Origin of the sequence: Aeromonas sp. QDB39, assembly GCF_027707585.1 — a bacterium.
GTDB classification, from domain to species: Bacteria; Pseudomonadota; Gammaproteobacteria; order Enterobacterales; family Aeromonadaceae; genus Aeromonas; species Aeromonas hydrophila.
Genome location: NZ_JAPCIV010000004.1, coordinates 113,695 through 169,212, shown reverse-complemented (window position 1 = coordinate 169,212; position 55,518 = coordinate 113,695). Strand labels below are relative to the sequence as shown.

Annotated in this window: 52 protein-coding genes, 1 pseudogene and 1 riboswitch (2 of these 54 cut by a window edge); of the genes and pseudogenes, 30 read left to right on the top strand and 23 right to left on the bottom strand. The window is 64.0% G+C overall.

Features of this window, described 5'->3' with window-relative positions; translation table 11 throughout:
• The 5 genes from arnT to PG899_RS03895 all read left to right on the top strand — a co-directional run.
• Positions 1-1,189, top strand: the 3' portion of a protein-coding gene (arnT, locus tag PG899_RS03915) for a lipid IV(A) 4-amino-4-deoxy-L-arabinosyltransferase (RefSeq protein ID WP_077095345.1). The gene continues 455 nt to the left of window position 1, outside the view; 1,189 of the gene's 1,644 nt are visible here — the last part of the coding sequence; the start codon falls outside the window, past its left edge; the stop codon is at positions 1,187-1,189.
• Positions 1,189-1,533 (top strand): EamA family transporter, encoded by a 345-nt coding sequence (locus PG899_RS03910; RefSeq protein WP_077095346.1) that lies wholly within the window; start codon positions 1,189-1,191, stop codon positions 1,531-1,533. Before arnT ends, PG899_RS03910 begins: the two co-directional genes overlap by 1 nt.
• On the top strand, positions 1,530-1,976 hold the full coding sequence (gene arnF, locus PG899_RS03905; protein ID WP_077095347.1) for a 4-amino-4-deoxy-L-arabinose-phosphoundecaprenol flippase subunit ArnF: 447 nt from the start codon (positions 1,530-1,532) through the stop codon (positions 1,974-1,976). The genes PG899_RS03910 and arnF overlap by 4 nt, the downstream gene beginning before the upstream one ends.
• Before the next feature lie 174 nt (positions 1,977-2,150).
• The gene (locus PG899_RS03900; protein WP_011704920.1) at positions 2,151-3,020 is read left to right on the top strand and encodes a phosphoribulokinase; all 870 of its coding nucleotides are present in this window, start codon (positions 2,151-2,153) and stop codon (positions 3,018-3,020) included.
• Between the two features lie 15 nt (positions 3,021-3,035).
• Positions 3,036-3,566 carry a DUF4136 domain-containing protein gene (locus PG899_RS03895; protein WP_011704919.1) on the top strand — a complete coding sequence of 177 codons (531 nt, stop codon included), beginning with the start codon at positions 3,036-3,038 and terminating at the stop codon, positions 3,564-3,566.
• A gap of 57 nt (positions 3,567-3,623) precedes the next feature.
• Here the strand turns inward: PG899_RS03895 and PG899_RS03890 are convergent, their stop codons facing one another.
• Both PG899_RS03890 and PG899_RS03885 read right to left on the bottom strand, forming a co-directional pair.
• On the bottom strand, positions 3,624-3,920 hold the full coding sequence (locus tag PG899_RS03890) for an MliC family protein (protein WP_011704918.1): 297 nt from the start codon (positions 3,918-3,920) through the stop codon (positions 3,624-3,626).
• 49 nt (positions 3,921-3,969) lie between these two features.
• Entirely contained in the window at positions 3,970-4,374 is a 405-nt protein-coding gene (locus tag PG899_RS03885) for an OsmC family protein (protein ID WP_179101307.1), read from the bottom strand.
• 311 nt (positions 4,375-4,685) lie between these two features.
• On the opposite strand from PG899_RS03885, the gene crp reads away from it, so the two are divergent.
• Together crp and PG899_RS03875 are read left to right on the top strand one after the other, a co-directional pair.
• The gene (gene crp, locus PG899_RS03880; RefSeq protein ID WP_011704916.1) at positions 4,686-5,324 is read left to right on the top strand and encodes a cAMP-activated global transcriptional regulator CRP; all 639 of its coding nucleotides are present in this window, start codon (positions 4,686-4,688) and stop codon (positions 5,322-5,324) included.
• Positions 5,325-5,449: 125 nt separating this feature from the next.
• The gene (locus tag PG899_RS03875) at positions 5,450-6,250 is read left to right on the top strand and encodes a putative RNA methyltransferase (protein WP_077095349.1); all 801 of its coding nucleotides are present in this window, start codon (positions 5,450-5,452) and stop codon (positions 6,248-6,250) included.
• Positions 6,251-6,310: 60 nt separating this feature from the next.
• On the opposite strand, the gene PG899_RS03870 is transcribed toward PG899_RS03875, so the two are convergent.
• From PG899_RS03870 to PG899_RS03855, 4 genes are all read right to left on the bottom strand, one after another.
• Positions 6,311-8,233 (bottom strand): glycoside hydrolase family 19 protein, encoded by a 1,923-nt coding sequence (locus PG899_RS03870; protein WP_289710452.1) that lies wholly within the window; start codon positions 8,231-8,233, stop codon positions 6,311-6,313.
• 83 nt (positions 8,234-8,316) lie between these two features.
• Positions 8,317-10,695 carry a M66 family metalloprotease gene (locus PG899_RS03865; protein WP_190283741.1) on the bottom strand — a complete coding sequence of 793 codons (2,379 nt, stop codon included), beginning with the start codon at positions 10,693-10,695 and terminating at the stop codon, positions 8,317-8,319.
• Positions 10,696-10,768: 73 nt separating this feature from the next.
• Positions 10,769-13,378, bottom strand: a complete 2,610-nt coding sequence (locus PG899_RS03860) for a glycosyl hydrolase family 18 protein (RefSeq protein WP_077095352.1) — start codon at positions 13,376-13,378, stop codon at positions 10,769-10,771.
• A gap of 110 nt (positions 13,379-13,488) precedes the next feature.
• A riboswitch (cyclic di-GMP riboswitch) is annotated at positions 13,489-13,576 on the bottom strand.
• 174 nt (positions 13,577-13,750) lie between these two features.
• Positions 13,751-17,251: a hybrid sensor histidine kinase/response regulator gene (locus PG899_RS03855; RefSeq protein WP_077095353.1), complete on the bottom strand. Its 3,501-nt coding sequence runs from the start codon at positions 17,249-17,251 to the stop codon at positions 13,751-13,753.
• Positions 17,252-17,470: 219 nt separating this feature from the next.
• On the opposite strand from PG899_RS03855, the gene PG899_RS03850 reads away from it, so the two are divergent.
• Together PG899_RS03850 and PG899_RS03845 are read left to right on the top strand one after the other, a co-directional pair.
• Entirely contained in the window at positions 17,471-18,082 is a 612-nt protein-coding gene (locus tag PG899_RS03850; protein WP_077095354.1) for a DUF2975 domain-containing protein, read from the top strand.
• 7 nt (positions 18,083-18,089) lie between these two features.
• Complete coding sequence (locus PG899_RS03845) at positions 18,090-18,299, top strand: helix-turn-helix domain-containing protein (RefSeq protein WP_011704909.1); 210 nt, start codon at positions 18,090-18,092, stop codon at positions 18,297-18,299.
• Between the two features lie 84 nt (positions 18,300-18,383).
• On the opposite strand, the gene PG899_RS03840 is transcribed toward PG899_RS03845, so the two are convergent.
• Positions 18,384-19,523 carry a 3-phenylpropionate MFS transporter gene (locus PG899_RS03840; RefSeq protein ID WP_077095355.1) on the bottom strand — a complete coding sequence of 380 codons (1,140 nt, stop codon included), beginning with the start codon at positions 19,521-19,523 and terminating at the stop codon, positions 18,384-18,386.
• A gap of 288 nt (positions 19,524-19,811) precedes the next feature.
• The gene (locus PG899_RS03835; protein ID WP_049047707.1) at positions 19,812-21,905 is read right to left on the bottom strand and encodes a TonB-dependent hemoglobin/transferrin/lactoferrin family receptor; all 2,094 of its coding nucleotides are present in this window, start codon (positions 21,903-21,905) and stop codon (positions 19,812-19,814) included.
• 188 nt (positions 21,906-22,093) lie between these two features.
• On the opposite strand from PG899_RS03835, the gene PG899_RS03830 reads away from it, so the two are divergent.
• Genes PG899_RS03830 through PG899_RS03820 form a run of 3 tightly spaced genes read left to right on the top strand, consistent with a single transcriptional unit; the run spans position 22,094 to position 24,118 of the window.
• A complete protein-coding gene (locus PG899_RS03830; RefSeq protein ID WP_077095357.1) occupies positions 22,094-23,062 on the top strand; it encodes a ChaN family lipoprotein in 969 nt (322 codons plus the stop codon).
• 60 nt (positions 23,063-23,122) lie between these two features.
• Positions 23,123-23,674 (top strand): cysteine hydrolase family protein, encoded by a 552-nt coding sequence (locus PG899_RS03825; RefSeq protein WP_077095358.1) that lies wholly within the window; start codon positions 23,123-23,125, stop codon positions 23,672-23,674.
• Between the two features lie 39 nt (positions 23,675-23,713).
• On the top strand, positions 23,714-24,118 hold the full coding sequence (locus tag PG899_RS03820; RefSeq protein WP_010634919.1) for a lipoprotein: 405 nt from the start codon (positions 23,714-23,716) through the stop codon (positions 24,116-24,118).
• A gap of 69 nt (positions 24,119-24,187) precedes the next feature.
• On the opposite strand, the gene hutZ is transcribed toward PG899_RS03820, so the two are convergent.
• Positions 24,188-24,745: a heme utilization protein HutZ gene (gene hutZ, locus PG899_RS03815; protein ID WP_010634920.1), complete on the bottom strand. Its 558-nt coding sequence runs from the start codon at positions 24,743-24,745 to the stop codon at positions 24,188-24,190.
• Positions 24,742-25,254, bottom strand: a complete 513-nt coding sequence (gene hutX / locus PG899_RS03810; protein ID WP_011704903.1) for a heme utilization cystosolic carrier protein HutX — start codon at positions 25,252-25,254, stop codon at positions 24,742-24,744. The genes hutZ and hutX overlap by 4 nt, the downstream gene beginning before the upstream one ends.
• 168 nt (positions 25,255-25,422) lie before the next feature.
• Between hutX and PG899_RS03805 the strand changes: the two genes are divergently transcribed.
• From PG899_RS03805 to PG899_RS03795, 3 genes are read left to right on the top strand one after another with little or no spacing between them, the layout of a single operon-like run.
• Entirely contained in the window at positions 25,423-26,262 is an 840-nt protein-coding gene (locus PG899_RS03805) for a heme/hemin ABC transporter substrate-binding protein (RefSeq protein WP_077095428.1), read from the top strand.
• Positions 26,259-27,290: a FecCD family ABC transporter permease gene (locus PG899_RS03800; protein WP_017410332.1), complete on the top strand. Its 1,032-nt coding sequence runs from the start codon at positions 26,259-26,261 to the stop codon at positions 27,288-27,290. Before PG899_RS03805 ends, PG899_RS03800 begins: the two co-directional genes overlap by 4 nt.
• A gap of 14 nt (positions 27,291-27,304) precedes the next feature.
• Positions 27,305-28,093 (top strand): heme ABC transporter ATP-binding protein, encoded by a 789-nt coding sequence (locus PG899_RS03795; RefSeq protein WP_077095427.1) that lies wholly within the window; start codon positions 27,305-27,307, stop codon positions 28,091-28,093.
• A 112-nt stretch (positions 28,094-28,205) separates the two neighbouring features.
• Here the strand turns inward: PG899_RS03795 and PG899_RS03790 are convergent, their stop codons facing one another.
• Entirely contained in the window at positions 28,206-28,832 is a 627-nt protein-coding gene (locus PG899_RS03790) for a YitT family protein (RefSeq protein WP_043159627.1), read from the bottom strand.
• A 313-nt stretch (positions 28,833-29,145) separates the two neighbouring features.
• Between PG899_RS03790 and PG899_RS03785 the strand changes: the two genes are divergently transcribed.
• Complete coding sequence (locus PG899_RS03785) at positions 29,146-30,159, top strand: NAD-dependent epimerase (protein ID WP_077095426.1); 1,014 nt, start codon at positions 29,146-29,148, stop codon at positions 30,157-30,159.
• A 5-nt stretch (positions 30,160-30,164) separates the two neighbouring features.
• Here PG899_RS03785 and PG899_RS03780 read toward each other — a convergent pair whose 3' ends face one another.
• From PG899_RS03780 to xapA, 4 genes are all read right to left on the bottom strand, one after another.
• Positions 30,165-31,076 carry a DMT family transporter gene (locus PG899_RS03780; protein WP_077095425.1) on the bottom strand — a complete coding sequence of 304 codons (912 nt, stop codon included), beginning with the start codon at positions 31,074-31,076 and terminating at the stop codon, positions 30,165-30,167.
• 56 nt (positions 31,077-31,132) lie between these two features.
• Complete coding sequence (deoC, locus tag PG899_RS03775) at positions 31,133-31,936, bottom strand: deoxyribose-phosphate aldolase (RefSeq protein WP_077095424.1); 804 nt, start codon at positions 31,934-31,936, stop codon at positions 31,133-31,135.
• 62 nt (positions 31,937-31,998) lie between these two features.
• Positions 31,999-33,258 carry a NupC/NupG family nucleoside CNT transporter gene (locus tag PG899_RS03770; RefSeq protein WP_077095423.1) on the bottom strand — a complete coding sequence of 420 codons (1,260 nt, stop codon included), beginning with the start codon at positions 33,256-33,258 and terminating at the stop codon, positions 31,999-32,001.
• A 25-nt stretch (positions 33,259-33,283) separates the two neighbouring features.
• Positions 33,284-34,111: a xanthosine phosphorylase gene (gene xapA / locus PG899_RS03765; protein ID WP_065475942.1), complete on the bottom strand. Its 828-nt coding sequence runs from the start codon at positions 34,109-34,111 to the stop codon at positions 33,284-33,286.
• Positions 34,112-34,441: 330 nt separating this feature from the next.
• On the opposite strand from xapA, the gene PG899_RS03760 reads away from it, so the two are divergent.
• On the top strand, positions 34,442-35,380 hold the full coding sequence (locus PG899_RS03760; protein ID WP_077095422.1) for a LysR family transcriptional regulator: 939 nt from the start codon (positions 34,442-34,444) through the stop codon (positions 35,378-35,380).
• A gap of 155 nt (positions 35,381-35,535) precedes the next feature.
• Positions 35,536-35,724 (top strand): hypothetical protein, encoded by a 189-nt coding sequence (locus PG899_RS03755; protein ID WP_077095421.1) that lies wholly within the window; start codon positions 35,536-35,538, stop codon positions 35,722-35,724.
• Between the two features lie 33 nt (positions 35,725-35,757).
• On the opposite strand, the gene PG899_RS03750 is transcribed toward PG899_RS03755, so the two are convergent.
• Positions 35,758-36,102, bottom strand: a complete 345-nt coding sequence (locus tag PG899_RS03750) for a hypothetical protein (RefSeq protein ID WP_270697028.1) — start codon at positions 36,100-36,102, stop codon at positions 35,758-35,760.
• A 181-nt stretch (positions 36,103-36,283) separates the two neighbouring features.
• Between PG899_RS03750 and PG899_RS03745 the strand changes: the two genes are divergently transcribed.
• Together PG899_RS03745 and PG899_RS03740 are read left to right on the top strand one after the other, a co-directional pair.
• Positions 36,284-37,138 carry a lytic transglycosylase domain-containing protein gene (locus PG899_RS03745; RefSeq protein ID WP_029303826.1) on the top strand — a complete coding sequence of 285 codons (855 nt, stop codon included), beginning with the start codon at positions 36,284-36,286 and terminating at the stop codon, positions 37,136-37,138.
• Between the two features lie 108 nt (positions 37,139-37,246).
• Positions 37,247-38,083, top strand: a complete 837-nt coding sequence (locus PG899_RS03740) for a phosphorylase family protein (protein ID WP_179101317.1) — start codon at positions 37,247-37,249, stop codon at positions 38,081-38,083.
• A 90-nt stretch (positions 38,084-38,173) separates the two neighbouring features.
• Here PG899_RS03740 and PG899_RS03735 read toward each other — a convergent pair whose 3' ends face one another.
• Both PG899_RS03735 and PG899_RS03730 read right to left on the bottom strand, forming a co-directional pair.
• A complete protein-coding gene (locus tag PG899_RS03735) occupies positions 38,174-38,683 on the bottom strand; it encodes a YgjV family protein (protein ID WP_166463283.1) in 510 nt (169 codons plus the stop codon).
• Between the two features lie 57 nt (positions 38,684-38,740).
• Positions 38,741-39,316: a Crp/Fnr family transcriptional regulator gene (locus PG899_RS03730; RefSeq protein ID WP_077095420.1), complete on the bottom strand. Its 576-nt coding sequence runs from the start codon at positions 39,314-39,316 to the stop codon at positions 38,741-38,743.
• 240 nt (positions 39,317-39,556) lie between these two features.
• On the opposite strand from PG899_RS03730, the gene ettA reads away from it, so the two are divergent.
• The 3 genes from ettA (at position 39,557) to PG899_RS03715 (ending at position 43,331) form a co-directional block, all read left to right on the top strand.
• Complete coding sequence (gene ettA / locus PG899_RS03725; RefSeq protein ID WP_016349627.1) at positions 39,557-41,224, top strand: energy-dependent translational throttle protein EttA; 1,668 nt, start codon at positions 39,557-39,559, stop codon at positions 41,222-41,224.
• A gap of 163 nt (positions 41,225-41,387) precedes the next feature.
• Positions 41,388-41,723 (top strand): hypothetical protein, encoded by a 336-nt coding sequence (locus PG899_RS03720; protein WP_077095419.1) that lies wholly within the window; start codon positions 41,388-41,390, stop codon positions 41,721-41,723.
• A 264-nt stretch (positions 41,724-41,987) separates the two neighbouring features.
• A complete protein-coding gene (locus tag PG899_RS03715; RefSeq protein ID WP_005304142.1) occupies positions 41,988-43,331 on the top strand; it encodes an NCS2 family permease in 1,344 nt (447 codons plus the stop codon).
• Between the two features lie 76 nt (positions 43,332-43,407).
• Here PG899_RS03715 and djlA read toward each other — a convergent pair whose 3' ends face one another.
• From djlA to PG899_RS03700, 3 genes are read right to left on the bottom strand one after another with little or no spacing between them, the layout of a single operon-like run.
• A complete protein-coding gene (gene djlA / locus PG899_RS03710; RefSeq protein ID WP_077095418.1) occupies positions 43,408-44,238 on the bottom strand; it encodes a co-chaperone DjlA in 831 nt (276 codons plus the stop codon).
• A gap of 19 nt (positions 44,239-44,257) precedes the next feature.
• Positions 44,258-44,926: an N-acetylmuramate alpha-1-phosphate uridylyltransferase MurU gene (gene murU / locus PG899_RS03705; RefSeq protein ID WP_077095417.1), complete on the bottom strand. Its 669-nt coding sequence runs from the start codon at positions 44,924-44,926 to the stop codon at positions 44,258-44,260.
• A complete protein-coding gene (locus PG899_RS03700; RefSeq protein ID WP_077095416.1) occupies positions 44,923-45,933 on the bottom strand; it encodes an aminoglycoside phosphotransferase family protein in 1,011 nt (336 codons plus the stop codon). The genes murU and PG899_RS03700 overlap by 4 nt, the downstream gene beginning before the upstream one ends.
• Positions 45,934-46,107: 174 nt before the next feature.
• On the opposite strand from PG899_RS03700, the gene lptD reads away from it, so the two are divergent.
• From lptD to PG899_RS03670, 6 genes are read left to right on the top strand one after another with little or no spacing between them, the layout of a single operon-like run.
• Positions 46,108-48,540, top strand: a complete 2,433-nt coding sequence (lptD, locus tag PG899_RS03695) for an LPS assembly protein LptD (protein WP_077095415.1) — start codon at positions 46,108-46,110, stop codon at positions 48,538-48,540.
• 30 nt (positions 48,541-48,570) lie between these two features.
• On the top strand, positions 48,571-49,869 hold the full coding sequence (surA, locus tag PG899_RS03690) for a peptidylprolyl isomerase SurA (RefSeq protein ID WP_077095414.1): 1,299 nt from the start codon (positions 48,571-48,573) through the stop codon (positions 49,867-49,869).
• Positions 49,869-50,864 carry a 4-hydroxythreonine-4-phosphate dehydrogenase PdxA gene (gene pdxA, locus PG899_RS03685; RefSeq protein ID WP_077095413.1) on the top strand — a complete coding sequence of 332 codons (996 nt, stop codon included), beginning with the start codon at positions 49,869-49,871 and terminating at the stop codon, positions 50,862-50,864. Before surA ends, pdxA begins: the two co-directional genes overlap by 1 nt.
• Entirely contained in the window at positions 50,854-51,681 is an 828-nt protein-coding gene (rsmA, locus tag PG899_RS03680; protein ID WP_016349619.1) for a 16S rRNA (adenine(1518)-N(6)/adenine(1519)-N(6))-dimethyltransferase RsmA, read from the top strand. Before pdxA ends, rsmA begins: the two co-directional genes overlap by 11 nt.
• Positions 51,682-51,685: 4 nt before the next feature.
• Positions 51,686-52,048, top strand: coding sequence for a Co2+/Mg2+ efflux protein ApaG (gene apaG, locus PG899_RS03675; protein ID WP_016349618.1), 363 nt, complete (start codon positions 51,686-51,688; stop codon positions 52,046-52,048).
• A 6-nt stretch (positions 52,049-52,054) separates the two neighbouring features.
• The gene (locus PG899_RS03670) at positions 52,055-52,876 is read left to right on the top strand and encodes a symmetrical bis(5'-nucleosyl)-tetraphosphatase (RefSeq protein ID WP_011704877.1); all 822 of its coding nucleotides are present in this window, start codon (positions 52,055-52,057) and stop codon (positions 52,874-52,876) included.
• A gap of 241 nt (positions 52,877-53,117) precedes the next feature.
• On the opposite strand, the gene PG899_RS03665 is transcribed toward PG899_RS03670, so the two are convergent.
• Positions 53,118-53,618, bottom strand: a complete 501-nt coding sequence (locus tag PG899_RS03665; protein WP_017410311.1) for a 2TM domain-containing protein — start codon at positions 53,616-53,618, stop codon at positions 53,118-53,120.
• A gap of 236 nt (positions 53,619-53,854) precedes the next feature.
• The gene (locus PG899_RS03660) at positions 53,855-54,844 is read right to left on the bottom strand and encodes a luciferase-like monooxygenase (protein WP_077095412.1); all 990 of its coding nucleotides are present in this window, start codon (positions 54,842-54,844) and stop codon (positions 53,855-53,857) included.
• 155 nt (positions 54,845-54,999) lie between these two features.
• Here PG899_RS03660 and PG899_RS03655 point away from each other — a divergent pair.
• A pseudogene (locus PG899_RS03655) lies at positions 55,000-55,518 on the top strand (HD domain-containing phosphohydrolase); it runs 2,453 nt beyond the window's last position.

The following is a 55,518-nucleotide window of genomic DNA, read 5'->3' as shown; positions in this document are numbered from 1 at the left end:
GGAGGACTCCCTTGGCAGCCGGGTCGGTGGCTATCTGCTGTTCGGCCTTGCCTGCGGCATGGGTTTTCTCACCAAGGGCTTCATCGCCCTGGCGGTACCCGTGGTGGTCATCGTGCCCTACGTCATCTATCAGCGCCGCCTGCTCGAGCTGGTGCGCTTCGGGCCGCTGGCCATCCTGAGCGCGGTCCTGCTGGCCGCTCCCTGGGCCATCGCCGTGCACCTGCGCGAACCGGACTACTGGCACTACTTCTTCTGGGTTGAACACATCCAGCGCTTCGCCGCTGACAACGCCCAGCACAAGGCGCCGTTCTGGTACTACCTGCCCATGGGGCTGCTCGGCACCCTGCCCTGGCTCGGCCTGCTGCCCGGCGCCCTGCGCAAGGGCTGGCAGGAGCGCAAGATAAACCCGGAAACCCTCTACCTGCTGGCCTGGGTGATCTTGCCCCTGCTGTTCTTCAGCATTGCCAAGGGCAAGCTGCTCACCTACATCCTGCCCTGCTTCGCCCCGCTGGCCATGCTGATGGCCGCCAGCGCCGTCGACCTGCTCAAGGAGGGGAAAGAGCGGGCCTTGCGGGTCAATGCCTGGCTAAACGGCCTGTTCGGCCTCATCTGCCTGGTGGTGCTGGCCGTGCTGGCGTTCTCCCCCAGCCACGCCGTCTATGGCGAGGAGGATCACGGTGCGCTGGCGGTGGCCATGGTCATCTTCGCCGGCTGGAGTCTGCTCGGCTTCATCCAGTTGAAAGAAGTCAGCCGCCGCTGGACCCTGAGCGCGCTCTGCCCCATGGTGCTGGCCATCGGCCTGCCCTGGGCGCTGCCGCAATCGCTGATCGACTCCAAGCTGCCGGAGCGCTTCATCGAAGCCAATCAAGCCGTGCTGATGAAGTCGGGTACCCTGCTGGCCAACGACGTCGGACTGGCCTCCTCCCTCGCCTGGGAAACTCAGCGCAGCGAGATCAACCTGTTTGACAGCAAGGGCGAGGTACATTACGGCCTCGGCTACCCGGATGCGGCGGGGCGCTACGTGGCCCGTGCCGACTTCCCGGCCTGGCTGGAACAGGCGCGCAAGAATGGGCAGGTGGCCCTGCTGATGAAGACCGATCGCGACGGCAACACCGGGCCCGTGCCCCCCGCCGACGAGACCATCGTCAGCCACCGGCTGACCCTGCTCATCTACCACGGGGCCCAGTGATGGACATCCTGCTGCTGTTGCTGGTGTGCCTGCTGACCTGCAGCGGCCAGATGCTGCAAAAGCAGGCGGTCGTCAGCTGGCAGCACCAGCCCTGCAACCACTGGCAGAAGCTGCGCTCACCCTGGCTCATCGCCAGCGTGGCAGCGCTCGGCTGCGGCATGCTGCTCTGGATCTACCTGCTGCAGCGGCTGCCGCTCAGCATGGCCTACCCCATGCTCAGCATCAATCTGGTGCTGGTGCTGGTGGGTTCCAGGCTGTTCTTTCACGAGCAGATCAGCTACCACAACTGGCTGGGAGTGGGGGCCATCATAGTGGGCGCCCTGCTGCTGGGAGGTTTGCTATGAGTGATGACCATCCGCACGCGGGCCAACCACCGGCCAACCCTGCAAGATCGGCGCTGAAGGGGTATCTCTACGTGCTCGGCAGCATCTTGCTGGTGACGGCCGCCCAGCTTGGCATGAAGTGGGGGGTGATCCAGCTGCCGACCTGGCAGATGGATCTTGCCGTGATGCTGGCCCATCCGCTGCCGCTGCTGGTGATCCTGGCCGGGGTCGGCTGCTACGCTCTGTCGCTGCTCTGCTGGCTGGCGGCGCTGCACTCCACCCCGCTCAACATCGCCTACCCCCTGCTCAGCACCAGCTATGCGCTGGTCTACCTGCTGGCGGTCAACATCCCGCTCTTCGCAGAACCGCTGGAGCCCGGCAAGGCGCTCGGGGTGCTGTTCATTCTGCTGGGGGCCGTGCTGGTGGGGATCAAGCCTGCGGCCGGCACCAAGCAGGCCAGCTAGTTTTTCTCTTTGTTTGCCACAAGGGCTGCCACGGCGGCCTTTTTTGCGTCTGCGACCGATGCCCGTACGCTAGCACGTCCGCGAAGCAGTTGCGCGGTGGTACTGTCAGGTCGCACACTTGACCGCACTCGGAACATGCCTTTATAACGGAACTCCCAAGGAAGAGAGAATTCTATGTCGGCAAAGCATCCCATCATTGCGGTTACCGGTTCGTCCGGAGCCGGCACCTCCACCTCCACCAACGCCTTTCGCTCCATGTTTCATCAGCTCGGTTATCAGGCGGCCGTGGTGGAAGGGGACAGTTTTCATCGCTACACCCGCCCGGAAATGGACGTGGCGATCCGCAAGGCGCGCGAACAGGGGCGCCACATCAGCTATTTCGGCCCCGAGGCCAACGACTTCGGCCTGCTGGAGAGCTTCTTTCAGGAGTACGGCCAGAACGGTAGCGGCCAGTATCGTCGCTACCTGCACAGCTTCGACGAGGCGGTGCCCTTTAACCAGATGCCGGGCACCTTCACCCCCTGGCAGAACCTGCCAAGCGACACCGACCTGCTGTTCTATGAGGGGCTGCACGGCGGCGTGGTCACCGATGAGCACAACGTGGCCCGCCACGTGGACTTCCTCATCGGGGTAGTGCCCATCGTCAACCTGGAGTGGATCCAGAAGCTCATTCGCGACACCTCGGAGCGCGGCCATTCCCGCGAAGCGGTCACCGACTCCATCGTCCGCTCCATGGACGACTACATCAACTTCATCACCCCCCAGTTCTCCCGCACCCACATCAACTTCCAGCGGGTGCCGACGGTGGATACCTCCAACCCCTTCAGCGCCAAGGTGATCCCGAGTCTGGACGAGAGTATGCTGGTGATACGGTTTCGCGGCATCAAGCAGGTGGATTTCCCCTATCTGCTGTCGATGATCGACGGATCCTTCATGTCACGGATGAACACCATCGTAGTGCCGGGCGGCAAGATGGGCTTCGCGATGGAGCTGATCCTGCGCCCGTTGATCCAGCAACTGATTGAAACCGGCAAGATCACCTGAGCCAAGGAGCTGATGATGCGGTTAGCGTTTATCTCTGTGGGATTGGCCGCCCTGCTGGGTGGCTGCAGCAGCGGCCCGGCCGCGCCGACCCTGGAAGCGGGCACCATGGTGGTGCGCCCGGCGGCCAGCTGGCCTTTCGGGGCAACGCCGCGCTATGCGCTGGCCGAGCAGTTCCAGTATGCCGGCGACAGCGCCGAAGGCTGGCTGGAGCCGGTGCAACAGGCGGTCAATCAGGAGCTGGGGCGCAAGGGGTGGCAGAGCGTGCCCCTCGACGAGGCCGATGTGTGGGTCGCCATCGGGGTGGCCGGCAGCAAGGATCTGAGCGACGGCGAGATCTTCGCCCGCCTCGGCATGACCCCTGGGTTGCAGGCCAAGGCCGATGCCCGCAAGGGCACCCTGGCCATCGTGCTGCTCGACCGACGCACCCAGCAGGCGGTGTGGAGCAGCGCCATCTCCCTGGCCAGCGACGTGGCCATCGCCGAAGGGGAGCGTCAGCAACTGAGCCAGCAACTGGCCGCCAAGATGCTCAACGCCCTGCCGCACTGACCCCCAATATGCAAAACGGCCTGCATTGAGCAGGCCGTTGTCATCACACCATGACGATCACTTGCGCTGGCAAGTCAGCAGGGTTACCCCTTTCTGGCTGAGGATGGCCTGCTTCTCCTGATTCCAGAAGGTGGTCACCCCGTCGGAATACTTGGCACCGGACTCCGCCTCGACCCGGCCCAGCTTGTGATAGACCCCGGCATAGGGGAACTGCACCATGTCGGCCTGGGCATCATAGGTCACGGCCAGCAGCTCCTCACCGCACTGATACTGGCTGTACTGGTACTGGGTCGGTTGCGGCATGCTGCAAGCCGCCAGCCCCAGCAGGGGGAGTAACGCTATCATCTTTTTCATTGCACTTTCCTTATGTCATGGTGTTATTCGATCGGAAGAGCCACTGCTATCAGGCTTCAAGAATTTGATAACTATGGGTAATTTCTACCGCTTTTTCCAACATCAGGGAAACTGAACAATATTTTTCCATCGACAGATCCACCGCGCGGGCCACCTGCTTTTCGGCCAGCCCCTTGCCGGTCACCACGAAGTGGAGGTGGATCTTCTCGAATACCCGCGGCACCGAGTCAGCCCGCTCACCGGCCAGCTCCACATGGCAGGCGGTCACGGATTGGCGCGCCTTCTCCAGGATGGAGACCACGTCGATCGAGCTGCAACCGCCCACCGCCAGCAGGATCATCTCCATCGGGCTGACACCTTCGCCGGGGTTGGCACCGTCCAGGATCACCTTGTGACCGGACTCACTCTCGCCCACAAACTGCATGCCTTCCACCCAGCTGACCTTGGCTTTCATTTCACATTTCCTCTTGATGACGACAGATCTGACTGACATAGCATACCGCAGACGACGCGACAGCGGCACATATCCGCCATTTTCACGAACTTCCTGACTAACTAGATCAAAATCAACATCTGATGCCCCCATCTTCCCTACAATGGCGAACGGAACGCAGCAGGGGTTGCAAGGGGAGCTGGCAAAAGCCCTCAAAGCCTTGTCAGCACAGACAAAGGCTCTTATCCTACTGCGACTAATACAAGGAATGGCAAGGTTGGCAGCTTGCCCGGACGCACGAGTCCATAAAAAGACACTACAGAGGAATTCTCATGGTCATTGGCAAACCGCAAAGCGATCCCACCCTGGAATGGTTCTTGTCGCACTGCCACATTCATAAGTATCCCGCCAAGAGCACCCTGATCCACGCGGGTGAGAAAGCGGAAACCCTCTACTACATCGTCAAGGGCACTGTGGCCGTCTTGATCAAGGACGATGAAGGCAAGGAGATGATCCTCTCCTATCTGAACCAGGGCGACTTCCTGGGCGAGATGGGGATGTTCGAAGAGAGCGAAAACCCGGAGCGTTCCGCCTGGGTGCGTGCCAAAGGTTCCTGTGAAGTGGCCGAGATCTCCTACAAGAAGTTCCGCCAGCTGATCCAGGTCAACCCGGAAATCCTGATGCGCCTCTCCGGCCAGATGGCGGCCCGCCTGCAGCACACCAGCCAGAAAGTCGGCAACCTCGCCTTCCTGGACGTGACCGGCCGGATCGCCCAGACCCTGCTGAACCTGGCCAAACAGCCGGATGCCATGACCCACCCGGATGGCATGCAGATCAAGATCACCCGTCAGGAGATAGGCCAGATCGTCGGCTGCTCCCGTGAAACCGTCGGCCGGATCCTCAAGATGCTCGAAGAGCAGGAGCTGATCTCCGCCCACGGCAAGACCATAGTGGTGTTCGGCACTCGCTGATCCCGCGACTGGCGGCCCCGCACTGGGTCGCTGGATAAAAAAGGCTGCCACGGCAGCCTTTTCTGATCGTCTCCCCTATAATCCCGAACGCCCCTGCCGTCATGGCCTTCGCCAAGAGAAATCCTATGCACCTGCAATGCCCTATCTGTCGCAGCCCGCTGCAACTTCATGAAGCCTCCCGCGGGGTCTACTGCACCAACAAGCACCACTTCGATCCCGCGCCGGAAGGCTATCTGGATCTCATCCCCGGCAAGAAGAATCCCAAGGACAGCGACAGCCGCGCCCTGATGCGCGCCAAACGCCACTTCCTCGAGCAGGGCCACCAGTTGCCACTGGTCGAGGCGATGGCCAGCCTGCTTGCCCCCCTCGAACCGCGCGAGCTGATCCACCTGGGCTGTGGCGAGGGTTACTACTGCCGGACCCTGGCCGAGCGCCTGCCGGGCTGGCAATTTGCCGGCGTCGACATCGCCAAGAACACCATCTTCGCCGCCAACAAGGCGCAGCCGGACGCTCAGTTCGTCATCGCCGATCCGGCCCGCGCCCCCATTCTGCCGGGCACGGCCCAGCTGCTGCTGGTCAACGATCTCAAGGTCAAGACCGAGCAGCTGGTCAGCTGGCTGGCACCGGGCGGCTATCTGCTCTACCTGCAGCCGGGCCCCCGCCACCAGTGGCAGCTGAGGGTCAGCCTCAACCCGGTCAGCATGGAGCACCCGCTGAGCTGGCCGAGCCTGGCCGGCCTCAACCCCATGGGTCAGCTGCGCTGCCAGTTCAGCATGCAGATGGACCAGGGCCTGCGCAGCTTCATCCTGGAGACCAGCCGCCTCGGCTGGCGCGCCAGCGGTGAACAGCGTCACGCCTTCAGCCACCAGGGACCGGACGAGCTGGAGCAGGATCTGCTGCTGAGCCTGTGGCAAAAGCCGCTCTGATGGCGCACCCTCCCATGAAAAAAGGCCCTGACGGGCCTTTTTTATTGCGCGGAGATGTCGTTACAGCTTGATCCAGGCATCGCTCCAGGCCGTGCCCTTGCCGGGCTCATAGGCCCAGGCCGCGCCGGCACACCAGCCGGTGTAGGGATGGGGCTTGCACTGGTAGTTGCCGCCCAGGTTGCTCACCTTGTCACCGGCCCTGTAGGCGGTTCCCTCCTTGTAAGGCGGGTTGCCATCCGGCGGCGTGGTGCCGCCGCTGCCCTTGATCAGGATCTCGTGGGTGGCGCTGCGGCTCAGCCCCTTGTCGTCGGTCACCTTGAGCACGAAGCCGTAGCGGGTGTCGCTGGTCGGGGTCGGCGGCAGGATGGCGCTCAGGGTGGACTGCGTCAGATCCGAGGCGCTGGCCCCGGCAGGCAGGGTCCAGGCGTAGCTGAGGGGCTTGCCTTCCGGATCGCTCGAGCCCTGGCCGGAGAGCAGCACGGTGGCGCCGCCCAGCGCCTCGCTCGGGCCGCTGATGCTGGCCACCGGCGGCAGGTTGGTGCCACCGCCGTTGTCCTCGATCACCACCTCGGGGAAGAAGTGCTGCACGCAGCGGCTGTAGTCACGCTCCTTGAACGCGCTGAAACGGGTCTGGTAGCCCACCAGCTTGCAGGCGTAGCTCTTGCCACCGTTGGGGTTACCCGGCACATAGCTCCAGTCGTTCTCCCAGTAGATGGGCAGGGCACCGGCGCCGGCCTCGTCAAAGACCTTCATGTTCTTGCAACCGAGCACCTCGTCGGCAGGCACCGGCACGCCCAGATACTGGGCCTGGGCCTGGTAGTAGGTGATCCGGTTCTGGGATTGGGCATGCTCGGCTGCACCGCCGCACTCCACCCCGCCGTTGATGATCTGGGTGGTCACCCCGAAGCCCGGCACCAGGCCGTTCTGCCGGTCGTGGGCGTTGGGCTGCCAGGTACCGTCGATCACGTGCAGCATGGAGGGCTTGGGCGGCTGCGGATAGACGAAGAAGAACACGGCGCTGGCCAGGTTGAGCCAGGTGTCCGCCACTTTCTCCGGGTTGTCCAGCAGGGTGCGCACAGTACCAAACATGGCCTCGGAGAAGGGGCCGTAGTTGTAGTTGTACGACAGCTGCTTGGCGCCGCGACCGAAGTAGCTCTTGAACTCGCCGTTGTCGAACTTGCCGCACGGCCACTGCTGACCCTGCCACACATCCGGCCGGCACTCGGCGTTGTAGCCGCCGCGCATCTGCTCGGTCCAGCCCATCTCCCGCACCCACACCAGCCCCTGACGCCACTCGGGCTCGGGGCGCCAGCTCTCGTGGCCACCGGTCTCCTGGGCGAAGTGGGCAAACATGGTGGCCAGCGACTTGCGGCAGATGGCTTCGGCGTTGCGCCCGTCGCTGTAGTCGCCGCAGAAGGCCGGGAACTTGGCCACCGCCTGCAGGAAGCCGCGATAGGTGTACTCCGGCGCCCGCAGCGGGAACAGGAAGTTGAACTGCAACTCGCTGAGCAGCCCTTCCACCCGCTTGACGTTGGCGGGGTTGAGCGGCAAACCGGGGGCCACCGCCTCGACCACGGCGTTGTCGCGGGTGGCGATGGAGGCCTTGACCGCCGTCATGGCCGGGAAATCGGTGAGCGCATGCTCCTTGGCATCCAGCTCGCTCTGGCTCAGGTAGACAGTGCTGCCGTCAACGGCGCCGCTGCCTCCCTGCGCGGGCGGGGCTATGCCCTCCCCGTCACCGGGTGGCGTCGCTTCGCCCGCCCCCAGCAGGGCCCACGGAGAATCCCACTCGTTGGCGACCTGCACGCCCGGGCTCTGGCCCGGATTGGCATACCATTTGGCCTCGTAGATCTGGCCGTTGAAACTGACCTGGCTGCCGCCGCCATAGCCCTGATTGAGGTCATAGGCGCTGGCGGCCCACAGCTGACCGCTCAGACAGAGCCCGGCCAGCAGGGTGGCCACAGAGGACTTTCTTGTCATCATATTTACCTCTTGCTTGATGAAAGGCGGGGCTTGGCCCCCGCCAGTGGCACCTCGCATTGCGCGAGGAGAAAGGAGAAAAACACTCAGCGTGCCGCCAGCGGCATGCCGTTGACCGTGTAGCCAAGCCCTACCGGGGCCGGGGCAAGCTGGGCCTCGGCCTGTGACTGGTTGCGGCACAGCACGCTGGCGCTGCGCGGTTCGCTCGCGCTCGGCACGTTGACGTGGAACTTGTTCATCACGCTGGCGCTCAGCCGGTGATTGGCCAGCTTGAAGCGCAGCAGGCCGTCGCGGGTCTCCACCTGCAGCTGGCAATCACTGTTGCCGAGCCGCTCGCCGTCATCGCCATAGGCAAAGCCATAGGCACCGTGCAGGGCCGGATAGAGGTAGCTCGGCAGCTGCCCCTGCGGATCGTAGTAACCGACCAGGGTGGTCACCGGCACGCCGAAGACGGCTGGCTTGCGATCAGCCGCCAGATCCGTCGGCGCCCCCTCGTTCCAGCGGCTGCCGTCGGAGCGGTAGCTCTTCTTGAAGCCGCGCGAGACGGTGATCTGCTGGCCGTTGATGAAGAGGGTGCTGTTGTAGCCGGCGTTGTGGTCGATGCTGACAATGCGGCCACGATTGACCGCCGAGGCGGCCGGCAGCTGGATGTTGCGGGTCCAGTTGCCATCCCACATGGCCACCTTGACCAGATCGTACTCGGCCAGCAGGGCGGCCAGCTTGACCTCTCCCAGATCGCTCACCGGCGCGGTGATCTGCTCGGCGAGGTCGACCCGGTGGCGGTAGGGCTCCATCCTGGCCTGGCTTTCGTTCCACTTGCTGAAGCCGGTGGGGGACGCTGCGTCGAACACCGCCTTGCTCTCGAGGAAGCGCTGGATGATGGCGGCCGAGTTGGGGGTGTAGAGGGTGAAGCGGTTGAAGCCGGAGAGCGGCTCGCCGCCGGCCATGGCGTCGAAGCCGAACTTGCGGCCGTCAAACGGCGCCTGGCACTGACCATCGAGGCAGGCGCTCTGGCCGCTGCGGCTCGCAAAGAAGTTGGGGATGAAGCGGTTCTTGTCGCCATCCCAGCCCCAGGTGGCATTGATCTGATCGGCGCTGCGGTGCACCGAGCCGGCAAAGCCGCCCACGTAGTGGCCGAGACCGTAGTTGTGGCCCACCTCGTGGCTGAACTCGTTGCCAAGGGAAGCGTCGAGCGTGACGATGCCGCCCCCGCCGGAGCCGCCGTGCACCTGCACCCCGTTGGCATACTTGCCACGGCTGTTGTGGGCCGCCAGCTGGGCCACCACGTAGGGATGGCTGTTCTCCCCCTCCCCGGCGGTGCTGTTGATGCCGTAGTTGGCATTGTCGATGCCAAGGGAGATGAGCTCCTTGCCGATGCGCTGGCGCATGGTGCCGCTGTGCCAGCCCCCTTCGCTCGGATCAAAATCGGTGAGCAGGGTGCCATCCGGCAGCATCACTTCCGGCAACGACAGCGGCGCATACTGGCTGACGATGAGCCGGCTGGCGGGAATGGTCTGGAAATACTCCCGCTGGGCTTCTTTATCTTTGGCAAAGGCGAACTGGTCGCGCGGGCTGGTCAGCATGCCGATGTCGATGGTGTGAATGAGCAGCTCCCCCGGCGCCCCCACCTTGAGGTCGTTCAGCTCACCGCTCAGATCCCCCTGGCTCAGGCGCAGGGTGAGGCCGGGCAGGATCCACTCGGCCGGCAGCACGGCGCTCCAGGCATCGCTGGCATAGGTGATGCCGTTGTTTTCCAGCTCGCCATCGCGGATCCACTGCCCGCGTACGAACTTGAACTGCTGGCTCTGACCTCGGGAGATTGTTACCTGGCGGCCACTGAAGTAGACGGTGGAGTTGTAGCCGGCATTGGAGGCGAGGCGCACCATCTTGCCCTCCAGGCTTGCGCCGCGGGGCAAGAAGATGTCGCGCACCCAGCGGCCGTCGGCGGTCTGGATGGTGACCAGGGCATGAGGCTGCAGCTTGCCGAGCAGGAAGGCGCCACTCGGATCGCTCAGCCTGGCCAGCTCGCTGCTGCTGTTGATGACGGCACTGGTGCCGGGGCCCGGGGTGAAGTCGACCCCCTCCTCCGGCGTTCCTTCCAGGTAGTAGGCGGTCTTGGGCAGGCGGGAGGGCGGATCCAGCGTGAGGCTGCCGAGCAGCTTGCCGGCGCCGTCGCGGGCCTCGAGCGCCAGCGGCGCCTGGTTGCCGGCCTGCAGCGGGCGCACCAGCAGCAGGCTCTTGCGCAGGGCGGTGAGGCGAGGCTGGTTGTCCCCCTCCCGCGGGTGGGCCGGCAGGATCTGGCTCTGGGCAAACTGGACGCCGGCCAGCAGCGACCCCTGCAGATCGTTCTGCGGACGGGTGGCGTCAAAAACCAGCGGGGTGGGTGGCTGAACGGCGGCCAGCAGCGGGCCGCTTGCCAGGGCTGCGCCGATCAGGCAGGCAAGACGTGTGGTGCATGTGGTCATGGTGGTGCTCTTTGTTGTTATGGGGGAAAAAAGGGGGCATGCCTGGCATGCCCCGATGGGTTTGACGGTGAGGTTATTTGCAGCTGGCGGCGCCGATGTCCTGCCAGACGTCGTGCTTGCCGGGCTCGTTGCCGCGGGTCCAGTACTGGGCCTTCCACTGGCGACCGTTGTGGGTGGTCACGTCACCGGCGTTGTAGGCGACGCTGACATCCCAGCCCAGCTGCACCTGGCTTATCAGCTTCCACTGATCGGCGGTGCGGCTCGGTTCGTTGCCCTGGGTCCAGTACTTGGCCTGCCACACCAGCTGGTTGTGGCTCACCTTCTCGCCACCGTTGTAGGTGGTCGAGGCCTTCCAGGCCGGCCAGTTGGCGGCATCCGGATCGGTGGCGTTGCAGTCGCCGCCACCGCTGACCGGGGTCACGGTGAGGCGGGTCTTGCCCTGGGCATCCAGGGCGCCGTCGGTCACGGTGACGGTGAGGTCATAACCGGTCTCCACGGTGACGCTGGGGCCCGTCACCACCAGGGTCTTGCTGTTCTGACCGCTGGCGGTAACCCCGGCCGGCACGCTCCACTGATAGCTCAGGGTGTCGCCATTGGGGTCGGTGGCGCTGGCGGTGATGCTCACCTGCTTGCCAGCCTGCACCGAGACCTTGTCCTGCACCGTGACGACCGGCGGCAGGTTGGGTTGCGGCGCCTTGTTGGTCACCACCACCTGATCCTTGGCGCTAAGGTTGTGGTCATCGGTCACGGTCAGCTCGAACACCAGATTGACGTCCTGGCTCACCGCATCGACGCTCACCTTGGCCTTGGCCTGGGTGGCATCGCTCAGGGTCGCCTTGGGACCGGAGATCTGGGCCCAGCTGTAGCTCAGCACCGCCCCTTCCGGATCGCGGGAGGAGGAACCGTCCAGCACCAGCTGGGCCGGCCCGGTCACCGCGAGATCGGTGCCGGCGTTGGCCACCGGCGGCTTGTTGACCGGCGGTGTGCTATCGCCGTGGCCCAGCCCCTCGTGCATGGCGTTGAGAATGTCGCCGTTGTCGGCGTCGATTTCCCAGGCGAACATGCCGCCGAGCTGGTTGGCCAGCACGTACTGCCCCTTGGCCTTGACCGAGCGCTCGTCATCGAAGGTGATGAGCTCACCGGTGGAAGCCTTGAACACGGACGGTGCCTCGGCCACTTCGTCATAGCTGTACTGCCAGTCGCCGGCCATCTTGCCCTTGGCGATGCCGCGGTAGTCGATGACCCCCTTCTCCCAGATCCCTTCCGCTTCGGTCCCCGCAATCGGGCCGGTGGCGGTGCCGGTGAAGGGGTTGTTGCCCTGATACCCGCTGACGCCGGTCCAGCCGCGACCATACATGGCGGCACCCACCACCACCTTGCCCGGCTCGACGCCCTGACCCAGCAGCGCCTTGACCCCCTTGTCGGTGGTGTACTTGGTGTTGGGATCCCAGCTCGACTCATAGAGCGCGGTCTGGTGACCCAGCCCGGTGTTGGTCCAGGCGCCGTTGAAGTCGTAGCTCATCAGGAAGATGTGATTCATGTATTGCTGGGCGGCGCGATAGTCCACCTTGGCAATCTTGTCACCGCCGGCGCTGATGGCGGAGGTGAGCTCATAGGTACGGCCGGTCTCTGCGCTCAGCTCGTCGAGCATGGCGCGCAGCTCCTTCATCAGCAGCACGTAGGTCTCGCCGTCGGAGGGGCTGCCGAGGTTGGGGTTGGCCCCCAGGCCCCCCGGGAATTCCCAGTCGATGTCCACCCCGTCGAAGAATTTCCAGGTCTGCAGATACTCCTTCACCGAGGCGACGAAGGTGTCGCGCTTGGTCTTGTCACCGAAGAAGAAGAAGGGGTCGGAGAGGGTCCAGCCACCGATGGAGGGGAGGATCTTCAGGTCCGGATAGGCCTTCTTGAGCGCCATCAGATTGCCGAAGTTGCCCTTGTAGGGTTCGTCATAGGCGGTGAGATTGCCCTGCCCCATCTGGATGGCGGCCCAGGGATCGTGGATGGAGACCTTGAAGTCCTCGCGGCCGGCACAGGAGCGTTGCAGCGCCTCGAAGCTGCCGGAGATCTCTTTCAGGCTGTCGTTGATGCCGTTGCCACCGCAGATCGGGGTGAAGCCGTAGAGGATGTGGGTCAGGTTCTGGGCCGGGATCTTGTCCACGGTGAACTTGCGACCATAGACCCCCCACTCCACGTAGTAGGCCCCCATCACCTTGCCGGTCTTGTTGACGTAGGGCTTGTTGTTCTCCTTGAGCGGCGCCTTGAGCGGCAGCAGGTGGCTGCCGTCGGTGTCGGCCACCAGGATCTCTTTCTTGTCGGAGAGGGTGCAGCCGTCGGCGTTGCACAGCGCCACCTGCATCTGGTAGCGGCCCCCCTTGGTGACCTTGAAGTTGGCGGTGCCGGAGGCGGACGCGGCACCGGACCACACCTCCTTGCCGTCGAGCAGTACCTTGGCGGTCTGGCCGACATCACCGGACCAGAGGTTCCAGCTCACGCTGACCGGCGCGCCATCGGCGTGCACCTTGACCAGCTTGTTGTAGGAGGTGGCGGCTTGATCCACTTCGACGATGGCGAACTTGGTTTCGCCCCAGCCGATGGTGGGTTTGCCGGGGGCGGCGGCGAAGGCGGAGGAGGCGCACAGACCCCCGACCAACAACGCCAGTACGGAGGGTTTTGGACTTAACATAGTTGAATATCCTTATTTCGTTCTTGGAATAGATAACGAAAAAGGCAACGCAACCTGACAGGTAACGCAGACAACATCGCACCATGGCTTGGCCCATGGACGAAACAACCTGTGGTGGCCCCGCTATCTTAGGTACTGCTGACCCTTAGACCGGAAGCTTTGCGTCCCGGACTTTCATCCGGTTTGCCTTTTGCACAACTTGATTTGCGACAAAAATAATCGCGACCTGACTATAAGGGAGTCAAAGGAGGGAGGGCAAACCCCCGAGCGGTTATTAATAAACCACTTTTTATCGAAAGTGAGCCTCAAACGAGAAGAAAATGCACTTTTTTGTGTCAGAAAGTGCCGATCTTGTCGGCTGGGAGCCGTCGATTAAAATTCGGACGAATTCCCGGTTTCGTGATCATCATCAAGTTTGGCCGGCCGCAAGATGCTGTTCATCAGCGCCCGCAGCTTGAGCGGCTTGACCGGTTTGCTGATGTAGCCGTAGCCGTGTTTGCGGATCTGCGCCTGCAGCTCGCTCTTGCGATCCGCACTGATGATGATGCCGCCGATGTCGTTGCCGTGGGCGAGACGCAGCATGTGTAGCGCCTGCAGCCCGGTCTTGCCGTCGTCCAGATGGTAATCGGACAGCACCAGCTGCGGCAGGAAGCCGCCGGCGATGAGATCCTCCGCCTGGGCCAGGCTCTGGGCACAGACCACCTCGCAGCCCCAGCGTCCCAGCAGGGAGTGCATGGCGATCAGGATGTCGCTCTCGTTGTCGATGCAGAGCACCCGGATCCCCTCCAGCTGGCTGTCGCGCTGGGTGGGGGCCGCCACCTGCGTCGTTGCGACAGGACGGGTCGCCAGATTGAGGGTGATGGCAAACACCGAGCCCGCCCCCGGCCAGCTGCGCAGGGTCAGATTGTGGCCGAGCACCAGGGCGATGCCGCGGGCGATGGCAAGGCCGAGCCCCAGCCCCTGCTCCCGCGCGGTGCGGGAGTGATCGAGGCGGGAGAACTCGTCGAAGATCGCCTCCTGCTTGTCGGCCGGAATGCCGGGGCCGTTGTCCCACACCTCGATGCGCACCTTGTCGCCGAGCCGGCGGCAGCCGAGCAGCACCCGGCCGCCCGGGTTGTAGCGAAAGGCGTTGGTGAGGAAGTTTTGCAGCACCCGCCGCAGCAGGCGCACGTCGCTGTAGACCGCCACACCGCTCTCCACCACCGAGAACTGGATCCCCCCCGCCTGCGCCAGCACGCCGAACTCCGCCTTGAGGTTGTCGAACACGTCGCGCAGGGCGAAATCCAGTTTCTTGGCTTTGAACTTGCCCGCTTCGAGCCGCGAGATGTCGAGCAGATCGGTGATGAGATCCTCGGTCGCCCCCAGCGCATCGTCGATGTGGCGGGCGATGCGGGCCGGCTCGTCCGCCGGTGGCAGCATCTCCAGCAGGGAGGAGGTAAACAGCTTGGCGGCGTTGAGGGGCTGGGTCAGATCGTGGCTCACCGCCGCCAGGAAGCGGCTCTTGGAGTGGTTGGCCCGCTCCACCTGCTGGTTCACCAGCAGCAGCTGGCGGTTGAGCTCGGAGAGCTCGTGGGTGCGCTCGGCCACCCGCGCCTCCAGGTGTTCGTTGGCCTCCCGCAGCACTCGCTCGGCGTCGCGAAACGGGGTGATGTCGGTAAAGGTCATCACGAAGCCGCCCGCCGGCATGGGATTGCCCTGCATCTCGATCACCCGGCCATCGGGGCGCTCACGCGCCGAAATGTGCTGGCTGCCGCGCTGCATGAAGGCGACCCGCCGCGCAACATGGGCCTCGACATCGCCGGGGCCGCACAGCCCCTGCTCGGCGTTGTAGCGGATGATCTCCTCGATGGGGCGGCCCACCTGGATGAGGCCGGGCGGATAGTGGAACAGCTCGATGTAGCGCCGGTTCCAGGCCACCAGCTTGAGCTCCCGGTCCACCACCGAGATCCCCTGCCCCATGTGTTCGATGGCTCCCTGCAGCAGGCCGCGGTTGAAGCGAAACACGTCGGAGGCCTCGTCCACTATGGTGGCGATCTCTTCGAGCTGCATGTTGCGCCCCTGCAGGGCCGAGGCCAGCACCAGGCGGGCGGACGAGGTGCCGAACACCCCGGCCAACAGCCGCTCGGTGTGGGCAATCAGCTCGGCGGAGGCCTGCATCTGGGGCGCCAGAGTGCCGCCCCGCTCGCCGGCGAAGCGGCCGAAGGCACGCTTGACCCGGCTCGAGCCGACGAAACGGGCCGCCAGCATCTCCAGCTCCTTGACCGAGACCCGCGCCTGATAGAGCGCCGTGGTGTCGCGGCTCGGCTTGCCGACGAAGTTGGCCGCCTGCAGCCGCTCGCTCACCGCCGCCTGCGACAGCAGGGAGCCCGCCACATAGCCGATGAGGTTGAGCAGCAGGCTCAGAAAGATGCACCAGGCCCCCAGGCTGAGATCGCGAAACGCGGGCCAGTCGGGCGGCGCCAGCAGGGCCGCCAGCGGCGAGCCGGCCAGCAGGCCGCTCTCCGCCAGCAGGGTGGCAAACCAGAGGCTGACCCCGAGGGCGAGACCGAGGTAGACCCCCTTGCGGTTGCCGTGCCGCCAATAGAGGCCGAGCAGCAGCGCCGGCGCAAACTGGGCCACCGCGCCGAACGACAGGTAGCCGATGCGCGACAGGCTGGTGAGATCCCCGAGCCAGAGGTAGAGCCCCCAGGCCGCCAGCAGGATCAGCAGGATGGCGCCGCGGCGCACCTGCAGCAGCAGGCGCACCAGCCGCTCGTCCCGTCCCTGCTGCCAGAAGCGGCGCAGCAGCACCGGCAGCACCAGATCGTTGCTGACCATGATGGCCAGCGCGATGGTACAGACGATCACCATGCCGGTGGCCGCCGAGGTGCCGCCAAGAAACGCCAGCAGCGCCATGCCGTCGAAACCGAGCGACATGGGCAGGCTGATCACATAGGTATCCGAGGCCATGCCGGCCCCCACCCACTGCTTGCCCGCCAGCGCCAGCGGCCAGATGAAGAGCCCCATCACGAACAGGTAGAGCGGAAACAGCCAGCGCGCCCAGTGCAGATCCTGGCCCTGGTTGTTCTCCACCACGGTCACGTGAAACTGGCGCGGCAGGCAGATGACGGCGCACATGGCGACCAGGGTGTAGATGGCGAGCTCCAGCAGGCTGCCCGGCGTCACCGCCACCACCGCATCGAGAAAGTCGCTGGCCACCAGGGTACGGGCCTGGCTCGGCTTGCTGAGGATAAGCCAGAGCGCAAAGCCCCCCACCGCCATGAAGGCGAGCAGCTTGACCACGGATTCGAAGGCGATGGCCACCACCATGCCGCGGTGGTGCTCAGTGGCGTCCAGATGGCGGGTGCCGAACAGGATGCTGAACAGGGCCAGCAGCAGGGCCACGCCGAGGGCCAGCCCGGCGGTATTGCCGGTGGGGCCGGCAGGCACAGAGTTGGCCATCAGCAGATCCAGCCCGGTGACGATGGCTTTCAGTTGCAACACCAGGTACGGCAGTATGCCCATGATGGCGATCAGCGCGATCACCATGGCCAGGCGCTGGGACTTGCCGTAACGGGCGGCGATGAAGTCGGCGATGGAGGTGATGTGCTCGCGCTTGGCCACCAGGATGAGGCGGGCCAGCAAGCGCCAGCCAAACAGGAACACCAGCATGGGGCCCAGATAGATGGGCACCGGTGACCAAGGCGACTCGCTGGCCTGGCCCACCGTGCCGAAGAAGGTCCAGGAGGTGCAGTAGACCGCCAGCGACAGGCTGTAGAGCAGGGGCTGCCCCTTTAAACGGCGACGTTTGTTCTTGTCCGCCACGTAGGCGATCAGAAACAGCAGCCCCAGATAGGAGAGCGACAATCCGATCAGCAACCATCCCTGGTGCATCTGTAACCTCTTGTCCGTGTTGAAGATTCAAGCGCAGCAGCAGCCAGTCTAGAGAGCCGCCCGAAAAATGTCATCTTCTTATTGCAGCAAGAATTTATCGTTTTTCAATAAAAAACGGTTGAATAAATATCGAAAAACGATAAACATCTGGCTGTGTTTATTGATAAACAATAATTCGGTGCTGCGCGTGGCCCACCCTTTCACTCCAAGAGGTAAGCGATGAAACACAACAAGCTCGAACGCATGAGCAATCTGATCGAATGGATCCTGCTGTTCGCCCTGCTGGCCACCCCGCTCATGACGATCATGGGAGTCTGGTCCCAACTGCTCGGCGGCAGCGACTACCTGCAGCAGGAGCTGATCGACGCACTGGCGGTGCAAGACAGTTCGGTGCTCAACCATGTCCCCCTGACCATGGCACAGCCGGCGCTGGCCAGCACCGCCCCCTCGATTGCCGACTACCCCCTCAGCCTGGGCACCCGCCTGCTGGGCACCCTGGTGATGCTGCTGCCGGATCTGGTGTTCATGCTGATGCTGTGGCAGCTGCTCCAGCTGTTTCGCGGCTATCGGCAGGCCATGCTGTTCACCTTCAGCCAGATCCGCCGCTACCAGTTGATCGGCCTGCTGCTCTGTGTCAGTTTCGTCACCAAAATCATCACCACCCCGCTGCTGGACCTAGTGCTCACCCTGCCGGGCCCCGAGCTGCACGGCCAGATAAAAATAGGTTCATCGGACTTCCAGTTGCTGCTGGCCGGGCTGATCGTATCGGCGCTGGCGCTGGTGATGCGCGAGGCCAAGCGGCTGGCCGATGAACAACAACTGACGGTGTGAGGAACCCATGCCCATCATCATCCGACTCGATGCCCTGCTGGCCGAACGCAAAATGACTGCCCGTGAGCTGGCCCTGCGGGTCAACATCACCGAGGCCAACCTCTCCATCCTGAAAAACGGCCATGCCAAGGCGGTTCGCTTCTCCACCCTGGAGGCGATCTGCCGCGAACTGGGCTGCCAGCCCGGAGATCTGCTGGCCTTTGAGCAGGAGTCCTGAGCCAGCCGTCACCATGCAACAAGGGGAGCCTAGGCTCCCCTTGTTCGTTGCTGATCAATGTGGTTGCTGACCGGATAGGGCCCATCAGGCGGCCTTCAGCTCGCCCTCCCGCAGGCGCAGCACGAACACCGGCAGCACCACCAGCACCATCAGGAAGAAGATGCAGCCCCCCAGCGGTTCGAACAGCAGGCCGCACAGGGTCATCAGGGCGGCCACCGTCATGCCGAGCCCCAACGCCGCATAGAGCGCCTGGGTCGGGATCAACTGCTCGGCCGGCAGCTGGCGGGTCATGAAGCGCACGGCGCCGAGGTGACTGACGCAGAAGGTGACCGCATGCAGCAGCTGACCCGCCACCAGCACCAGCAGCTCGGTGGAGGCACCGAGCAGGATCCAGCGCACCACGCAGCCCAGCGCCCCCACCAGAAACAGGGTCTGGGCGCCGAAGCGGTTGAGAAAGCGCTTGTCGGCGGCAAACATCCCGATCTCCGCCACCACCCCCAGCGCCCACAGATAACCTATGGTGGTGCCGCTGTAACCCGCCGCCTTCCAGTGCATGGCGCTAAAGCCGTAGTAGGCGGCGTGGCTGCCCTGCAGCAGGGCCGAGATCAGCAGGAAGCGGCGCACCTGGGGGGATTTGAGGGTATCGAGCAGGGAGGCCTTGGCCCGTTCGCCCTGAATGTCCTGCGGCGCCGGGTGCAGCGGCAGCCAGCTCAGCAGCAGCATCAGCAGCAGCCCGGCCACCATGGTGTGCAGTATCCAGTCGCTGCCAAAATTCCCCACCAGCGCCCCCACCAGGGTCGAGGCGACGATGAAGGCGAACGAGCCGCACAGCCGCACCTTGCCGTAGTCGAGGTGCGCCTGCACCACCATGCGGGTGGCCAGCGCCTCCCCCACCGGCATCAGGGTCGGGTAGATGAAGTTCGCCACCAGGGTCAGCCCCACCAGCCACCAGAGGTTGTGGCTGAGGTAAAAGCCGAGGAAGGCCAGCAGACTGAGCAGGCAGAGCAGGCGGGTGACCGGCAGCAGGTGCCCCGCCCCCTTGATCTGCCCCATCACCATCAGATTGCCGGCAAAGCGGATCGCCATGCCCGCGCCGAGCAGCAGGCCGATCATCTCGGCGCTGACCCCGATCCCCTCCAGCCAGAGCGACCAGAACGGCAGATAGGCACCGTAGACGAAGTAGAAAGCGCCAAAAAACAGGGCTAACCAAGAGAAGGCGGGCATAGATCCTCGACACTGAGAAACGGGGGCACAAATGATAACCGATTTGTCGGTGGGGATCCTGCGATCCCGGGTGGGACGCCGCGCAGATAATAATGAAAAACATCAATAAAATTGAACTATTGCCACAAGGCCGGTGTCTATTGAGTAACACCTCCTCCTGGTTAGTGTTGCAATCCTTCCACCCGCCTTCGGCGGGTTTCTTTTTGGCCGCCTTTTTGTCCGCCATCGGGGGCCCGGTCCCCGCCATGAAAAAGGGGCCCGCAGGCCCCTTGTCGTGGTGTGCATTCATCAGAACACGTACTTGACCCGTGCACTCAGGTTGCGACCCGGCTCGGTCTGGCGGCTGGTGCTGGCACTGGCGCTCTGACCGGTGATGCTCTCGTAGTTGACGTACTCCTTGTCGAACAAGTTGAAGACGCCCACGTTGAACTGCAGATCCTGCACCGGCTTGAACTGGGCATAGATGTCCACCACGCCCCAGCCCGCGCTCTTGATGTTGTCGTTGCCCTTGGCATCCTTGCCCACCTTGCTCATGTCGTCGGCAAAGCGCAGGGCGGTGTTGATGTTCCAGTTGGGCTGCTCCAGTCGAACACCCAGGGTCCCCTTGAGCGGGCTCAGGCTGTTGATGTAGTTGCCGTCGCCATCCTTGCCCTCGATGTAGGAGAGGTTGCCCCAGACGTTGACCAGATCGTTCAGCCAGTAGTCCGCCTTGGCCTCGGCCCCCTTGGTGGTCGCCTTGTCCAGGTTCTGATACTGATACAGCGCGGTGCGGCCCTCGGTGCCAACCCCGGCCAGTTCGATGAAGTCTTCGAACTTGTTGTAGAAGGTGGCCACTTCATAGCTGAAGCCGCCGGCACTGCCGCGCACACCCAGATCGATGCCGTCGCTGCTCTCGGGCTTGAGGTTCGGGTTGGGCTCGATGCGATAGCCGTATGCCTGGTGGTTCAGGGTGGAGAACGCGTTGTCATACATGGGGGTCTTGTAGCCGTGGCTGTACTGGGCGAACAGGTTGGCCGCCTCGTGCGCCTTGAACACCAGCCCCAGCTTGGGCGAGAACTCCCCTTCGGAGAAGCGCTTGAGGTTCTCGCCGGTGTAGGCGGGATCCTGATCCGGGTTCATCCGGTAGTAGTCGTAGCGGGCACCCGGCGTCAGCACCCAGCGCTCGCCGAATTTCAGCTCGTCGAACGCCCACAAGGCGCCGTGCTCGGTGGTGGTGGAGGGGAAGCTCAGCTCGTTGTAGCCGACGAAATCCCCCGGCACGGTCGGCGCCTTGAAGCGGGTCCGCTCGTTGTCGGTGTGCTCATACTCCAGGCCCCAGGCCAGCCGCTGGCTCGCCAGCGCCTTGCTGAACTTCAGCTGGGCACCCAGGCTCTTCTGCTCGAAACCGTTGTTGTCCAGCGAGTTCTTAGTCACATAGGGGTTGGTCGGCCGCACCGGATATTTGGAAGAGGCGTACTGATCCATGGTCTGCTTGGTGCGGGCGTAGTAGAGCTTGCTGTCGATGCGATCGACCCAGGGCGCGTTCAGGGCGATGCCGTGATCCAGCACCAGCGACAGGTTGTCGGTCTCCTTGTCGGTGATCGGCTGGTTGAAGACCGAGCCCGCCTTGGTGAGGTCGACGGCATCGGGGTCCTGTCCCTCGTTGAAGTAGTCGACGGTCAGCTTGAGGAACTGGGCATCGCTCAGGTTCCACTGGCTCTTGAACAGCACGGCCTGGCTGACGATGTCGAACTCGTTCTTGTCGCCGTCGTAGTTCTGGGTCACCCCGCCGTCACGCCAGGTGTAGCGCAGCAGGTTCTCGAACGCGCCGGCGCGCAGGGCCCCGGTGACGCCGGCCATCTTCTGGTGGCTGCTGGAGGCATAACCGGTGGTGGCATCCAGGTAGCTGTCGCGACCCTTGAGGAAATCAGCCGCATCCTTGGTGGTGATGGCGATGACGCCGCCCAGTGCATCGGAGCCGTAGGCCGCCGAGGCGGGTCCCTTGACCACCTCGACCTGCTTGATCATGTCGGTGTCGAAATAGCTCTGGCCCACGCCGCCGTTCTTGTAGGCATCGTTCTGGCGCACGCCGTCACGCACTATCTTGACCCGGTTCTCGCCCATGCCGCGAATGACGAAGGTCTGGGCATCGCCGGCACCGCCGAGGGCGGTGACGCCCGGCTCGTAACGGAACAGGTCGGCGACGTTGCTCACCACCTGCTCTTCAATCTGTTCGGCGGTGATGACCGAGATGGGGCCGGAGACATCCTCCAGTTTCTGCTCCATCCGAGAGCCACTGACCACCATGACTTCATCTGCTTTCTTGTCCGCCGCAAAAACCGGGGAAGCGAGGCCAGCCGCCACGGCAAGGGCGACCAGCGATAGGGTGTTGTTATGGGCCACTGCAAATCCTTATTGAGAACTGTTATCAAACAGCTGGCATCTTACCCACCTCTCAACAAAGATCAATAATAAACGGAATCATTCTCATTTTCTTTTGTCATAATTCGGTTCTACACTATGCCCCTCTGTTTTCCCGCCCGCCATGCTGCCATTGTATGGTGCAGGCACCTCATCGCTGCGAGACATCCATGACCCGACTACTGCCCCTGTTCACCCTGCCCCTGCTGCTGGCCGCCTGTGCCACGACGGCCCCCGTCAACGATGCCGGCACCCTCTATCACTATCAGCTCAAGGCTACCCAGGGGGAGGCGCTGACCCTCGAGCAGGCCCTGGCCCGGGTGGTGGATGCCGACATAGTGCTGGTGGGCGAGCTGCACACCCACCCGGCGGTGCACCTGCTACAGGCCAGAATGCTGGCGGGCCTGGCCGCAGACGGTCGCCCTCTGGTGCTCTCCATGGAGCAGTTCAGCCGCGCCGATCAGCCGGTGCTGGATGCCTACCTGGCCGGTCGCATCGGCGAGGCGGCGCTCATTCGTGACGGCAACGCCTGGCCCAACTACCAGAGCGACTATCGCCCGCTGGTGGAGTTCGCCAAGGCGCACCACCTGCCGGTCATCGCCGCCAATGCGCCCAAACCGCTGGTGAGCTGTGTCGGCCAGGAGGGGCCGGCCTGGCTGGATCAGCTGCCCGCCAGCCGTCGCAGCCAGCTGGCCCGCACCCTCACCCTCGGCGATGACCCCTATCGCCAGAAGTTCATGGCCTCGCTCCATCATGGCGATGCCGACAGCAACGCCCGCCGCTTTGCCGCCCAGACCAGCTGGGACGACACCATGGCCGAGAGCATGGTGGATTACCTGCGCAGCCACCCGGGCCAACGCATCATGCACATCGCCGGCAACTTCCACGTAGAGGGCGGGCTGGGGCTCGCCAGCCGTATCGCCAGCCGCAACCCGGATCTCAAGGTGGCGCTGGTCGTGCCGGAGCTGACGGCGCCGCAAGCGGGTGACGGTCAAGCTGCGGCTGGCCGGGTTGCCGACGTGCGGGTCGGCATCGCCCCCCTGCCGGAACGCTGGCTAAATGCCGATGAAATGAAGCAAGATATGGGCGCACTGCATCAATCCCGCAGTCGTGACTGCAGCCAGTGGCTGCAACCCTGACCTTGCGTCTGAGGAGCCCAGTGGCTGCCACCCTGACAAACATTTGCCCAAGGATTTCATATGGATGTGTTACTGGTCATCGACATGCAACAGGGGCTGTTCACCCAGCCTCGCCATCAGGACAGCCAGGTCATCGCCAATATCAATCGATTGGCCGAGCGCGTGCGGGCAGAACAGGGTCGTGTCATCTATGTGCAGCACGATGCCCCCGGTTCCGAAGTGGATCCCGCCAGTCCGGGCTGGCAGCTGCACGCCGATCTCGCCCCACAGGGGCATGACAGCCGGGTACGCAAGACCGCCTGCGACAGCTTCCTCGACACCGAGCTCGGTTTCCTGCTGGCGGAACAGGCGGTGGACAGGCTGCTCATCTGCGGCTGTGCCACCGACTTTTGCGTTGACACCACCTTGCGCAGCGCCGCCGCTCGCGGCTTCGAGGTGGTGGCGGTGACCGACGCCCATACCACGGCGGACAGGCCCCACCTGAGCGCGGAGCAGATCATCGAACACCACCACTGGATGTGGCGTCACCTCAGCCTGCCAAAAGGCAGAAGCGTGACCCTGCTCACGACGGATGCGCTGCTCGGCGCCACCCAACCCGAGCCGGCATGTTAATCTGCCCGCTCTGAAGCGATCACCCGATTGGAGTCTTGTGTGCGTCTACTCTCTGCCGTTGCTTTCACGCTGCTGTTACCGGCAATCACCGCCTGCTCCGGCCTGCCGGGGCGCCAGCCGGATGGCCCGGCCCCCCTGTTCAGGACCCACATCAATGAGGAGGGGAGCAAGCGCTTCACCTTCGAAGCCGCCCCGCTCGATACCCTGCCCACCCGCCTGCAGGACGATGACGGCAGCCGCCTGAGTCGCAGCAAGAGCCTGCTGGAGCGGCGTGAAGCGCTGCAGGATGCCCAGCTCACCCAGGCGCTGGCCGAGCGCAAGTACTGCCGCGAAGGCTACATAGTGCTCAGCCAGACCTCCTGGAAGATCCGGGGTGAGTGCAATGAGACCGCCACCCGGGCCGACCGCGACGCCTTCCCCAACAAGGCCTCCTGGCAGGACTGAGCAGCGCCGGCCATAAAAAAACGGGCAGCCCCAGGGCTGCCCGTTTTGTCATGTTGGTGATCGCGTGGATCAGACCGGCGCATCGGCCGGGCTGGTCAGCTCGGCGCCGTTGTCGACGCGCTTGTGCCCTTCCACCAGGTGGACGAAATCCACCAGCTCGTCGCCGGAGACCCGGAACGCCTGGCCGAAGCCCTTGACGAACAACCCCTGCTCGGGCTTGAGGCGAAACAGCACGAAGTCCTTGAGGTTGGAGAGCCCCTTGACTATCTCGCCGAAGCGCCCTTCCAGCGCAGCAATGGCCTTCTCCCAGCGCACGTCGTCGCGGGCCACCACTTCGGCCACCGCATCGAAGGTCAGGCGCTTGCGGGCAAACAGTTCGCGGGCCCCGTTCTCGTCCTCGATCAGCATCAGCGACACCTTGGGCACCTGTTGCAGGTTGCGGGCGTGGCGGGCGATCTCGGAGATGAGCACATAGTAGCCATCCTCCTGCAGCACGAAGGGGGCATAGCTGGCATTGGGGTTGCCTTCACTGTCCACCGTCGCCAGCTGCAGGGTGCGGCAACCGTCGCGGAACTCGCGGATCTCCGGTTGCAGGCGGTTCTGCAGACGCTCCTGACGTTCACTCATGCTTTGACTTCCTCTTGATACTGGTGGCGCAGGGCCATGAAGCGTTCCACCTGGGCCGGCAGCAGCTGACGCTGCTCGTCACGCCCCAGATAGACCTTGAAAATGCAGCGACCGCTGTGGCCGAAAAACTGGAAGGAGTGCCCCTCCTTGCCCATGAACAGCTTGCTGACCAGGGCGATGCCGACCACGTTGTCGAGCTTGAGGTGGCCGTGCATCTCGCCGTCGCGCCCCATCAGGTTGTAGTAGCCGCGGGCGCTTTTGCCACGGGGGAAGGGGGCCTTCACCTCAAAAATGGAGCCGTCGGACTCGACGATGGTGGTCACCTGGCCCCAGTCGGCCAGATCCGCCAGCAGGGCTTCGGCCTGTTCGGCGGGCACCAGGGTGACCAGCTCGGCCGGCAAGTGGCGTACCACCTCCCATTCGCTGACGGCCAGCTCGGCGGCGATGGTGGATGGGTGAGCGCTGGGATCTTGTTCCAGCAGCCCATGAATGCGTTGTGCAATGCTCATCGGTTCTCCCTTGGGGTGCCTGCGGCATCCCTGTTCTGTCATGGCGGATACTGTAATGAAGGCCCCAAACCAATGCAATTGATAATCGCTTTCATTCTCAGTGCATTTTTTTCGACGGCTTGATATTCTCGGCGGCAACCCAACTTCATTCACCCTTCGGAGGTTAGCATGGGCCGTCGTTTTGCCCTCGCACTCAGCCTGCTCGGCTGCTCAGCCCTGTCCCTGCCCGTTCTGGCGCAGGAACGTATCGTCAGCATAGGCCCGGCCACCACGGAACTCATTCTGGCACTGGGCGGTGAGCAGAGCCTCATCGCCACCGACATCAGCAGCCCAGAGCCGAAAAACCTGCCACGGGTCGGCTATCACCGCGCCCTTGCCGCCGAAGGGATCCTGAGCCTGGCGCCGACCCGGCTGGTCGGCAGCGACGAGATGGGGCCACCGCCCGCCCTGGAGCAGTTGCGCCGGGCCGGGGTCGAGGTGGACGTGCTGCCCACCGCCCCCACCCTCGCCAACCTCAACCAGCGCATCGATACCCTGGCCGCCCTGCTCAAGGATCCGGCCGCCGGCTCCCGCCTGAAGGCCGAGATCCAGACCCAGAGCGAGCAGCTGGCCGCCCAGGCGAAGCAGAACGAACCGCTCAAGGTGGTCTTCCTGCTGCTGCACAAGGGCCAGCCCACCAGCATCGCCGGCGGCAACACCACCGCCAGCGCCCTGCTCACCCTGGCCGGCGGCGTCAACCCGGTGGCCCAGCTGAGCGACTACAAGCCCGTCTCCACCGAATCCCTGATCGAGCTGCAGCCCGATCTGGTGCTGGTGAGCGGCCGCGACTGGCAGCAGTATCAGGATCCCGAAACCGTGCTGAGCCAGGTGCCCGCCCTTTCCGCCACCCCGGCCGGCAAGAACAGGGCCATCCACGCCATCGACGGTCACGCCCTGCAAGGGGGGCTCAGCCTTACCTCGCTGCAGCAGGCCAGCCAGATCGCCAAGTGGATCAAGCTGGGTTCATGATGCGTCTGCCACTGCCCTGGCTGCTGTGCCTCACCGGCGGCGCACTGGCGCTGCTGCTGGTCGGATCCTTGGCGACCGGCCCCATGGCCCTCTCTTTTGGCGAGAGCCTGCGCGCCCTGTTCGCCGGCCAAGGGAGCGGGATTGAGGCCCACAAGCTGCTGATCGTGCAGGAGATCCGCCTGCCGCGTACCCTGCTTTGCATCGCGGTGGGGGGGATTCTCGGCCTCTGCGGCGCCGTAATGCAGGGGCTGTTTCGCAACCCCCTGGCCGACCCCGGCATCATCGGGGTCTCCGGCGGGGCGGCGCTCGGTGCGGCGCTGGCCATCGTGCTGCTGGCCCCCCTCGGTCAGCAGTGGCAGAGCCTGCTCGGCATCGGCCTGCTGCCCCTGCTCGCCTTTCTCGGCGGAGCCCTGACCACCACCCTGGTCTATCTGCTCGGCACCCGGGAGGGGGGCACCTCGGTCACCGTCATGCTGCTGGCCGGGGTGGCCGTCACCGCGCTGTCCGGTGCCGTGATCGGCCTGCTCACCTATCTCGCCGACGATCAGATGCTGCGCAACCTGAGCCTGTGGCAGATGGGATCGCTGGCGGCGGGCAAGCCGGTGGACGTGGCGCTGGCGCTGCTGACCCTGGTAGCCCTGCTCATTCTGTTCTTGCGCGATGCCAACCCCCTCAACGCCCTGCTGCTGGGTGAAGGGGAGGCCCGCCACCTCGGCATCCAGGTGCAGTCCCTCAAGCGGCGGCTGATCCTGCTCACCGCAGCCGGGGTCGGCGTGGCGGTGGCAGTGGCCGGCATGATCGGTTTCGTCGGCCTGGTGGTGCCTCACCTGGTGCGGCTGCTGGCCGGCCCCAACCATGTCCGGCTGCTGCCGCTCTCCGCCCTGCTCGGGGCCGCCCTGCTGCTGGGCGCCGACATGCTGGCCCGCACCCTGCTGGCGCCGGCCGAGATGCCGGTCGGCATCATCACCGCCCTGCTGGGCGCCCCCTTCTTCATCTGGCTGCTGGTCAAGAGCCGCCGGACGCTTTAACCGGAGGACTCCTCTTGTCTGCTTCATCGACCCTGCTGCACTGTCGCCAGCTCAGCCTCAGCCGGGGCGGCCGCCCCATACTGGACAGGCTCGACCTCAGCATGCAGGCGGGCAGCCTCACCGCCCTGCTCGGCCCCAACGGCGCCGGCAAGAGCTCGCTGCTCAAATGCCTCACCGGCGAGCTGGAACATCAGGGGGAGATCCGCCTGTTTGGCAGGGAGCGGCAGGAGTGGGCCGGCACCGAGCTGGCCCATCGGGTCGGGGTGCTGCCGCAGAGCTCGTCCCTGAACTTCCCCTTCCTGTGCGAGGAGGTGGTGGCCATGGGCCGGCTGCCCCACAGCGAACCGGCCAGCCGGCGCGACCAGATAGTCCGGGCCGCCATGACCCATGCCGGGGTCGATCACCTGGCAGGCCGCCTCTATCCCGGCCTCTCCGGCGGGGAGCGCCAGCGGGTGCAGTTCGCCCGGGTGCTGGCCCAGATCTGGCAGGCACCGGACGAACCGCAGCAAGCGCGGCTGCTGCTGCTCGACGAACCCACCTCGGCGCTCGATCTCAAGTACCAGCACCAGCTGCTCACCATGGCGCGCGCCCTCGCCGCCCGCCATACCGCCGTGCTGGTGGTGCTGCACGATCTCAATCTGGCGGCCCGTTACGCCGACCGGCTGGTGATGCTGGAACAGGGCAGAGTGATGGCAGACGGTACCCCGCGCGAGGTGCTGACGCCTGATCTCATCGACCGGCTCTACGACTACCCGGCCCAGGTGATCCTCCACCCCGAAAGCGGACTGCCCATGGTGGTGTGATTCGGTGATGGCCGTGCGGCAGATAGCAACAGAGCGCCATCAGGCGCTCTGTTTGTTTGCAAGGCGGGCAGGCTTATCACCCACCAAGAAGCCTCATATGATTCCTTTCTCGTCAAGCGATCTGATAACGGCCCGGCTTGTGGTTGAGTGTCAACACCAGGTTACAGATGATGGCCGCCACCACCGAGAGCGCCAGGATCCAGGGCTGCACCACGAAGCAGGAGGCGATGACGATAGTGCAATCCAGCCCCATTTGCAGCTTGCCGGCGCGGATGCCGAACCGATCCTGAATAAACAGCGCCAGGATGTTGAAGCCGCCCAGGCTCGATTTGTGGCGGAACATGATGAGCAGCCCCATGCCGATCAGGGTACCGCCGATCAGCGCCGCGTAGACCGGCTCAATCTTGCCGATTTGCAGCACGGCGTTGAGGTGATCCGTCATGAAGGAGACCGCCGCCACCGAGACGAAGGTGTTGAGGGTGAAGCGCGGCCCCATCCTGAACCAGGCCAGGGCATAGAAGGGCAGGTTCATGCCGAAGAACAGCAGGCCGAAGCTCAGCCCCGTCACCTGCTGCAGCAGCAGCGCCAGCCCGGCGGTGCCGCCGGTGAGCAGACCGACCTGATGAAACAGAAAGATGCCGAGGGAGACGAAGCCGGCCGCGGTCAGCAGGGCGATGACGTCTTCATAGAGGGGGTGCGCAGTCCGAACGGAGTGCGCCGAGCCAGGGGTGTTGTCCATAACCGGTATCCAATAGCGAAGTGAAAGAGTGTCTGTTGCCCGTCTGGCGGGCGCGAGCCCTGTCCGCAGGGCTTCGTTATGGGGTTCAGTCTATTTTTTGCGACCATGATCACAATAGTCGCCGCCCACGCCCCGTTTTGGTGCCTGTCATTCTCCATTGACAGCCGCTGCACCAAGATGCAGCATGCCGCGCCTGAACCGCGCCGACGCAGGCGGTTTGCCATGGCACAGACGCGCCGGCTCTGCTACAAAGCGCGCAACCCCCTTTTCCCATCACCGTCAGGAGCCCCATGATCTGCACAGGACCCCAATCATGAAGTATCTGGTCACCGGCGCCGCCGGCTTTATCGGTTTTCACGTGGCCAGACGGCTGTGCGAGGCGGGCCATCAGGTGGTGGGGCTGGACAACCTCAACGACTACTACGAGGTGAGCCTCAAGGAGGCCCGCCTGGCGATGCTGACCCCCTTCCCCCATTTTCGCTTCGTGCAAGGCGAGCTGGCGGACCAGGCCGGCATGGCCACCCTGTTTGCCGAGGGGCGGTTCGAGCGGGTGATCCACCTGGGCGCCCAGGCGGGAGTGCGCCACTCGCTGGAAAACCCGTTTGCCTACAGCGAGAGCAACCTCACCGGCATGCTGACGGTGCTGGAGGGGTGCCGCCAGCACGGCATCCGGCATCTGATCTACGCCTCCTCCAGCTCGGTCTACGGCATGGGCGAGCAGCTGCCGTTCAGTGCCGATCAGCAGGTGGACCACCCGGTCTCCCTCTATGCCGCCACCAAGAAGAGCGGCGAGCTGATGGCCCACGCCTACTCGGCGCTCTACGGCCTGCCCACCACGGGGCTGCGCTTTTTCACCGTCTACGGCCCCTGGGGCCGGCCCGACATGGCCATCGCCAAGTTCACCCGCGCCATCCTGGCGGGCGAGCCCATCGACGTCTACAACCAGGGCGATCTCAGCCGCGACTTCACCTTCATCGACGACATCGTCGAGGGGATCCTGGCCGTCGCCGAGCTGCCGCCCCGCCCCAACCCTCACTGGCACGCCGGCGAGCAGAGTCCGGCCGAGAGCGCCGCGCCTTACCGCATCCTCAACATCGGCCATGGCCAGCCGGTGCGGCTGCTCGACTTCATCGAGGCGCTGGAACAGGCGCTGGACAAGCCCGCCATCAAGCGGATGCTGCCGATGCAGGCGGGCGACATGCACGCCACCTGGGCTGACAGCGAGCCCCTCCACACCCTCACCGGCCTGCGCCCCGCCACCTCCATCAAGGAAGGGGTCGCCGCGTTCGTGCGCTGGTATCTCGACTACTACCAGCCCGCCCGCTGACCCATTCAGGCACGGCGTGCCTGCCGAGCGGGCACCAGCACCATGACCGCCATGGTCAGCAGCACGCCGAGCACGCCCCAGCCCACCTGCCGCCAGATCACCTCCTCCCCGCTCAGCATGCCGGTCAACAGCACCAGTACCGGGATCAGGTAGGTGTAGGCCGAGACCTGCTCCGGCTGCAGCACCACGCTCCCCTGCTGGAACAAAAAGAAGCTGAGCGCCGTGGCAAACAGCGCCAGATAGGCAAGGCCGAGCCAGAGCGGCAGCGACACCTGCTGCCAGTCGGTTGTCAGCAGCCGCGGCGCCGCCACCAGGGTGAGCAGCAGGGTAGCGCAGATCAGGGTCCAGCAGGTGAGGTGGGCAAACGACTCGCCCCGGTAGTAGCGCTTCACCAGTATGGGGTTGAGCGCCATCCCCACGCAGCCGAACAGATAGATGCGGTTGCTGGGGGTGAGGCTCAGGCTCGCCAGCTGGCTCAGCTCACCGCGAAAGATGATGAGAGCGGCCGCCACCATGCCCCCCAGCAGGGCGAACGCCATCGACCAGCCGATGCGGCGCTGCAGCACAAGCATGCTGGCCAGCGCGCTGATGAGGGGCACCGTGGTGTAGAGTGCGCTGGCATCGAGGGCGCTGGTCTCCTGCAGCGCCACGAACATGGCGACGAAGTAGCAGAGGGCAGGCAGCGAGATGAGGGTATAACGCCCCAGATCCCGCAGCGAAGGCAGCACCAGACGGCGCTGGCAAGCCAGCAGAATCACGAAGGTGAGCGCCGCCAGCAGGTAGCGCGCCCAGGTGACCACCAGCGGGTCCAGCACCGCGGTGAGGGCACTGCCGATGGGGAAGGAGAGGCTGATGAGCAGGGTGAACAGCAGCACCTTGCCGTGGGCCTGCACAAAATGAAAACGGGGATGGGACATGGCATGCACCTGTGCAAAGGGGCGCCCCGCCGGGCGCCGCACTGGATGGGAATGATTCAATAACTGCCGTCGGCAGCAACCGGCTTCTTGCCCTCGATAGTGGCCAGCAACTGGCCAAGCAGGCTGGAGGCGCCAAAGCGAAAGCGCTCGGCAACCAGCCACTCATCGCCAAAGAGTGCGGCCGCCATGGCCAGATACTCCCCCGCCTCCTGCGCGCTTTTCACCCCGCCTGCCGCCTTGAAGCCCACCCGGTGCTGCGCACCGCACTCGGCGATGGCCGCCAGCATGGTGCGGCACGCCGCTGGGGTGGCATTGACCGGCACCTTGCCGGTGGAGGTCTTGATGAAGTCGGCCCCCTCCTCGATGGCAAGCAGGGAGGCGGCGCGGATAAGCGCGGGCTCCTGCAGCTCGCCGGATTCGATGATCACCTTGAGCAGCCGCGTCCCACACAACGCCTTGCAGCCGCGCACCAGCGCCCGGGCGGGTGCCTCGTCCCCCGCCTTGAGCGCACGCCAGGGGATCACCAGATCGATCTCGTCGGCACCATCGAGAAGGGCTGCGCGGGTCTCGGCCAGCACGCTGGTCAGCTCATCGTCTCCATGGGGGAAGTTGACCACGGTGGCGACCTTGATTTCGGGGGTGCCCTGCGCCGCCAGGGTGAGCCTGGCCAGCCCCACGAAGCGCGGATAGATGCAGACCGCGGCCGTGTTGCCGACCGGGGTCTGCGCCTGGTGACAGAGGGCGATGATGCGCGCGTCGTGGTCATCGTCGTTGAGGCTGGTGAGATCCATCAGGCGGATGGCCCGGCTGGCGGCCTCGGTGGCAGCGCAGGCTGGTGAAAAAGCAGTATCTGGAATCATGGAAGGCTCCTGTCAGGATAAGAAAGGGGCGCCGCAGCGCCCCGGAACAAGGGATGGGACGCTCAGGCCAGGGAGAAGAAGATCCCGGCGATGGCGGCGCTCATCAGGTTGGAACAGGTGGCAGCCAGCACGGTACGCAGGCCGTAGCGGGCGATGAAGTCGGTGCGGGAAGGGCAGAGGGTGCCCAGGCCACCGATCAGGATCCCCATGGAGGCCAGGTTGGCAAAGCCGCACAGGGCGAAGCTGATGATCACCTTGGACTTCTCCTCCAGCACCTGCAGACCGGCGGCGGTCACAGTGCTGGCGTCTCTCAGGTAGGGGGAGAGGTCGCTGTAGGCCACGAACTCGTTCACCACCAGCTTCTTGCCGATCATGGCGCCGGCGATGCCGATGTCCGCCAGCGGCACCCCGAGCAGGAAGGCGAGCGGCGAGAAGATCCAGCCCAGGATGAGCTCGAGGGAGAGCGGCATGCCCACCATCTCCCCCACCCCGCCCAGCAGGGTGTTGACCAGGGTCACCAGCCCGATCATGGCGATCAGCATGGCGCCGATGGCCGCCGCCAGCTTGAGGCCGCTGCTGGCCCCCTCGCCTGCCGCCGCCAGCACGTTCTCCGGCTTCTTGCCGTCAAACTGGATGCTGTTGTCGAACACATAGTCCGGCTGGCTGGTTTCGGGGATGATCAGCTTGGCGAACAGGAGCCCGCCCGGTGCCGCCATGAAGGAGGCGGCCAGCAGGTACTGCATGTCCACACCCATCATGGCGTAGCCCGCCAGCACGGTGCCGGAGACCGAAGCCATGCCGCCGCACATGACGGCGAAGAACTCCGAATCGCTCATCTTGGGCATGTAGGGCTTGACCACCAGCGGCGCCTCGCTCTGACCGACGAAGACGTTGGCCACTGCCGACATGGACTCGGTCTGGGAGGTGCCGAGCAGCCGCGCCATGGCGCCGCCGATGAAGCGGATCACCAGCTGCATGATGCCGAGGTAGTAGAGCACGGCGATCAGCGCCGAGAAGAACACCACCAGCGGCAGCACGTTGAGGGCAAACACGAAGCCGATGCCGTCCACCGAGAAGTTGACCAGGTTGCCAAACAGGAAGTGGATGCCCGCCTTGCCGCTCGCCAGCACGGCGTCGACCCCGTGGGCCATTCCCTCCAGCGCCCGGCGCCCCAGCGGTACATAGAGCACCAGGGCACCGATGGCGACCTGCAAGGCCAAGGCCAGCCCCACGGTGCGCAGGCGAATGGCCCTGCGGTTGGTCGATGCGAGCACGGCGATGAGGATCAGCGCCGCCATACCGAGAAATCCTGCTGCAAACATAACTGACCTCCTGGTCGTTCCCTGCTTACTGGAAGTGGTGCTTGATAAAGGCGTTGATGAGGCGGATGAAATCCGTTTCCGCCAGCTTGGCGCACTTGAGGGTCTGCTCATGGGAGAGCTGCACGTCGCCAAGCCCCTCCGCCATGTTGGTGATGGCGCAGATGGCCAGCACCGGCAGCGCGCAGTGGGCGGCGCTGACCACTTCTGGCACCACCGACATCCCCACCACGTCGCCACCGATGATCTGCATCATGCGGATCTCGGCGGCGGTCTCGAAACAGGGGCCGCTGTAGGAGACGAACACCCCCTGATTGACGGCGATCCCCTCCCGCTCGGCCAGCGCCAGCGCCTCGCTGCGCAACCCCTTGTCATAGGCATTGGCCAGGCTGAAGAAGCGCGGGCCGTAGGCCTCGTCATTGGCGCCCGTCATGGGGGTACCCGGCATGGTATTGATGTGATCGTTGAAGATGACCAGGGAGCCGACCCCGATCCGCTCCGGGCGCAGCGAGCCGGCCGCATTGGTCACCAGCAGCAGCTCGCAGCCCAGCCGCTTGAAGGTGCGCACCGGGGTGGTCATCACCTTCATGGTTTCGTGTTCGTAGTAGTGGCCGCGCCCCTTCATGCAGACCACGTCCACCCCGTGCAGCTTGCCGAGCACCAGCTCGCCGCTGTGGCCAGCCACCGTGCTGACCGGGAAGCCGTCCAGCTCCTCGTAGGGGATGGTGACCTTCTCCTCCAGCGCATCGGCCAGCACGCCGAGGCCGGAGCCCAGGATCATGGCGGCGCGGGGGGCAAAACCCGGCTTGCGGGCGAGAATGGTGGCGACGGCGTTGAGTACCGGATCTTGTTGCATGAGCTGCACCTCTTGAGGCTGTAAATGGGACATGGCGCTCACTCTAGGGGAGGTATTGGGCGATAAAAATCGCTAAAATCGGCCTGACTATCCTGATTTTCAGCACAATTTCCCGCCGGGAAATGGCTGAAAACCACAGGAAGCGGCATGAATGGCGCTGATTGGCCCCGTTTTTCCGCCGACCAGCCCCGGCACGGTCAAATCGGGCCGGCAAAGGTGTGAGCCGGATCGACCATCCGCCGCGCAGCGGCCCTGCTGCCGCCCGCACCGGTCGCGCAAACTTTGACGGGGATCGCACCCGGCCCTCAATCAGCCACCGAAGGAGGTCGCTTGGCCCTCGACAGTCACTGGCGCGATCGCGTCACCCTCAAGATGCTGCGCTACTTCCATGCGGTGGCCAGCCAGGGACACTTCAGCCGGGCCGCCCTGCAGCTCAATGTTTCCAAGTCACCGCTCAGCGCCCAGATCAAGGAACTCGAGTCCCTGCTGGGGCTGGCGCTGTTCGAGCGCCACACCCGCCAGGTGAGCCTCACCGCCACCGGCCGGCTGCTGCAGGCCGAGTGCGCCCTGCTGTTCGACGTGCTGGAAAGCGGCCTTAACCGGGTGGTGCAGGCGGGGCGCATGGAGCGCAACCAGATCCGCATCGGGCTGGTCAGCTCCATCTTCTGGGCCGGCTTTGGCGAGGTGATCCGCCAGTGTCACCAGCGCCACCCCGAGTTCGAGATCACCTTCACCGAGCTCTCCCCCGAACGGCAGAAACAGGCGCTTTCGCGCAAGGAGATAGACCTCGGCCTCGCCCGCTTCGCCGACACCGTCAACATCCATCCGCTGCTGGCCGAAACCATCTATCGCGAGTCCATGGTGCTGGTGGTGTCGGACGAGCATCCGCTGCGGGATCGCAAGCGGGTCTCCCTGCCCGAGCTGGCGGGTGAGCCGTTCGTGCTGATGAGCCGCGCCAACTCCTCTTCTACCGACCTCATCATCAACGCCTGTCTGGTGGAGGGCTTCTACCCCCATCTCAACCAGGAGGTGGTCGAACCCAACACCCTGATGGCGGTGGTGGCCACCAGCCTGCAGGTGGCACTGGTGCCGGCCAGCTACGCCCGCCAGAAGTGGCCCCACGTGCGCTTCATCCGGCTCGAGCAGGCGATCCCCGCCGATCTCTGCGTGCTTTACGCCCCGCCCGGCGATGGCCAGCCGGCCGCGGTGGCGATCCGCCACTTCATCGACACCATGAGCGCGCAGATGAACCGGCCGACCGCGGATTGATGAGTTAATCGGATGGTGCTTCGCCGCCTCCCCCCTTAGGATGGGGATGTGAAGCGGATGGCGGTTTGCCGGGCACCGGCTGGGGTATACTGGCCACACTTGGTGCCACACGGGCACGCATCCGCGCCCTCACCATGATGAGAAGGAGTCACCTCATGATCCGTATTCTGCTGTTGCTGGGCGCCGCCCTGTCTGCCTACGGACTGCAACAGAGCCACACCCTGGCGCCGCTGCTGAGCCTGCTCGGCCTGCTCTCGCTCTGGGTGGCGAGTGAAATCCGCCTGATGTATCGCCAGCTGTCCGCCGCCGAGCCGGACGAGCAGCCCTATCACCTCGACGTCTGAGGGGCCAGCAAGGCCCTTCTCTTCTCTCCTTGTTCATGCCTGGTCAATTCCATGAAACCGACTCGTACCCTCTGCTCTCTGCTGTTGCTGCTTGGCTGCCTGCACGGCGCCCCGTTGCTGGCCCGCACGCCCTGTCCGGCCGGCGATGACTGCCCACCGGCGGACAATGGCCAGTGGCTCCCGGAACCGGGCAGCGATGGCAGCGCCGGTGCCGACGACATGGATGGTGCTGATGGTATTGATGGCGCTGACGGTATCGATGGTGCCGATGGTGCCGATGGTGGCGATGGTGGCGATGGTGGCGATGGTGGCGATGGTGGCGATGGTGGCGATGGTGGCGATGGTGGCGATGGTGGCCAGGGGCAGCTTATCTAGCAACACCTTTGCTGGCGGCGACCCTTATGAGCCGTCGCCAACCCCTGCCGTATCAGCCTCGGTCATTGGTTCCATACCGTTTTGATCTCTGGATACCCGGATCCATAACAACAGGATCCACTGGATTAATGGCAGAACAGGCCATGTTCCCCTATATCTTCTGTACCCCAACAGGAGAGAATCCATGTCGAGTTCCAGCGAAAACAGGCTGTTTTTGCTGCTTTTTTTATCGCTGTTGCTGGCCGGCACCGGGCAGGCAGCGGCGCAAAGCAGGGATTTCAGACAGGCACCCAAGGCGCTCAGCGCACTGAAGAAAGGTCAGCAGGCACAGAGTCAGGGCAACCTGACCCAGGCCATCCACTTCTACTGCGCCGCCGCCACCACGGGTAATCCGGAAGGGTATTTTCGCATCGGCCGCCTGCTCGCCACCGGCCCGGGCTCGGTTCGCAACCCCCGCATGGCCAACGCCTACCTGGCCATGGCGATCCGCCTTGGCAACCAGCAGGCCGCCCGCTACTACAACAGCCGGGTCGGCAATGCCGTGATGGGGGATCAGTGCGGCAGCGGCGTCGGTGGATCCGGCGGCTACTTCGCCGCCATTCCCACCACCCCCTTCAATCTGGAGGCCTATCTGGCCCGCCAGTCGCCCGCCAAGCAGAAGCTGGCCACCATGCTGCGCCACGCCGCCAAGCGCCACCGCATCGACGAACGGCTGGTGCTGGCCATCGCCATCGCCGAATCCAACCTCGACAGCCGCGCCGTCTCCCCCAAGAATGCCCAGGGGCTGATGCAGCTCATCCCCGAGACCCAGCAGCGCTTTGGGGTGACCCGCCCCTTCGATCCGGAGCAGAACATCAAGGGCGGCGTGGCCTATCTCAAGTGGCTGCACACCCACTTCGACGGCAACTGGACCCTGATGTCGGCGGCCTACAACGCTGGCGAAAAATCGGTGGAGCAGTATGGCGGCATCCCCCCCTATCAGGAGACCCAGCAATATGTGCGGCGGGTGCTCTACTTCGCCGGCCACAAGCAGCCCTGAGCCAGGCTCACTGGCGGCCCGCTATTGACAAAAACCATACCCGTATTTGCGCAATCGTTTGCCTTTCGGTAGGATCCGGCGCTTTCTCGCACGTTCTACAGGTAATCCATGAATTTCATCAAACGCTGCTCGCGCCTGCTCACCCTGTTTGCCCTCTTCTCCTCCACCGTCGTGGCGGCCAAGCCGGCTCCCGCCCCCATCCTGATCCAGGGGGCGATGGATGTCGAAGTCGAGACCCTGGTGGCCGCCCTCAAGGACAAGCAGGAGCTGACCGTGGGCGCCTGGACCTACTGGCAGGGCACTCTCTCGGGTTATCCGGTGGTCGTCTCCCGCACCGAGGTGGGACTGGCCAATGCCGCCGCGGCCACCACCCTCGCCATGGAGCGCTTCCAGCCACGCCTCGTCATCAATCAGGGCACGGCGGGCGGCCACGATCCAGCGCTGCGCCGGGGTGACATCGTCATCGGCACCAAGAGCTTCAACATGGGGGCCTACCGCAGTGACCTGACGCCCGCCGAACAGGGTGTCGACCCGAGCAAATGGCACAACTTCGAGGTCACCATGCGCCTGCGCGACAACGGCAAGCTGGTGGAGCACTCTTCCTTTGCTGGCGATCCCGAGCTGGTCGGCCGCGCCCTCGGCATGGCCGACCGTTATCGTCACGGTCGGGTGGTCCCCGGCATCATAGGCACCGCCGACGAGTGGAACCGCCAAGTGGCCCGCATCAACTGGCTGCATCAGACCTACAACACGGCAGCAGAAGAGATGGAGACCTCCTCCGCCGCCCTGGTGGCAGAGGCCTACAAGGTGCCCTTCGTGGGTATCCGGGTGCTCTCCAACACCGATCTGCACGGCGAGGAGTTCGATCCGCAGACCGCCATCCACTGCCAGCAGTTCGTCATCGATTACGCAAAAGCGCTCATCAACGGCTTCAACAAAGCCTGATGAGCCTGAGAGGCCGCCACTATGGCGGCTTCTTTGCTTTGTAATCCCTATCAAGCGGGACTTGGCCCACGGTTTCTCCCGCAGCCGATATCAACTCCCCGGACACGCCCTGCGCCCATAGTGGCGGTAGTAGCCCACCAGATTGCTGACCAGAAACAGCCCCTCCATCAGCGCCGCCACGGGTGAACCCACCAGCAGGTTGTTGGCCAGCCAACAGAGCGTACCCAGCAGCATCCAGCGCCGCAGCAGGCGATCATCTAGGCAAAACGCAGCCCGGGTCTGCAGCAGGCTGGCCAGCAACCCCAGCAAGGCGAGCGGTCCCTGATAGGTGGCGAGCACCGCGAGGCAGGACAACCCCATAAAGAGCCACATCAAGAGGCGGCGCGTAGCCAGCATGCTGACCACGAAGCGCAGGCTCGCCAGCCAGAGCAGCAGGGCGGCCGACGCTTGTCCCAGCAGTGCGAAATGGGCGCCATTGAGGGCGCAGGAGAGCGCCAGGCAGGCCAGAATGGCCCGGCGCGTCCGCAACTGAAACGACAGCAGATCCAGCAGCAGCGCCAGACTCACCACCAGTTGTGACCACAAAAACAGCGACATCATCCCCACTCCAGGCTTGTTCGAGGGGCCCAGCATGGCGGGGATGGGCAAGGCGCGGCATTAACCCGTGTTAATGCGCCGGCGGATCCGCGACAGGGTGACCGGGCTGATGCCGATGTAGTTGGCGAGCTGCACCTGAGTGAGCCGCGCCGGCCAGTGGGGGAAGGTGCGGCAGAGCTCCCGGTATCGCTCTTCGGGGGAGTGGAGCAGCAAGAAGGCCTCCTTGCGCTCCTTGTAGCACAGCTGCTGGCGCAGCAGGGCCATGCAGACCGGTTGCCAGGCAGGCTCGTCCAGCAGGGCCAGCGGCACCCGCACCAGTTGCAGCGTCGTGACGGCCTCCAGCTGGTAGCGGGCAGGCGACCCGCTGAGCCAGCTGTCGTAGAGCAGGCAGAGCTCCCCTTCGAAGTAGAACTCCTTGCAGCGCTCCTGCCCGTCCCGGGCGTAGTGGCAGGCGCGGGCGATGCCCCGCTCGATGTAGAAGGCCGACTCCTGCATCGCCCCCTGGGCCAGCAGCGGCTGACCCGGCACCAAGGTCAAACGAGGCAGGCGGCCGGCAAGCGGCTCACCGATGGCGGACGCCAGCCCCATGGCGGCGAGGGTGGCCGCCAGAGGCTGGGCTGAAGGCAGGCTGGTCATGCAAACTCCGGGGCAAACTGGGCCTTCATCATGCCAAGTTTGGCGGCCCGTTGCAGCTGGCTGTGATGGCCCTGGCAAAGGGGATGGCCGACCGGGTGCCACCTTTGCCCCCCCTCGCCCATTGGTTTACAATCGACGGGTTTTTTGGAACCCGGTTGACCTGCGTCGACCTGGCCCCACCACGACATCAGTCTGTTAGTGCCAAGACATTAACCTGCTGAAAAGGAAGAGAATTAGCCAATGGCTCAATTTATTTACACCATGAACAGGGTCGGCAAGGTAGTGCCGCCCAAGCGTCATATTCTCAAGAACATCTCCCTCTCCTTCTTCCCGGGCGCCAAGATCGGCGTGTTGGGTCTGAACGGCGCCGGTAAATCGACCCTGCTGCGCATCATGGCAGGCATCGATACCGAGATCGAAGGGGAAGCCCGTCCGCAGCCCGGTATCAAGATCGGCTACCTGCCGCAGGAGCCGAAGCTGGATCCGGAGCAGACCGTGCGCGAAGCGGTCGAAGAGGCGGTCGGCGAGGTGAAACGCGCCATGGCCCGGCTGGACGAGGTCTATGCGGCCTACGCCGACCCGGATGCAGATTTCGACAAGCTGGCCCGCGAACAGGGCGAGCTGGAAGCCATCATCCAGGCCCAGGGCGGCCACAACATGGAAAACCAGCTGGAGCGCGCGGCCGACGCCCTGCGCCTGCCGGCCTGGGATGCCCAGATCAAGCATCTCTCCGGTGGTGAGCGCCGCCGGGTGGCGTTGTGCCGCCTGCTGCTGGAAAAGCCGGACATGCTGCTGTTGGACGAACCGACCAACCACCTGGATGCGGAATCCGTGGCCTGGCTGGAGCGCTTCCTGCACGACTACGAAGGCACTGTCGTGGCCATCACCCACGACCGTTACTTCCTCGACAACGTGGCCGGCTGGATCCTGGAGCTGGACCGCGGCGAAGGTATCCCGTGGGAGGGCAACTACTCCTCCTGGCTGGAGCAAAAAGACGCCCGTCTGGCGCAAGAAGCCAGCACGGAAGCGGCTCGTCGCAAGTCCATCGAGAAAGAGCTGGAGTGGGTTCGCCAGAACCCGAAAGGCCGTCAGGCCAAGTCCAAGGCCCGTATGGCTCGCTTCGAAGAGCTCAACACCAACGACTACCAGAAGCGCAACGAAACCAACGAGCTGTTCATTCCGCCCGGACCGCGCCTCGGCGACAAGGTGGTGGAGGTGGCCAACCTCTGCAAGTCCTACGGCGACCGCCAGCTGATCGACGATCTCTCCTTCTCCATTCCGAAGGGGGCCATCGTCGGCATCATCGGCCCGAACGGTGCCGGTAAATCGACCCTGTTCCGCATGATGTCGGGTCAGGAGCAGCCGGACTCCGGTTCCATCACCCTGGGTGAGACCGTGGTGCTGGCCTCGGTGGACCAGTTCCGCGACAGCATGAACGACAAGAAGACGGTGTTCGAGGAAGTCGCCGACGGCCAGGACATCCTGCGCATCGGCAACTACGAGTTCCCGAGCCGCGCCTACATCGGCCGCTTCAACTTCAAGGGCGCCGATCAGCAGAAGCGGGTTGGCGAGCTGTCCGGTGGTGAACGCGGCCGTCTGCACCTGGCCAAGCTGCTGCAGACCGGCGGCAACGTGCTGCTCTTGGATGAACCGACCAACGATCTGGACATCGAAACCCTGCGCGCCCTCGAGAACGCCCTGCTGGAGTTCCCGGGTTGTGCCATGGTCATCTCCCACGACCGCTGGTTCCTCGACCGTATCGCCACCCACATCCTGGACTACCAGGACGAGGGCAAGATTGCCTTCTTCGAGGGCAACTTCACCGAATACGAAGAGTGGAAGAAGAAGACCTACGGCGCCGAGGCCATCCAGCCGCACCGCGCCAAGTACAAGCGCATCGCCAAGTAACAGGGCAAACAAGTGCGGCAGCTGCATCAGCCGCACCGTTCCCACCACGACAAGCGCATCGCCAGGTAAACCGGCACATGCCACAAGGGGAGCCCAGGCTCCCCTTTCTTGTGCCCGATCGCTTACAATCCAAGACGGATACCTTATGCATGGATGTAGCAAGATGACGACCCAGCCCACCACAGAAAAGAAACTGACCATCCAGATCCGGGTCGAGCCCGGCTGCCTCGGGCCGGACGGCAAGGCGCACATCGAGACCTTCTGCGCTGCCGCCGCCAAGATCTTCGCCGCCGTGGAACCGGAGCTGGTGAGCTGGACCCTGCTGCCCCGCTATGACAAGCAATTGCCGGAGCAGGAGTTTTTCATCGACGGCCGCAAGCTGACCGAGGAGCAGGCCAGCCTGTTTCTGCGCCGCCTGGGGCGGGAGCTGGGGGAAGTGCAGGAGACCCTCGACTCCGTGCTGGCCCAACTGGTGGAGCGCTACTTCAAGACCCTCTGATGGGTCGCTGCCCGCGCAAAAGGTTCTCCAGCGAGAACCTTTTTTATTTTCGGCAGGGCAAACGTTTGAATTTTTGCTCTATTCATTGATCCGCCTCGCAGATCCGGGGTTTGTAAACGGCGCTGCCTGTGTAAAAATGTGCGCGCTGTCACGGTATCAGGACGAGTCTGGTTGTTTAACCACCAGAAACAGGGCATCACGCCCGCATGGATGGGACCAGCTTCTCGCCTGCTGCTTATTTCACGTCACCTATTGGAATCCAACATGAATCAACCACACCAGGCCCCCGCACAGGCCGCCGGGCAAGGATTGCTTGAGCGTCTGTTTGCCCTGAAGGGCCATGGCACCAACGCCCGCACCGAAGTGATCGCCGGCATCACCACCTTCCTGACCATGGTCTACATCGTCTTCGTCAACCCGCAGATCCTCTCTGCGGCCGGCATGGACACCCAGGCCGTGTTCGTCACCACCTGCCTCATCGCCGGCATCGGCAGCATCCTGATGGGTCTGCTCGCCAACCTGCCCATCGCGCTGGCTCCGGCCATGGGCCTCAACGCCTTCTTCGCCTTCGTAGTCGTTGCGGGCATGGGCTACTCCTGGCAAGTGGGCATGGGCACCATCTTCTGGGGTGCCATGGGCCTGCTGATCCTCACTCTGCTGCGGGTGCGCTACTGGCTCATCGCCAACATTCCACTCACCCTGCGGGTCGGCATCACCGCCGGCATCGGCCTGCTGATCGCCCTGCTCGGCCTGCACAACGCCGGCATCGTGGTCGCCAGCCCCGCCACCATGGTGACGGTGGGCAACCTGACCTCCCTGCCCTGCCTGCTGGGGCTGCTCGGCTTCTTCCTGATCTGCATTTTCTCCGCCCGCGGCGTCCACTCCGCCGTGCTGATCGCCATCGTGGTGACCACCACCCTGGGCTGGCTGTTTGGCGACGTCACTTTCAAGGGCTTCGTCTCCATGCCCCCCAGCATCGAGCCGGTGTTTGGCCAGCTGGACCTGATGGGCTCGCTCGACATCAGCCTGGCCGGGATCATCTTCTCCTTCATGCTGGTCAACCTGTTCGACTCCTCCGGCACCCTGATCGGTGTGACCAACCGCGCCAAACTGGCCGATGACAAGGGTCACTTCCCGCGCATGAAGCAGGCCCTGCTGGTGGATAGCGCTAGCTCGGTCGGCGGCGCCTTCATGGGCACCTCCTCGGTCACCGCCTTCATCGAGAGCAGCTCCGGCGTCGCCGTCGGCGGCCGTACCGGCCTCACCGCCATCGTGGTCGGCCTGCTGTTCCTGCTGGCGATCTTCTTCTCTCCGGTGGCCGCCATGGTGCCTGCCTACGCTGCAGCCGGCGCCCTCATCTACGTGGGCGTGCTGATGTGCTCCGAGCTGACCCGGGTGAAGTGGGAAGACCTGACCGAAGCGGTGCCGGCCTTCATGACCGCGGTCATGATGCCGTTCAGCTTCTCCATCACCGAGGGGATCGCCGTGGGCTTCATCTCCTACTGCGTGATGAAGGCGGGTACCGGCCGCTGGCGCGAGATCAACCCCTGCGTGCTGGTGGTGGCCCTGCTGTTCGTGCTCAAGTTCGTCTGGGTCGACAGCCACTAAACCGCGACACACAAACACAGCGCAAACAAAAATGCCCGTCAACGACGGGCATTTTTTATGGCTGACAAAGGGGCGCTCAGCGAATGCCGCGCGCCTCGCGGATCCACTCCCAGGCCTGCTGGATCTCCTGGGTCTTCTCCTTGGCCATCTCCATCATCTCGGGCGGCAAGCCCTTGGCGGCCAGCTTGTCCGGGTGATGCTTGCTCATCTCCTTGCGGTAGGCGCGCTTGATCTCCTGATCGCTGTCGCTCTCGCTCACCCCCAGCAGCTGGTAGGCATCCTTGAGTCGATCACGGGAGGGGGCCTCCTGCCGGTACTGCTGCCCGCCGTGCCCGCCATCCTGATACTGGCCACCGTGCGCCCGGTTGAAGAAGTTCATCTGCGCCTCGGCCATCGCCAGAATGCGGGCCAGCTCGATGCGGCTGAAGCCCAGCTCGTCGGCGATGGTGTGCAGGATGGCGCGCTCGTTGGCCTCGACCTTGCCATCGGCGAAGGCGGCCTGCAGCTGCACCTCGAGGAAGAAGCGCAGGATATCGCGCTGACCCTGGCTGGCACGGCGAAACTCGGCCAGGGTCTCCCGCAGTGGGAAGTCCGCCTCCTTGCCCTGACGGAACGACTCCTGGGCACGAGCACGCAGCTCACCTGCCAGCCGCATCCGGTCCATCAGGTTGGAGGCGACCCGGATCTCCTGCTCGGTCACCTGGCCGCTCGCCTTGGCGATGTGACCCATGACGGCGAAGGTGGCGTGGAAGAAGACCGCCTGTTGCTGCTGGGTGGGCGCGCGGCGAAAATTCAAGCCCATGCCACGGTCGAAACGGTGGCCGATCCAGAGGCCAAGCAGGGCACCGAAGATGTTGCCGAGCAGAAAACCGAAGAAGGCGCCAAGCACCTTACCCCAAATACGCATGGTTCAAGACCTCGTGAAATTAATGAGTGCGTCCTTGCAACTGATCGTCCAGCGCCTGCAACCGCGCCACCGTTCCGATGTCGCGCCACTCGCCGGCCAGCAGGCTGCCGCCCACCCGGCCTTGCGCCATCCACTCCCGCAGCAGCGGCGCCAACTTGCGCGCCCCCGGCGGGAGTCCGGCAAAGGCGGCGGGATCATAGAGCCCGACTCCGCTGAAGGTCAGCGCCTGGGTATCGACCACCCTGCCCGCCTGCAGCGCAAAGTCCCCCGCCGGATGTTGCGGTGGGTTGGGCACCAGCCAGAGGTGGGCCAGATCCGTACCCAGCGGCTGGGTCACCAGAGTGCGATAGTCCAGATCGAGCCAGGTATCGCCGTTGATCACCAGAAACGGCTCGTCTCCCAGTAGCGGCAGCGCCTGCACGATGCCGCCGGCGGTCTCCAGCGCGTTCTCCTCGGCCGACCATTGAATGTCTACTCCGAACTGACGGCCATCGCCGAGAGCGGCCACCAGCTTGTGGCCGAGCCAGGCGTGGTTGATGACCAGATCGGTCACGCCGGCATCCCTGAGCTTTTCGATATGGTGCACGATGAGCGGCTTGCCCCCCACCGCCAGCAGCGGCTTGGGCAGGCTGTCGGTCAGCGGGCGCATCCGCTCGCCGCGACCGGCGGCCAGGATCATCGCCTTCATGACGCCACTCCGCTGCGGGCCAGCCCGGGCAGCACCACCTGCTCCAGCCACTGGCCGAAGCGGGCCAGCACCGGGTAGCTCGCGCCATGGCTGCGGCAGACGTCCACCACATAACCGAGGGTGCGAGGAATGTCCTTGAGGTAGCCGGACTTGCCATCGCGGTGGTAGAGACGGGTGAAGATACCCGCCGCCTTGAGGTGGCGCTGCATGCCGGTGAGATCAGCGGCACGACGAAACGCGGCGTAATCGAGCTCGCCCAGCAGCTTGGCCTGCTGCAGGGTGTCAAACCCGAGCCGCATGCCCTGCTCGATCACCGCGTCCGGCCAGCGCACATAGCAGTCTTTCAGCAGCGAGACCAGGTCATAGCTGAGCGGGCCTATGACCATGTCCTGGAAGTCGATGACCGCCAGCCGGCTGTCGGCCGGGGTCTCGCCACCGCACACCATCAGGTTGCGGCTGTGAAAATCCCGGTGCATCACCCCCTGCGGCTGGGCCAGGTTGTTCTCGGTGAGGCAGGCGAAGGTCTCGGCCAGCAACTGCTGCTCTTCATCGCTCAGGGTCAGTTGCAGATGGTGACCCAGCAGCCACTCGGGGAAAATGCTGTTCTCCCGCGCCATAAAGGCGGAATCAAAAGGCTCAAGGTCCAGTTCAACAGCGCCGAGACGGGGCAGCAGCGCGATGGCCTTGCCGTACCAGGCCAGCACGTTGTCTGCGTTCAGGCAGCCGATAAGCTGGGTGTCCCCCAGATCGGTCACCGCCAGCAGCCCCTGCTCGTAGTCCACCGCCTGCACCTCGGGGGCCAGCAGGCCACCAGCGTGCAGGGCCGAGGCATTGCGGACAAACTCATGATTTTTTTCGGTTTTAGGATTGGCATCCACCCAGATCAGGCCACCGCCACGGTGGTAGCGGCGAAAACTGGCGTCACCGGAAATGAGGGTCAACTGCAGGCTGGCATCACCGGAAATCCGGCGCGCCCAGTGCAACAAGAGGGAATCGCGATCGTGCATAAGTCGGGGACCAAATTGGAAAGCAGCACTTGGCTGTTAGCCCTGGCCGCAATAATGCTTTATCATTGCCGGCTAACATAAAGCAATGACATGCAATGTCAACTCGATGAATCCTGTCGTAAAATGCATGTCTTGAATCAGCCGTAGCTACCACGGATTGCGCGAGTCTTTCACATGACAAAACGGACACTGGGATACTCCTATCCCATCGCCCTGACCATCAGCCTTGTTCCAGCCCTGACCCCGGCCATAGTGCAGGCGGCGCCGCTGACGCCGCCGCCCGCTACCGGGATCCTGGACGGGCTCTGCTATGACTATGTCCCCAAGATTGAGAAGCTGGCGCCCGGCAAGGACGCCAACGCCCAACCCGTGGAAGTGGATGCCGATCGGCTCGAAGCCAAGCAGGGCGGCACCGCCGTCTACCAGGGCGACGTCAAGGTGCGCCAGGGCGTGCGCAAGTTCGATTCCGACTACGCCGAGCTCGATCAGAAGAGCCGGGACGTCATCGCCATCGGCAACATCTACTACAACGATGGCCAGATCACGGTCACCAGCGACAAGACCCTGAAATCCAACCTGGATACCAAGAACTCCGAGCTGGAAGAGGGCAAGTATCAGGTGCATGGCTCGCCGGTGCGCGGCTCAGCCGACCGGGTCACCATGACCAACAACAACCAGAACATCACCCTGGAAGGGGCCCAGTACACCACCTGCCCGCCGGGTCAGGAAGTGTGGACCCTGAAGGCGGGCAGCATCGACATCGATCAGACCGAGGTGTTCGGGGAGGCCTGGAACGCCAGTCTCTGGCTCTACGACTACCCGGTGTTCTACTTCCCGTACATCAACTTCCCCATCAAGGATGAACGCAAGACGGGTCTGCTCTACCCGGGTTATACCCAGAGCTCCAAGAACGGCATGGACATCACCCAGCCGTTCTACTGGAACATAGCCCCCAACTACGATGCCACCATCACTTCCCGCTTCATGGACAGACGGGGCCTGATGGAGCAGGTGCAGTTCCGCTACATGCCGGATCCGGCCCATGTCGGCAGCCTCTATTTCGAGAACCTGGCCAACGACAAGCAGTACGACGAGACCCCGAGCCTCAACCAGGCCATGTCTGACGGTCACCGTTACCTGCTCAACGCCAACCACACCTCGCTGTTTGCCGACAACGCCATACGGGTGTCGCTCGACTACACCAAGGTGCGGGATCGGGATTACAACTACTTCAACGACTTCTCCCCCAAGGTAGGCACCCAGGTCGAGAACCAGTTGCAGCAGTCCCTGATGGCTGGTTACTTCCAACCCAACTGGAACATCAACACCGAGGTGCGCACCTACCAGATCCTGCTGGCCAGCGCCCAGCAGCCCCACGAGCTGATGCCGCGCATCGACCACAACTATTACCAGCAGGGCAGCTGGTACGATCTCGCCTGGAACACCGAGATCACCAAGTTCGGCTACAACAACGCCCAGGCCATCGCCCAGAATCAGGGTAGTGCCTACACCGGTACCCGGGTCTACACAGCTCCGACTCTGACCATGCCGCTCATCAACGAGGCCGGCTACTACCTCGACAGCCAGTACAAGCTGATGTACACCCGTTACGATCAGGAAGTGCCGGACAACATGAGCCAGACCTTTGTCAGCCGCTTTACTCCTGAAAACGGCAACGGGGTCACCCTGGACGAAGGGATCATCACCCGCACCCTACCCTCCTTCCGCCTCAAGGGCGGCATGACTTTCGAGCGCAACCAGAACTGGTTCGGCGGCGATGCCAACCAGACCCTGGAGCCGGAGTTCCAGTACCTCTATGTGCCCTACAAGGATCAGGACAACATTGGCGTCTATGACTCCACCGGCATGCGCCAGGACTACTACAGCCTGTTCAGCGACCGCCGCTACGCGGGCCTGGATCGCATCAGCGACTCCAACAGAGTCTCCATCGGTCTCACCAGCCGGGTATATGATGAGGCCGGTGATGAACGAATTCGGCTGGCCGTTGCCCAAGCTTTCGATTTTGTTGCGCCCAGGGTCAAGCTCTATCCCAGCGAGACCCTGACCACCAACACCCGCTCCCCGCTCTCCTTCGAGGGGGATGCCAAGATCAACGAGCAGTGGTTTGCCCATGCCGGCGCGCAATATGATGTGGACCAGAGCCGGCTCAGCTCCGCCAACAGCGCCATCGAGTATCGCCGCGAGAAGCTGATCAGCCAGCTGAACCATCGTTTCGTGCGCGATGCCAACTACGATCTTGAAAACAAGGGACAGGTAACCGACCTCAACCAGATCGGCCTGCTGTTGACTACCCCGCTCAACGACCAGTGGCACCTGTACGGGGGTTACTATCAGGAGCTGAATCAGAGCGTGAAGTCTGATCGCAAGGTAGGCCTGAAGTACGACTCCTGCTGCTGGAGCATCAACTTCAACCTGGAGTGGGTCAACACTCCGGACAACGTGACCATGCGTCCGACCTCGGAGCGCAGTCTGGGCATTCAGTTTGAAATGAAAGGATTGGGTAGCGTGGGTACCGGCTCCAAGGGTACTTCCCTGGACACCGAAGCACTGCCTTACATTCGTCCGTTTAACCTGCGAGACCAATAAGCGGTCTGGCAAACGCCTTGAGAGATGGATATGAAGAAGACGTTGATTTCCCTGCTGACTGCAGGCCTGTTCGGAGCCATGAGCCAGGGTGCCTTCGCCGCCCCCGAACTGATGGACAAGGTGCTTGCCGTGGTCAACAAGGACGTGGTGCTGGCCAGCCAGCAGGAAGCTCTGGTGCAGAAGGTAAAAGCCTCTGCCCAGGAGAGCGGCCAGTCCCTGCCCGATGACGCCACCCTGCGCAAACAGGCGCTGGATCGGCTGATCCAGGAGAGCCTGCAGCTGCAACTGGCGGATCGTCAGGGCCTCAAGATCAGCGATACCCAGCTGGAGCAGGCAATCCAGAGCATCGCCGCCGACAACAAGATGACCCTGGATCAGCTGCGGGCCCAGCTGGCCCGTGAAGGGCTGACCTATGCCCAGTATCGGGAAGAGGTGCGCCGCGAGATCCTGATGAACGAGGTGCGCCGCAATCAGGTGCGCCGCCGCATCAACATCTCCGAGCAGGAGGTGAAGCAGGTGGTCGACATCCTCGCCAAACAGGGTCAGCAACAGCAGCAATACCATGTCGGTCACATCCAGGTTGCCCTGCCGGACAACCCGAGCGCCGAGCAGCTCAACGTCGCCAAGAGCAAGATTGAACGCATCCTGGCCGCCCTCAAGCAGGGCGCCGACTTCCGCAAGATGGCCATTGCCGAGAGCAGCGGACCCAAGGCGCTGGAAGGGGGTGACTGGGGCTGGATGAGCCCGCAAGAGATGCCGACCCTGATGGCCGAGGCCGTGCAAGGCACCAAGAAGGGCGACATCGTCGGCCCGCTGCGTTCCGGTGCCGGCCTGCACATCATCAAGGTGTTCGACACCAAGGGTCAGCAGCAGGTCGTGCAGACCGAAGTGCGCGCCCGCCACATCCTGATCAAGCCCTCCATCATCCTGAGCGAAGAAAAAGCCAAGGGCATGCTGGACGGCATCCTGCACGACATCAAGAGCGGCAAGGCCAGCTTCGCCAGCCTGGCGGAGAAATACTCCGAAGATCCGGGTTCAGCGGTGCAAGGCGGCGAACTGGGCTGGTCCGATCCCAACGTTTATGTGCCGGAGTTCCGCGACATGGTCAACCGCCTGCAACCGGGCCAGATCAGCGAACCCTTCCGCACCACCCACGGCTGGCACATCGTCCAGCTGGAAGAGCGCCGCAGCCAGGATGCCACCAACAAGGCCCAGGAGCAGCGCGCCTATCAGCTGATCTACAACCGTCGCTTCACCGAAGAGTCCCAAGCCTGGCTGGACGAGCTGCGTGACGAGGCCTACATCCAGATCGAAGGCGCCGGCAGCTGATGAGTTGTCGTCGTCTCGCCATCACCCCGGGTGAACCGGCCGGGATCGGTCCGGATCTGGTGCTGCAGATTGCCCAGCAGGATTGGCCACACCAGCTGGTGGTGATCGCCGATCCGGCGCTGCTGCGCGAGCGGGCCGCCCTGCTGGGGCTGCCCGTCGAGCTGCAGCCCTATGATGCCGACCAGCCTGCCCACCCGCAACGGGCGGGCACCCTCACCGTCTGTCCGGTTCCCCTCGGCGCCGCCGTGGCGCCGGGTATGCTCGACGAGGGCAACGGCGCCTACGTACTGGCCACCCTGCAGCGCGCCTGCGACGGCAACATGAGCGGCGAATTTGCCGCCGTGGTGACCGGGCCGGTACACAAGGGGATCATCAACCAGGCTGGCGTCTCGTTCAGCGGTCACACCGAGTTCTTCGCCCAGCAGTCGGGCACCGCCGACGTGGTGATGCTGCTGGCGACCGAGGGGCTGCGGGTCGCGCTGGCGACCACCCACATTCCGCTGGCCTATGTGGCGATGGCCATCACCGAGGATCGGCTCGGCAAAGTGATCCGCATCCTGGATGCGGATCTCAAGAGCAAATTCGGCATCGCCACCCCCCGCATTTACGTCTGCGGCCTCAATCCCCACGCCGGGGAAGGCGGCCATCTCGGCCGTGAAGAGATTGACGTGATCGAACCCGCCCTGGCAGGCCTTCGCCAGGAGGGGATCGATCTGGTCGGCCCGTTGCCGGCCGATACCCTGTTCCAGGACAAATACCTCAAGGATGCGGATGCGGTACTCGCCATGTACCACGACCAGGGGCTGCCCGTGCTCAAATACAAGGGCTTCGGCAGTTCGGTCAATATCACCCTTGGACTTCCTTTCATCCGCACTTCGGTGGATCACGGCACCGCACTGGATCTGGCAGGCAAGGGCCTCGCAGACTCGGGCAGCCTGATCACCGCGATCAACCACGCCATCAAGATGGTAGAGAAAAAAAGATATGAGCAGTAAGGTGCAGAGCAACAAGGTGCACATGGGCCACACCGCCCGTAAGCGTTTCGGTCAGAACTTCTTGCACGATCGCTACGTGATCGATCAGATCGTGGCCGCCATCAATCCACAGCCGGGTCAGAACCTGGTGGAGATCGGCCCGGGTCTGGCCGCGCTGACCGAGCCGGTCGCCTCCCAGATGGACAAGATGACCGTGGTCGAGCTGGACCGGGACTTGGCCGCGCGCCTGCGCGAGCACCCGACCCTCAAGGAGAAGCTGACCGTCATCGAGGCCGATGCCATGCGCTTCGACTTCGGCACCCTGATGGGGGAAGGCAAGGGGCCGCTGCGCATCTTCGGCAACCTGCCCTACAACATCTCCACCCCGCTCATCTTCCACCTGTGCGAGTTCGCCGACCGGGTAGAGGACATGCACTTCATGCTGCAAAAGGAAGTGGTCCTGCGTCTGGCAGCCGGCCCTGGCAGCAAGGCTTATGGCCGGCTGAGCGTGATGACCCAGTACTACTGTCAGGTAGTGCCGGTACTGGAAGTGGGCCCTGGCGCCTTCAAGCCGGCACCGAAGGTGGATTCCGCCGTGGTGCGTCTGATCCCGCACAAGAACCCGACCATCGTCGCGAAAGACATTCGTTGCCTGAACCGGGTCTGCACCGAAGGCTTCGGCCAGCGTCGCAAGACCATCCGCAACAGCTTCTCCAACTTCATCACGGACGCCCAGCTGACCGAGCTTGGTATCGATGGCAACCTGCGCCCGGAGAACCTCTCCCTCGAGCAGTTCGTCATGATCGCCAACTGGCTGGCGGATCAGCAACAGGCCTGATCCCGTGGCAACTCCGCACATCGTGATCCGCCCATACCCCCGTTATGTGGCGGATTCCAAAGACCCTTACCAGTTCCATTATCTCATCGAGATCGAGAACCTGGGGCCGGGCCCGGCGCAGCTGCTGCACCGGCGCTGGCTCATCACCGATGCCAATGGCAAGATGCTGGAAGTCGAAGGCCCCGGCGTGGTCGGCGAGCAGCCGGTGATCGCAGAGGGAGAGACCTTCCGCTATCAGAGCGGCGTGCCGCTGGCCACCCCGCTCGGGGTGATGGAAGGGAGTTATACCCTGCAAGACGAGTCGGGGCAGCAATTCGAGGCGCCCATCGCGCCCTTTACGCTGGCCGTCCCCCACATTATCAACTGAGGTTTCATGGCGAACTGTTTTGTTGGCGATATCCAGGGCTGTTACGACGATTTGCGCCGTCTGCTGGATCTGGCCGAGTTCGATCCCGCTAACGACGTGCTCTGGCTGTGCGGCGATCTGGTCGCCCGCGGCCCGGACTCTCTCAATACCCTGCGCTTCGTCAAGGGGCTGGGCAACCGGGCCGTCACCGTGCTCGGCAACCACGATCTGCACCTGCTGGCGGTCGCCGATGGCGTCGCCCCGCTCAAGAAGAAAGACAAGCTGCAGGAGCTGATGGAGGCACCGGATCGGGACGAGCTGCTGGAGTGGCTGCGCCACCGTCCGCTGCTGGCGGAGCACCCCGACCTGCCCATCATGATGGTACATGCCGGCATCTCCCCGGCGTGGGACGCCCGCACTGCCCGCAACTGCGCCCGCGAGGTGGAGAGCCTGCTGCGCGGCGATCAGTACCAGTGGCTGCTGCACAACATGTATGGCGATCAGCCGGATGGCTGGCAGGACGATCTGGTCGGGATCGAGCGCTACCGCTACATCATCAACACCTTCACCCGGATGCGCTTCTGCTATTTCGACGGCCGGCTCGACTTCAAATGCAAGAAGGGCCCCAAGGAGTCAACCCCGGGCCTGCGCCCCTGGTTCGAGCAGCGCGAGCACCATGTGGATGACCCCATCCTGGTGTTCGGCCACTGGGCGGCCCTGATGGGCAACACCGGCAAGCAGGACATCAAGGCGCTGGACACCGGCTGTGTCTGGGGCAACAGCCTCACCCTGTGGCGCTATGAAGATGACGCCCTGATCGCCACCCCCTGTCCCACTTACGCCAAGTGACGAGAGGAGTGCGTCTGAGCAATCAGGGCCTCACCCGGTGGCGCTATGAAGATGACGCCCTGATCGCTACTCCCTATCCCACTTACGCCAAGTGACGATAAGCGGCTGACTCTGAGCAACCCTGTGGCGCCATGAAGATGAGGCGCTGCTCGCCACTCACAGTCCCGCCTACGCCAGATAGGCTGCAAAACAAAACGGGCCCGGCATTGCCGGGCCCGTTTTTTATGGTGCACCACTCACCCTAGAGCTTGCGCCCCAGCCGTTTCTCGATCTGCTGCCGCTCCCATTCGGGCCCGAACAGCTTGAACGGCTGGAACAGGTTGATGGCATGGGAGATCAATCCCAGCCCCCAGCCCAGCGCTGGCCACCAGGCCCAGATATAGCCCGGGTTGCTCAGGTAGTTGATGACAAACAGCCCGCAAATCACCAGCAGGTAGCTGGCGATGTGGTAATAGAAGCCCTTGAGCCCCTCCACATAACGCATGGCGGCCCGCTCCTCTACCGATACCCGTATCTCATCCCGTTCCATCGTGTCACTCCCTCTCATCTCGTGCTCCTGTTGGCTTGTACCGTCAAGTTGCGCCACTTCGAGCTCAAAGACGGCGGCCAGGGCCTTGAGGGATTCCAGTCCGGGCTGCTGACCCTGCTCGATCCGCTGTATGGTGCGAACGCTCAGGCCGGTAAAGGCGGCCAACTGCTCCTGTGACCAGCCCCGCTGCAATCTCAACTTCCTGACGATCATCTCGAACTCCTTGTGGTTGATTGACGGGGCCAGCATAGGGGCCGGCGGGTGCCATGGGCCACGACAGCGCCCTGACACCAACCTGACTTTCCTTTGGATTCAGTACATTAGATAAAAGAGCGTGCTCAAAAACTCAGCTATTCCTCCCCACGACGCCCCCCTTTCGATCACCTGACAGCAGGGCGACAGAGGTGGCACTTTGTGCAAGATAGCGCCTTGGTATCGGGCAGGCGAGCTTATAGCGTCTGCATCAACTCGGCGGCAATCTCGAAAGAGCGCAGGCGAGCCTGATGATCGACGATGGGGCCGTTGAACATCAGCTCGTCGGCCCGGGTTTCCGCCAGCAGCGCCTTGAGGCCGTGACGTATCTGGTCCGGATTGCCCACCAGCGAACGGGCCAGGGTCTGCTCCATGGCCACCAGCTCGCGCTCTGACCACTCCTCTCCCAGTTCGATGACAGGGGCCGGCAGCTTGCCTGCGTTGCCGCGATGCAGGCGCAGGAACTGCTGCTGCAGGGTGGTGAACTGGAAGCGCGCCTCCCGCTCGCTGTCGGCGGCGATCATGTTGATGCAGACCACCGCATGGGGCTTGGGCCAGCGGGCGGAGGGGCGATACTGGGCGCGATAGATCTCCAGCGCCTGCAGCAGCATGGCGGGCGCGAAGTGGGAGGCAAAGCCGAACGGCAGCCCCATGGCGGCCGCCAGCTGGGCGCTGTAGAGGCTGGAGCCCAGCAGCCAGATGGGCAGATGCAGCCCCTGCCCCGGTACCGCCTGCACCGCCCCCACCTCGTCGCCAAAGTAATCCATCAACTCGCGCACATCGGCCGGGAAGTCATCCACCTCACCGCTGCGCTGGCGTCTGAGCGCCCGCATGGTGCGCTGATCGGTGCCCGGCGCACGGCCAAGCCCCAGATCGATGCGATCCGGATAGAGCGACGCCAGGGTGCCGAACTGCTCGGCGATGACCAGCGGCGAGTGGTTCGGCAGCATGATGCCGCCCGCCCCGATGCGCAGGGTATTGGTACCGCCGGCCAGATGACCGATCAGCACCGAAGTGGCGGCGCTGGCGATGCCCGGCATGTTGTGGTGCTCGGCCAGCCAGTAGCGGCAATAGCCCAGGCGTTCGGCATGACGGGCCAGGTCCAGCGAGCGGCGAAACGACTCGGCCGGCTGGGAGCCTTCGGCCACGGGCACCAGATCGAGTACGGAATAGGGGATGGCAGACATGGGTCACTCCATTGATTCACAGACCAGTAACAAGTGGGGCAATGTAGCACGGGATACCTGAATGAATCACCTGATCAGCCGGCAAAATTGGCCAGAGCGAGCGCCGAGAGCCCCGGCAGGCGCCGTTTCCGTCAGCCACATCCCGATATCCATGAATGGGTTATTGTGTTTTCTGTCATCCTGTTGGCACACTGCAAGCTGATCGTCTCTGCAATCGCCCGTGTGACAAGGATGTGTCCATGACAACTGCCAGGCCAGGTCGTAAACCCTTCTATGTGCATATCGCCACCCTCTTCATCCTGCTGTTCACCCTGCTCGGCAGCGCCCTCATCGCCTTGCAGTTCCAGCAAGGGGCACGCCAGGGACTGGAGCACGAGCGACAGAACTTCCTGCAGTATCGCCAGCAGCTGGCCCTCGCCCTGCAGCTGAACGAGCGACCGGCCCGCATGTGCTCAGCCTGTTGCGCAGCGGCCAGCTGGCCGCCATGACCACGTTGACCGAACGCCTGGCCTACCTGCCGCAACTGGCGGAGGTGCTGGCCAACAGCCCCAGCTATGGGGCCGTCTACGCCGGCTACGAGGATGGCGACTTCTTTCTGGTGCGCAAGCTGACCGAGCGGGCCCGAGCCCAGCTGGGGGGCGTACCGGCCGCCAGTACCCTGCTGGTGCAGAGCC

What these genes read in the sequence shown, in the direction of transcription:
- PG899_RS03910 (WP_077095346.1), top strand. Translation starts at nt 1,189, where the DNA reads ATGGACATCCTGCTGCTGTTGCTGGTGTGCCTGCTGACCTGCAGCGGC.
- arnF (WP_077095347.1), top strand. Translation starts at nt 1,530, where the DNA reads ATGAGTGATGACCATCCGCACGCGGGCCAACCACCGGCCAACCCTGCA.
- PG899_RS03900 (WP_011704920.1), top strand. Translation starts at nt 2,151, where the DNA reads ATGTCGGCAAAGCATCCCATCATTGCGGTTACCGGTTCGTCCGGAGCC.
- PG899_RS03895 (WP_011704919.1), top strand. Translation starts at nt 3,036, where the DNA reads ATGCGGTTAGCGTTTATCTCTGTGGGATTGGCCGCCCTGCTGGGTGGC.
- PG899_RS03890 (WP_011704918.1), bottom strand. Translation starts at nt 3,920, where the DNA reads ATGAAAAAGATGATAGCGTTACTCCCCCTGCTGGGGCTGGCGGCTTGC.
- PG899_RS03885 (WP_179101307.1), bottom strand. Translation starts at nt 4,374, where the DNA reads ATGAAAGCCAAGGTCAGCTGGGTGGAAGGCATGCAGTTTGTGGGCGAG.
- crp (WP_011704916.1), top strand. Translation starts at nt 4,686, where the DNA reads ATGGTCATTGGCAAACCGCAAAGCGATCCCACCCTGGAATGGTTCTTG.
- PG899_RS03875 (WP_077095349.1), top strand. Translation starts at nt 5,450, where the DNA reads ATGCACCTGCAATGCCCTATCTGTCGCAGCCCGCTGCAACTTCATGAA.
- PG899_RS03870 (WP_289710452.1), bottom strand. Translation starts at nt 8,233, where the DNA reads ATGATGACAAGAAAGTCCTCTGTGGCCACCCTGCTGGCCGGGCTCTGT.
- PG899_RS03865 (WP_190283741.1), bottom strand. Translation starts at nt 10,695, where the DNA reads ATGACCACATGCACCACACGTCTTGCCTGCCTGATCGGCGCAGCCCTG.
- PG899_RS03860 (WP_077095352.1), bottom strand. Translation starts at nt 13,378, where the DNA reads ATGTTAAGTCCAAAACCCTCCGTACTGGCGTTGTTGGTCGGGGGTCTG.
- PG899_RS03855 (WP_077095353.1), bottom strand. Translation starts at nt 17,251, where the DNA reads ATGCACCAGGGATGGTTGCTGATCGGATTGTCGCTCTCCTATCTGGGG.
- PG899_RS03850 (WP_077095354.1), top strand. Translation starts at nt 17,471, where the DNA reads ATGAAACACAACAAGCTCGAACGCATGAGCAATCTGATCGAATGGATC.
- PG899_RS03845 (WP_011704909.1), top strand. Translation starts at nt 18,090, where the DNA reads ATGCCCATCATCATCCGACTCGATGCCCTGCTGGCCGAACGCAAAATG.
- PG899_RS03840 (WP_077095355.1), bottom strand. Translation starts at nt 19,523, where the DNA reads ATGCCCGCCTTCTCTTGGTTAGCCCTGTTTTTTGGCGCTTTCTACTTC.
- PG899_RS03830 (WP_077095357.1), top strand. Translation starts at nt 22,094, where the DNA reads ATGACCCGACTACTGCCCCTGTTCACCCTGCCCCTGCTGCTGGCCGCC.
- PG899_RS03825 (WP_077095358.1), top strand. Translation starts at nt 23,123, where the DNA reads ATGGATGTGTTACTGGTCATCGACATGCAACAGGGGCTGTTCACCCAG.
- hutZ (WP_010634920.1), bottom strand. Translation starts at nt 24,745, where the DNA reads ATGAGTGAACGTCAGGAGCGTCTGCAGAACCGCCTGCAACCGGAGATC.
- hutX (WP_011704903.1), bottom strand. Translation starts at nt 25,254, where the DNA reads ATGAGCATTGCACAACGCATTCATGGGCTGCTGGAACAAGATCCCAGC.
- PG899_RS03805 (WP_077095428.1), top strand. Translation starts at nt 25,423, where the DNA reads ATGGGCCGTCGTTTTGCCCTCGCACTCAGCCTGCTCGGCTGCTCAGCC.
- PG899_RS03800 (WP_017410332.1), top strand. Translation starts at nt 26,259, where the DNA reads ATGATGCGTCTGCCACTGCCCTGGCTGCTGTGCCTCACCGGCGGCGCA.
- PG899_RS03790 (WP_043159627.1), bottom strand. Translation starts at nt 28,832, where the DNA reads ATGGACAACACCCCTGGCTCGGCGCACTCCGTTCGGACTGCGCACCCC.
- PG899_RS03785 (WP_077095426.1), top strand. Translation starts at nt 29,146, where the DNA reads ATGAAGTATCTGGTCACCGGCGCCGCCGGCTTTATCGGTTTTCACGTG.
- PG899_RS03780 (WP_077095425.1), bottom strand. Translation starts at nt 31,076, where the DNA reads ATGTCCCATCCCCGTTTTCATTTTGTGCAGGCCCACGGCAAGGTGCTG.
- deoC (WP_077095424.1), bottom strand. Translation starts at nt 31,936, where the DNA reads ATGATTCCAGATACTGCTTTTTCACCAGCCTGCGCTGCCACCGAGGCC.
- PG899_RS03770 (WP_077095423.1), bottom strand. Translation starts at nt 33,258, where the DNA reads ATGTTTGCAGCAGGATTTCTCGGTATGGCGGCGCTGATCCTCATCGCC.
- xapA (WP_065475942.1), bottom strand. Translation starts at nt 34,111, where the DNA reads ATGCAACAAGATCCGGTACTCAACGCCGTCGCCACCATTCTCGCCCGC.
- PG899_RS03755 (WP_077095421.1), top strand. Translation starts at nt 35,536, where the DNA reads ATGATCCGTATTCTGCTGTTGCTGGGCGCCGCCCTGTCTGCCTACGGA.
- PG899_RS03745 (WP_029303826.1), top strand. Translation starts at nt 36,284, where the DNA reads ATGTCGAGTTCCAGCGAAAACAGGCTGTTTTTGCTGCTTTTTTTATCG.
- PG899_RS03740 (WP_179101317.1), top strand. Translation starts at nt 37,247, where the DNA reads ATGAATTTCATCAAACGCTGCTCGCGCCTGCTCACCCTGTTTGCCCTC.
- PG899_RS03735 (WP_166463283.1), bottom strand. Translation starts at nt 38,683, where the DNA reads ATGATGTCGCTGTTTTTGTGGTCACAACTGGTGGTGAGTCTGGCGCTG.
- PG899_RS03730 (WP_077095420.1), bottom strand. Translation starts at nt 39,316, where the DNA reads ATGACCAGCCTGCCTTCAGCCCAGCCTCTGGCGGCCACCCTCGCCGCC.
- ettA (WP_016349627.1), top strand. Translation starts at nt 39,557, where the DNA reads ATGGCTCAATTTATTTACACCATGAACAGGGTCGGCAAGGTAGTGCCG.
- PG899_RS03720 (WP_077095419.1), top strand. Translation starts at nt 41,388, where the DNA reads ATGACGACCCAGCCCACCACAGAAAAGAAACTGACCATCCAGATCCGG.
- PG899_RS03715 (WP_005304142.1), top strand. Translation starts at nt 41,988, where the DNA reads ATGAATCAACCACACCAGGCCCCCGCACAGGCCGCCGGGCAAGGATTG.
- djlA (WP_077095418.1), bottom strand. Translation starts at nt 44,238, where the DNA reads ATGCGTATTTGGGGTAAGGTGCTTGGCGCCTTCTTCGGTTTTCTGCTC.
- murU (WP_077095417.1), bottom strand. Translation starts at nt 44,926, where the DNA reads ATGAAGGCGATGATCCTGGCCGCCGGTCGCGGCGAGCGGATGCGCCCG.
- PG899_RS03700 (WP_077095416.1), bottom strand. Translation starts at nt 45,933, where the DNA reads ATGCACGATCGCGATTCCCTCTTGTTGCACTGGGCGCGCCGGATTTCC.
- lptD (WP_077095415.1), top strand. Translation starts at nt 46,108, where the DNA reads ATGACAAAACGGACACTGGGATACTCCTATCCCATCGCCCTGACCATC.
- surA (WP_077095414.1), top strand. Translation starts at nt 48,571, where the DNA reads ATGAAGAAGACGTTGATTTCCCTGCTGACTGCAGGCCTGTTCGGAGCC.
- pdxA (WP_077095413.1), top strand. Translation starts at nt 49,869, where the DNA reads ATGAGTTGTCGTCGTCTCGCCATCACCCCGGGTGAACCGGCCGGGATC.
- rsmA (WP_016349619.1), top strand. Translation starts at nt 50,854, where the DNA reads ATGAGCAGTAAGGTGCAGAGCAACAAGGTGCACATGGGCCACACCGCC.
- PG899_RS03670 (WP_011704877.1), top strand. Translation starts at nt 52,055, where the DNA reads ATGGCGAACTGTTTTGTTGGCGATATCCAGGGCTGTTACGACGATTTG.
- PG899_RS03665 (WP_017410311.1), bottom strand. Translation starts at nt 53,618, where the DNA reads ATGATCGTCAGGAAGTTGAGATTGCAGCGGGGCTGGTCACAGGAGCAG.
- PG899_RS03660 (WP_077095412.1), bottom strand. Translation starts at nt 54,844, where the DNA reads ATGTCTGCCATCCCCTATTCCGTACTCGATCTGGTGCCCGTGGCCGAA.